Source organism: Shewanella oneidensis MR-1 (genome assembly GCF_000146165.2).
Lineage (GTDB): Bacteria > Pseudomonadota > Gammaproteobacteria > Enterobacterales > Shewanellaceae > Shewanella > Shewanella oneidensis.
In genome coordinates this window covers 4,382,776-4,440,446 of record NC_004347.2, presented here as the reverse complement: position 1 = coordinate 4,440,446, position 57,671 = coordinate 4,382,776, and the positions used below count along the sequence as shown (strand labels likewise).

The following is a 57,671-nucleotide window of genomic DNA, read 5'->3' as shown; positions in this document are numbered from 1 at the left end:
ACTAGCTAAAAAGCATCACCTAAAGTTTTACGGAAAAAAGTACAAAGCACCTGAACCTCTTGATTTAAGAATGCTTGAAACTTTACCTCAAGGTTGGGTATATGGTGTTGTATCACATTTGGTAGAGCCTGGTTCTGAAATTATGTATGGGATAGTTCAACCGGGTCCCAAATTAGATGAAGGAATACCATACGTTAGAGGAACTGATATACAAAATGGTCAAATATTAGTTCATCAATTAATGAAAACTAGTCCGGAAATAGCGAAAAAATATGAAAGGGCTACATTATCAGGGAATGATATTTTGCTTGGCATCATTCGTGCTACGAAAGTTGCTATTGTTCCAGATGAACTTAAGGGAGCTAATATAACGCAAGGTACGGCTCGTTTGAGAGTCTTTGAGGGCGTTCTGACCTATAAATATCTGGCTATTTATTTAGAGTCACCCAAAGTGCAATCATGGTTGCACTCAAATTACCGAGGCATTGATATGCCTGGTTTGAATCTAAAAGATGTTAGAAGGCTACCTATAGCATTGCCATCAAAAGAAGAACAAACAGAAATCGTCCGCCGTGTCGAAGACTTATTCGTTTTCGCCGACAAAGTCGAAGCCCAGGTCAATGCCGCGCAATTACGGGTCAATAACCTCACTCAGTCGATACTCGCTAAAGCCTTCAGAGGTGAACTCACCGCCGAGTGGCGCACTGCTAACCCTGAACTGATTTCCGGTAAAAACAGCGCCGAGGCGCTGCTGGAAAAAATCAAAGTCGAGCGTGTAGTAGCCAAGTCAACTAAAAAGAAGTGGGAGTAGGGTCAGACAGATGAGTGAAATCTATAACGTATATTGTGATGAATCCTGTCATTTAGAACATGATGGCCAACAAGCGATGGTGCTAGGTGGTGTTTGGTGCCCAGAAAGTAAGAGACAGGAAATAAGCCAACGAATTAGAGAGATCAAGGTCAAACACGGCTTAGGGAAAGACTTTGAGATTAAATGGACGAAGGTGAGTAAGTCTAAGCTGGATTTTTACATGGACATCATTGACTATTTTTTTGATGATGACGATTTTCACTTTAGAGGTTTGATTGTACCGGATAAAACCAAGTTAAATCATGATGCTTGGGAACAAACGCATGATGAATGGTATTACAAGATGTATTTCAACATGCTTAAGGTAATATTTGACCCTCAAGCGAAGTATCGGGTGTATCTGGATATCAAAGATACGCTTGGAGCGGATAAGATTAAAAAACTCCATGATGTGCTTTGTAATAACTCATACGACTATTCACGACAGGTGATCGAACGAGTGCAACAAGTACATTCACATGAATCAGAGCAGTTGCAGGTGGCGGATCTGCTAATCGGTGCCTTGTCTTACCTGCATCGTGGATTAGATACCAATGTTGCTAAACTCAAGTTAATAGAAAGAATAAAACAAAGAAGCCGATATCGACTAACATGCAACACCTTATTGCGTGAGGCTAAATTTAATTTGCTGATTTGGAATGGGGGAGCACTATGACCGCAGAAACCCAGGCTGATTGGCTGCCAGATTTAGTTTGCTTGCAAGATTACAATGGTAATTGGCAACGATACTTTGATGAAATATACCGACTATTTTGCGTCGATTTTGTTGATGGTAAACCAATATTTCGAGGCCAACGTTTAGGTTTAAAGCGTTATCCGGAATATAATGGTAAGTCTGCAACATTCTGGCACATGATTAGTGAAGGGAGCTTAGAAGCAGAAAGGGAACCAGATCTTAGGCGTTGCGAGCGGATCACTTGGCCACGGCCACATATCGAAAATGATAGCGCTTCTACAGTAAAGATTTGGGCTGAAAAACGAGGTTCAGATAAACGCATCCATATTTGGCATGAGCAAGCTGAGTATTTGGTCGTTCTTAATAAACGAAAAGATTACTTATTGCCTTGGACGGCTTATACGGTGGAAAGAACGCACGAAAAAATCAAGTTGAATAAGCGTTGGGAGAGAAACAAGTTAGAAGAAATTTAGGTAAGCTAGCCTCGCCCGTTGCCGGGCGGAGCCGTAACTCCTTCTACGCTAACACCGTTAGGATGGTAGATGAGATAGCGCAAGTGTAGCGGTATTCGGGGCTCTTTAGCAAGTTTAATTTCCCTGCCAAGTTAACGAAAACCTCGATGGACTCACCGGGATTTAGACACTGGCCAGGTACTCTCAATCCACTTAGCCTTAGTGTTGATGGACCTTATTGTTTTTTTCAGACTCATATAGACCTCTTAATTTATTGACCATACTGTCTCAAAATTAGGTGCCCGATGGAATTTGACCAGCACAAAGCTGTTGGTCCAGATCAAGTCAGGCATTGGCACCGTAAAAATGGGTGCCAACTTGCCCTAGATTGAGCGACTAAATTATATCTGATGGGCAGCTTTGGATTTCTTTAGCTGCCTTTTTAGTGCTTTGTGTATGGGGTCAGTAGGTATGCGGCCAACGTAACCAAACCCTTTTTTGCGTTCGGTTTTAGAAAACACCCTCATTTCATGTGTTAGTTCTGCATTAGAGCCGCTTAATCGATTGAAATAAGGGGTTGGGAAGACTGCTGAGTAGATGTGAAATTTAAGGTGCTCAGCCGCCGTATCCTTATAATAATGATCCAGCGCGGACTGGATAATGAGCAGCGCCTCAGAACCATCAAATTCAGCAATGTAATATTTTGTGGTTTCTAATTCAAATCTGTATTGACTGACTATCTCTGTGATCTCATCTAATCCACGAGCCTGGAGTTTAGTTAGCTCAATTAAACGTAGGTAAGCACTTAAGGCGTTTGCTATATATGCCTGTTTTATTTCAAGATTGAACCGTTTATTAAAATGCCACATGAAGGGATTAAGTAATGCGTTAACTCGTACCGCCAACTTTCCTTCCTTAGTTTTTGCACCTGTAGAGCGCCCACCATGCAATTTGCAGCGCCCATTAGTTTTGTTGCCATAACGCTGACATTGGTTGCCACTTCGGGTCTTTGCTCCGCAGCGCGGAAGCGTTTCTAAATTAAATCTACTCATTAATATTTTTCTCTTTGGATCAACAAAAGTGGATCTACAACTGCTGGATCTGCTTCGGTTCATGGGCTTTGTTTTGCATTTCAAACAAATACGCGCTGGGATAACATCCTCAAATACCTCTGACAGCTGTGAGCTGTTGGTTTTTGTGCGTTTTAGTTTGTTTTAAGCAAATCTGCTGGTGGATCATCTTCCGTAAATGGATCATGAACTTTTATCGGTTCATAGGGTGCTGAAGCTGTGATCCACTCAAAAGCTGATCCACTATGTGATGTAAACTTGATGTTCTCGAGCTAATGGATTCTTTGAGTTGCTGGGCATGGCTTAGCTCGTTAAACCAAGCAAATGTTGTCCACCTTCTGTTATTGATAGCCTTTACTGTGCTATCAGTGTTTTCTCGTTTCTTCTTTCGCTGATTCATTTCAAAGGTGATCAAAGGGTTAACCAAGAGAATGTCTTTGGTATCATCAAATGTTGCTGATGGCTTGACCTTATTGCTGAGAAACGTGCGCGCTTTGATATTGAGCTCCTTTGTAAATGCTTTCGCAAAGTAACTAAGGCGGTAAATGGCATTCTTGAGTGATGGCTTATTTCCACGGCGCATAATGTTGAAAGGGCTATCAACTAGTGAAGCCGTTCCACCAGCACGATCCCACTGTGATTTAAGCTGATTTAACAGCTTGTGTGGATAATGGATCTTGTGTCCGCTAAGCATGAGTGCAACATGATAGTGTTGCGTTTCTGAATGATGTCGCTCTCTGGCACAAAGGTATTGCACTTTGCATTTGTATTGCTTTGATAGCTTTTCGACTTGCAGATCAAGAAACTGAGAAATTTGATTATTATCAGCAGAAAACTGGTGTGGATGTAGATCAATTCTGACAACCATCACTTTGCTGTAGTGACTTAGGTAGTGTTCATAATTCTGTGTCATTTCAGTAAAATATTCAAAAACAGGAATGACACATGACCCAACCTTTTAACTTCGAACAAGCCCTTAAAGATCTGCAGTCAGGTAAAAGCCTCACAGGTAAAGACAGCATTCTTGGCCCACTGATCAAGCAACTCACTGAAGCGGCTCTCCAGGCTGAGCTTGAGCAGCATTTAGCGCATGATCCTCAGCCTAATCGTAAAAATGGCAAAACCCCTAAGACCATTAAGCATCCGTCCGGTAACTTTGAGTTAGACGCGCCTAGAGACCGCAATGGCACCTTTGAGCCTCAGTTGATTAAGAAAAATCAAACTACACTAACCGATGAAATCGAACGTAAAGTGTTGTCGATGTTCAGTATAGGTATGAGCTATCGCGATATTAATCAACATGTTGAAGATATGTATGGGCTCAATGTGTCTAACGCAACAGTAAGCGCCATCACCGACAAACTCATCCCCGAACTTAAAGCGTGGCAACAGCGCCCATTAGATAGCCATTATCCTATCGTTTGGCTTGATGCGATACATTATAAAGTCAAAGAGGATGGGCGTTACGTCAGTAAAGCCGTTTACACATTGTTAGCGCTTAATATGAAAGGAAAAAAGGAAATTTTAGGGCTTCACTTATCCGAAAATGAAGGCGCTAATTACTGGCTATCCGTACTGGCCGATCTTAATAATCGTGGTGTAAAAGATATTCTTATCGCCTGTGTTGACGGCTTGACCGGTTTCCCTGAGGCCATAGCCAGTATCTTCCCTCATACGGAAACACAGCTATGCGTTATCCACCAGATCCGCAACTCAATGAAGTATGTCGCCTCAAAAAATCAGAAAGCGTTTATGGCTGATTTAAAGCCTGTGTATCGAGCCGTGAGTAAAGAAGCCGCAGAGATGGCCTTGGACGAACTGGAGGCCAAATGGGGCGATGCTTATCCGTTGGTAATCAACTCTTGGCGTCGCAAATGGCATAATTTGTCCCATTATTTTAAGTACCCAGAACATATCAGGAAAGTGATTTACACGACCAATGCGGTTGAGGCTGTGCATCGCCAATTTAGAAAGCTCACCAAAACCAAAGGTGCATTTCCTAATGAAAATAGCTTGTTGAAGCTACTTTACGCAGGCATATTAAACGCCTCAGATAAATGGACTATGCCAATCCACAATTGGAGCCTTTGTTTATCTCAGTTAGCGATTTATTTTGAAGGACGTTTAGATAGCGTGCTAGAAATTTAAAAATTAGCCTGACACAGAATTTTGAACGCCCTCTACTCTGAACCACAACCCCTGATCTTCAGCTCTTCGAACCATGATACAACCGTATCTGGAAGTGGGATTGATATTGCTACTGAGCTTTTTGTCCTTGGTTGTGGTAATTTCCAGATCTTTAAATTTAGGTTGACCTCACGCCAAGTGAGTTTGAAAAGCTCACCTTTTCGAATTCCCAATGAAACTAATAAAGCTGCTGCTAAGTAATTATCTCTCCCAAAACTGCTTATATTTTTTCTGGCTACATCAAAAAAAAATTCTAGTTCTTTAACAGACAGAGCTCTTTCCCGACTTTTTTCAGCCCCGCCAGCATCAGCAGGTTTAAAGTGGCTCGCTGGATTGCCATCTTTTAAGCCAAGCTTACAAGCATGAGCAAAAAGCTTTTTGCAATGAAGTAGGGTGTCGTTAGCGATACAGGGACGATTACTATGAGCGACCTTTTGAATTATGTTTCTGATATCAAGGGGCGTTACATCTTTAATTTGCAAGCGACCAATATATGGTTTGACTTCTTTTGTATAGATTCTTAGTGGGATCTCGCTGTGTTTAAGCTGTTTTTTGGCATCTACAAACCAGTCATCGAATAGATCATCAACAGTATGAATTTTTTCTTCACTGAGTTTTGCTCTTTCAGCTAAAGGATCAGATCCTTTAATAATAGACTGTCTAGCAATTGCGGCGGCAGCTCTAGCATCAGCAAGTGACATGTGAGGATACTGGCCTCCCTCTAAAGTCATAAAACGCCTTTTGCCATTGACTGAATATCTTATTTCCCAGCTGGCTATGCCTGCCGTCTGTACTCTAATGTAAAGTCCATCACTAACAGCCTTTCTACCTACCTCTTTACTGCGAATAAATGCCTTTATTTGCTTATCATTCATTGTTTTAGGCTCTAAATGGTTACTAAGTTAACTTTAAGTGGTTACTAGCTTGGTTTAGTAACCACTCTAGTAACCACTTTTGACATAACAATAGCAAACAATCACGAACCTGTAAAAACATTAAACCCAGCAAGTGCTGGGTTTGATTGGTTATTTATAACCTGTTAGAACAAGTTGAAACCTTATTCCACATTCTGGATCTGCTCTCTCATCTGCTCGATAAGAACTTTAAGATCAACCGCGGCGGCTGTGATTTCGGTGCTGATGGATTTAGAGGCTAGGGTGTTCGATTCGCGGTTAAATTCTTGCATCATAAAATCTAAACGACGACCTTCACTGCCGCCTTTTTTGAGGATGCGACGGGCTTCGTTAACGTGGGCTTCGAGTCTGTCCATTTCTTCGGCGACATCTTGTTTTTGGGCTAAAAGAATCATTTCTTGCTCGATGCGAGCAGGATCGAGCTCACCCTTAATTTCAGCGAGGCGGTTGGTGAGTTTATCACGCTGATATTCCATGACTTTAGGCATATGCTCACGCACGATGGCGATTTGCTCGCTGACGCCATCTAAACGACTTAGCAGCATGTCTTTGATGGCTGCGCCCTCACGGCCACGGGCTTCGATAAATTGGTCGATAGCTAAGTCAAATGCGGTCATTAAATCGGCGCCAATTGCGTCCATATCTTGCTCAGCACTCGAGAGTACACCTGGCCAGCGCAAAATATCGGTGAGGTTGACTTCGCCTTGTCCGGCTTCTTGTTTGAGCCAACTGGCAGCGTCGAGCAGCTGTTTGGCTAACCCTTGATTTAATTTAAGTTCGTTATTGCTATTGTCGGCTAACTCGTAGCGTAAGTTCACCTCAACTTTACCGCGGCTTAAGCGGTTGCGTAGGCGATCGCGCAGCACTGGCTCAAAACTGCGAAATTGTTCGGGTAGGCGAAGGTAAGTTTCGAGATAACGCTGGTTAACTGAGCGAATTTCCCAAGAGGCAGTGCCCCATTGTGCTTTGTGCTCAATGCGAGCGTAGGCTGTCATGCTTTGGATCATGGGTTGTCCTAATGGTTTAATCGTCATAATGAGAGGCGATTATAGAGTCAATGGCTGTAGGATTAAAGGCATACCACCAATAGCGAGCGGGATTAGGTGTTTGTGTGACGAGTTTGCTAGAGAATCACCCTAAGCATGGCATCCTAAGGCACAAAACCCTATAATATGCAGCCAAAATCGGTCAATGACTCAGAATACAGGAATCTCGCATGCGTCCAAGTAACAGAACGCCAGCACAAACACGTCCCATCACTATCACTCGCCAATTTACGGCCCATGCCGAAGGTTCTGTGTTAGTGGAGTTTGGCGAAACCAAAGTGCTTTGCACCGCCAGTTTTACTGAAGGTGTGCCACGTTTCCTTAAAGGTCAGGGTCAAGGCTGGGTGACGGCGGAATACGGCATGTTGCCACGCTCAACCCATAGCCGTATGGACCGTGAAGCCGCTCGTGGTAAACAATCTGGTCGTACGCAAGAAATTCAACGCCTTATCGGTCGTGCGTTGCGTGCCTGTGTCGATATGAAAGCGCTGGGTGAAAACACCATTGTCATCGATTGTGATGTGATCCAAGCCGATGGCGGTACCCGTACTGCGTCAATCACCGGTGCCTGTGTTGCCTTAGTGGATGCGCTGAACTGGGCCCGTGGTAAAGGCATTATTAAATCTAACCCGCTTAAGTTCTTAATTGCAGCGGTCAGCGTGGGTATCTACAACGGTGAAGCGATAAGCGATTTAGAGTATGTGGAAGACAGCGCTGCCGAAACCGATATGAACGTGGTAATGACAGAAACCGGTAAGATTATCGAAATTCAAGGCACTGCCGAAGGTGAGCCGTTTACTCACGAAGAGTTGATTGAGCTACTCGGTTTAGCGAAGAACAGTATTCGCGAAATCGTTGATGTACAGAAAGCCGCTTTAAACTAATGTGTACTGATAAAAAGCCCCGTCATTGATAAAGTGCGGGGCTTTTTATTAGCTGTCGCTTTTTGTGTATAGCAACACGCCCTAGCGTGAACCAACTCTGTACCGATTTAAATGTTATAAAAATAAAATTTCCTAATAAAAACTAGTTACATACAAAGTCGTAAGGAGAGATTGTGAAAGCCTATCAACGTGAGTTTATTGAATTTGCCCTTGAGCGTCAGGTGTTGCGATTCGGCGAGTTTACCCTTAAATCGGGCCGTATCAGTCCTTATTTCTTTAATGCAGGCCTATTCAATACTGGCCGAGATTTAGCGCGTTTAGGGCGTTTTTACGCCGCTGCGTTAGTGGATTCAGGTATTGATTACGATCTGCTATTTGGCCCTGCCTACAAAGGTATCCCGATTGCGACGACTACCGCAGTGGCACTCTGCGAACATCACAATATTGATATTCCTTACTGCTTTAACCGCAAAGAAAAAAAAGATCACGGTGAGGGTGGCAGCTTAGTGGGGAGCGAGCTTAAAGGTCGGGTGATGTTGGTGGATGATGTGATCACTGCCGGTACGGCGATCCGTGAGTCGATGGAAATCATTGAAGCCCATCAAGCGCAGCTCGCTGGCGTATTAATTGCGCTGGATAGACAAGAAAAGGGCAAGGGCGAATTGTCGGCGATTCAAGAGGTTGAGCGTGATTTTGGCTGCGGTATTGTGGCGATTATCAAACTGGCCGATCTGATCAGCTATCTGTCTGAAAAGCCGAGAATGGAAGCGCAGTTGGCGGCGGTGAGCCAGTATCGTGAGCAATATGGTATCGAGGCCTAAGCAAGACTTAACTTTGTTATAAACACCTAAAACAAAAACGCTGCGATCCTGTCGCAGCGTTTTTTTATGCCTCGCACAAGGCAGGATATTACTTTGACTGATGCAAAAACTCTGCGCGGGTCGCTGGGTTGGATTTAAAAATGCCACCTAAGGCCGTGGTAGTGGTGGAGCTGGTGGAATCCATCACGCCGCGGGATTTTACGCAGTAATGTACCGCATCCATTTTAACCGCAACATCTTTAGTCTCGAGTAAGGTCTGCAGCGCGACTAATACTTGCTGAGTCAAACGCTCTTGTACCTGAGGGCGTTGGGCAAAGAAACGTACAATGCGGTTAATCTTTGATAAACCGATAATTTTTTTACGTGGAAGATACGCGATGGTTGCCGTACCATCAATGGTGACAAGGTGATGCTCACAGGTACTGGTCAGGCTAATATCCTGCACTCGCACCATTTCATCAAAGCCCATTTTGTTATCAATCACAGTGATCTTCGGGAAGTTTGCATAATCTAGACCGGAGAAGATTTCGTCGACATACATTTTGGCGATGCGGCGTGGGGTATCGGCAAGACTGTCGTCAGAAAGATCCAGTGACATGAGCGTCAGGATTTCCTTCATATGGTGTTCAATCTTGTCCTTACGCTCTTCAGGAGTAAACACACTGGGGAGCATGGGGGTTTCAAGTCCGCGCTCTTGCAGGGCGGCCTGTACTTTTACTGCTGCTTCACTTAATGGCATTTTTATCCTCCACTACTTTTGTAGCGGCTATCACTGAAAACCTAGCACTGGTCGCTGAGTATCAGCAATCAGGCGCTAGGGTACAAATCGATTCGTTGTCACTTGGACAAGCATAAGGTGGGGCAGAATAGCGCGAATTGCGGACAATTCATACCAAAAAACGCGCACGCCGCAGATGAAAAAGCCGATAGTCTTTATCGATTATCGGCTTAGTTGGGTACTAAAATGCTTTTATCTTGATGAAGATAGCTTTTATTTTAGTTAAGGCTAAAGTTTTAAGTTGGTTTTTAAGAAGCTCAGCATCTGATCGTAATACTTGGCTCTATGAGTATCGTTATAAAAACCATGACCTTCGTTATCCATCACCAGTTTTTGGTAAGGGTAATTATGGTTTTTAAGGGCTTTTTCAAGCGATTCCAACTGTTCAATTGGCGCGCGCTCATCTTCACCACCGTGAACGAGTAAGAGGTTCGCTTTTAATTTGGCAACGTTCTCAGAGGGAGACATGGCTTTTAGGGTGGCTTTGTCTTGGCCAAGTACGTCCTTAAGATAGCTTGTTCCTGAACGTGTTCTGGCGACATCGCCTTCATCAAACATCAACTCAAGATCATACACACCTGCAAACCCAACCGCGCATTTAAACATATCGGGTGCTAATACCGCACTTTGCAAAGCGCTATAGCCGCCAAAGCTACCGCCCGCAATACAAATCCGTTCTTTATCGACAAAGCCTTGACCAATCACATACTGAGTCGCATCGATAATATCGTGCTGAATATCTGAGCCCCATTTTTGGTAACCTGCTTGCTCGAAACGCTCGCCATAACCGCCTGAGCCACGGAAGTTAACCTGCAACACCGCCATACCATTCTGGGCGAGTAATTGATTTTGTGGATCAAACCCCCACCAGTCACGAATACCATGGGGACCACCATGGGGATTAACGACCAGCGGTAAATTTTTGGCTTCTTTGCCGTAGGGTAAGGTTAAATAGCCATGGATTTTCTGACCATCGCGGTTGGTGAAACTAATAGGTTTAACCTCCGCCATTTGCTCTGGGTCGAGCCATTTGCGAGCGGCGGCGAGGTACTCGAGTTTGAGCTTTTTAGTATCAAATAAATAGTAATCACCGGGATTGCGGTCGTTAAATGCAATCACCACCAGTTGCTCGCCATTACGGGTTTCACTAACAATCTGTACTTGATGCCCAGGTAGGGCGGCAATTAAATCCTTAAGCAGTTTGGCGTGGTTATCGTTGTTATCGACAAAGGCATAGCTTGGATAGCCATTTTCAAACTCAACGGCATACAGCTGTTTGTTAGTGCCATTGATCCAAAAGTTACTCGGATCGACTACCTCATCTTGAATTATCTCGGTCTTCTCGCCCGTTTCGAGATTGATGCGATAGACGCCTAAGGTTTCAGTGCCCACGCGACCCGCAGCATAGATGGTATTTTTATTATCAGCGAAGGAGATAGGCGTAAAATCACTTAAGCCTAGGTTGAGTTTATCGGTATTCACCCAGTCGCCGTCTTTTCGGTAAAACACTTTAGTGACGTTTTGGCCATCTTCCCCAGTTACAAAGCGGACTTCACCTTCGTGGTCGGTCATAAAGCGAGCTTGGCCAATGGGGGAGCCTGTGATGCGTTTACGAACCCCGCTAAAAAGGTCAACTCGATACACATCTTGCTTTAATTCAAGATTGAGGCTGCTCTCGTTATTCCATGGAATGGCATTAACCAGCATATAGCGTTCATCATCCGGTAGAGGGTCCAGAATGAATGCTGTGGCCTTTATGGCGGTGTTTTTCTTGATATTTGAACCCGTTTGTTGCTCGCCACTATTAAAACCAAATAGGTAGGCAGGACGCGAACCGTCGGCGTTGACCGCCATTAATTCGCCGTAGTATTGGGGGACATCGCTCCAGCCCTTAAGGTATTCTTTTGCCAGCACGATGCGTTCGCTGCTGGCCCATTCATAGGTCCCCACTTGTGCATTGCTTGGGAAGCGAATCGCATTTAACAGTTTTTTGGTTTGAGCATCTAATACTAGGAGTACATTTTTACCTTCGACACTGGTAATTGCACTTAAGTATTTACCTGTTGGGGATATTTTTACGTTAGCGTATTCATCGCCTCGACTAAATAATTGTGATTGTGATAATGCATTCGTGGCCGATGTTTCAGCCGCAAATGTGGTGATAGGCATCATGGGTAAGCAAATGGCAGCCAAAACGGCAAAAGACAAAATCTTCATCTGACATCCTTGTAAAATTATTGTGGTTTTTGTTTTAAAAAGGTGTGTTTTAGACTAAAGCAAAAGAAATGCTGATACAAGATGTATGGATAAAAGAAAGGACGGAGAGTTCCGTCCTTTATGCTAATAAATCATTAGCTTTGCAACAGCTGATGCTGAATAAAGCGCCACTGTTCATCGAAGTGTTGTGTGGGTTTGAGTTTAAACTCACTGCGGACAAATTGAGCAATTCGTCCTTCTGCGAAAGCTAACAGTAAATTGGCTAAAATAGCCTCATCTAAATTAAAGCCTTTGCCTTCTCGCAGGGTCTTTTCTCGCAAAATTTGCTTAAGTTGGGTTTCTATTTTGGCAAATAACGTACTAATGCGGCTACGCAGACGCTCATTTTCGCCCAATAGCGCATCCCCATTGAGTACGCGCGAGATCCCCGGGTTACGCTCAGCAAAAATCAACAACAGTTGCAGCACTAATTGACAGCGTTTCATCGTATCTTTTTCATCATCCATGATGATGTTGATGCGTGAGAGTAATGACTCTTCAATAAACTCAATTAACCCTTCAAACATCCGCGCTTTACTCGGGAAGTGGCGATAGAGTGCCGCTTCCGATACACCCACTTCAGAGGCAAGTTTGGCGGTGGTAATACGTTGTCCGGGGCTGGTTTCTAGCATTTGTGCTAGGCATTGCAGTATATGTTCACGACGATTAATTTTTGGGCTTACAGCCATTGCAGTATCCTTCGCTCAATAACGATTCAGGTTATTTAGTGCCAGAATGGCCAAATCCACCTTCACCACGGTCTGAGCTGTCGAACTCATCAACGAGTTTGAATTGCGCTTGTACCACAGGGACAAACACCAGTTGTGCGAGACGATCACCAATTTCTAAGGTAAATGGGGTATCGCTTCTGTTCCAACAAGAGACCATCAAGGGGCCTTGGTAATCAGAATCGACAAGGCCGACTAGATTTCCAAGGACGATACCGTGCTTATGGCCAAGGCCTGAACGGGGCAAAATCAAGGCGGCAAGGCCGGGATCGGCTACATGGATGGCGATTCCGGTTGGGACTAACTGAGTTTCTCCTGGGGCTATCGTCATGGTGGTATCTATCATGGCGCGAAGATCCATGCCTGCGCTACCTGGTGTTGCGTAGGCGGGCAGGGGAAATTCGGAACCAATGCGGGAGTCGAGGATCTTTAATTCAATCGGTGTTTTCATCTATTTTGTTTTTTCTTTCACTATCAACGAAAGTAATTGCCGTGCCAACGTGAGTTTATCGGTAGCAGGCAAATCTTGACTACCCTGTGGCCAGAATACGCGCAGGGCATTGGCATCGGCGTTAAAGCCTTGGCCAGCAACGGATACATCGTTTGCGGCGATCATATTCAAATTTTTACGTTTAAGTTTATCGCGGGCGTAGGTTTCTACATCGTGGGTCTCTGCGGCAAATCCCACCACAAAAGGACGGTTTGCTAAGCTTGCGACCGTCGCTAAGATATCAGGATTCCTCACTAGCGCAAGTTGCATTTCTTCCGCTGACTTTTTGATCTTACAGGCGGCAATATCGTTGACGCGATAGTCGGCAACAGCGGCGCAACCGATAAAAATATCTTTTTTATCAACATTATCCATAACGGCATCGAGCATGTTTTGCGCCGATTCGACATCGATTCGCGTCACCCCTTCAGGCGTGGCTAAATTTACTGGTCCTGCGACCAAGGTCACAGCCGCGCCCATGTCGGCCGCTGCCTTCGCTAATGCAAAGCCCATTTTGCCAGAGCTGTGATTAGAGATATAACGTACAGGATCGATGGCTTCGCGGGTTGGGCCTGCAGTGATCAGCACCGACTGGCCTGCTAGCGGTTGTGATTCCTGTTCAGCATAGACATCTTTTGTTGCAAAAAAGCGACTCGCGAGTTCGGCAATTTCGAGTGGTTCGAGCATGCGGCCAGGGCCCACTTCACCGCAGGCTTGGCTGCCACTTGCTGGACCCCACAGGGTATAACCACGGCTTTGTAAACTGGCTAAATTGGCTTGAGTGGCGAGATTGCGATACATCTGCTGGTTCATCGCGGGACAGAGTGCAATTGGCGCTTCAGTGGCAAGACAAGTGGTAGTGATTAATTCATCTGCCATGCCTGCATTGATGCGGGCGAGCAGATTTGCCGTCGCGGGGGCGATAATGACTAAATCGGCCCAGCGCGCCAGTTCAATATGGCCCATCGCTGCTTCGGCGGCGGGATCGAGTAAGCTTGATGATACCGGATGCCCTGATAAGGCTTGCAGTGTGAGTGGGGTAATAAATTCCATCGCACTTTGGCTCATCACCACACGTACATCAAAGCCGCGTTCTTTTAAGCGGCGCACTAAATCCGCACTTTTGTAGGCCGCAATGCCGCCACCAATACCCAGTAGGACGTTTTTCGTTATCAGGCTCACAGACATCATCCGAGATTGAAATAATGTCGCCAACCATACCACAAAGCGATGAATTGGCGTGACTGTCCCAGTTCAAAAAATCTCGTCCATACTTGCTAAAGTAAAAATAGGAAATGACAGGAGGTCACATGGCGATTAAGGATTGGCCAGAGGGAGAAGGGCCGCGGGATAAGTTATTGCTAAAAGGCGCCAGCCATCTCTCGGATGCAGAATTGCTGGCGGTGTTGCTGCGTAATGGCCTGTCGGGACTGAACGCCGTAGACCTTGCTCGTTCACTTATTCAAGAATTTGGTGGCTTAAGAAGCTTACTTTGCGCACCAAAGCATCAGGTGTGTCGACTTCCGGGCGTGGGACCTGTAAAATACGCCCAGCTTCAAGCCGCGGCTGAATTAGCGCGACGTGTGGCACAAGAAAACCTGCAGAGAGGTCAGGTTTTGACAAATCCCGATTTAACTCGGGATTATTTAATGAGACAATTAGCTGACCGCTCCTATGAAGTGTTCGCAATTTTGCTGCTGGATAGCCAGCATAGAGTGATTCAGTTCGTCGAATTATTCCGCGGAACAATAGATTCAGCCTCAGTATACCCACGTGAAGTGGTAAGCTTAGTGCTGGAAAAAAAGGCTGCTGCCGTCATAGTGTGTCACAATCATCCGTCTGGTATTGCCGAGCCCAGTCAGGCTGACAGACGAATAACTGAGCGATTAAAAAATGCGTTGGCAACCATAGATGTATCCCTATTGGATCATATGGTTGTTGGTGATAGAGAGATAGTTTCCTTCGCGGAACGAGGCTGGATTAATTAATCTAACGCTTGATCTTACCTCTATGATCGTGTATAAAATGCGCCCTCTTTGTGCCTCGGGCGACGGCCATACGAGGTACATTAATGCTCGAGCGTTAAAATTGTTTTTGGAGAAGACTGACATGTCAAGAGTATGCCAAGTTACTGGCAAGAAGCCGATGGTTGGTAACAACCGTTCGCACGCAAAAAACGCGACCCGTCGTCGTTTTTTACCTAACCTACAAAACCACCGTTTTTGGTTAGAAGAAGAAAAACGTTTCGTACAGTTACGTGTATCTACTAAAGGTATCCGTCTGATCGATAAGAAAGGTATTGAAGTTGTTGTTGCTGAACTTCGTGCCCGTGGCGAGAAGGTGTAATAGATCATGGCTAAAGCTAAAGGTAATCGTGAGAAGATCAAATTAGTTTCTACAGCTAAAACTGGTCACTTCTACACAACTGAAAAAAACAAGCGTAACATGCCAGAAAAAATGGAAATCAAAAAATTTGATCCAGTTATTCGTCAGCACGTTATCTACAAAGAAGCAAAAATCAAGTAATCCTTGGTTAGTGTTTCGAGAAAAGCCCCTTATCTAAGGGGCTTTTTTTTGGTCTTTTTCCGCCTTTAGTCATCAAGTTGAGATAAATCTATCCGACACTGAATCAGCATTGCTTAATTGCCCACAGTTAAAAAAATGTGAATTTTTATCAAAAGTGCAATTTTTTGAAAATATAAGCACTTTATTGTATTAAAACTGCATTTTAATGAGAATAAATTCTTTATTGGTGAATTAAAATGCAATACTATACGCGGGTTTTCGTTATTCACTCCTGGTAAGCCATTGTGGGGTTGCCAGCTTCAATATGAGGTGTAAACAACGCGTGCGTACCACTGAACTGGTTGATGGATTTCGTCATTCCGCCCCTTACGTCAATGCCCATAGAGGGAAAACCTTTGTGGTGATGCTGGGTGGAGAAGCTTTGGCACAAAATCAATTTCGCGGCATTCTGAATGACGTGGCGTTGTTGCACAGTTTAGGCATTAAAGTGGTGTTGGTGTATGGTGCGAGGCCGCAAATCGATGCAGCGTTAGCCGCTAATGGGATTGAACCCGCCTACCATGATGGTGTACGTATCACCGATGAAGACTCGCTAAAAGTGATTAAGCAAGTGGCGGGTGCATTGCAGTTTGATATTACGGCGCGTTTATCCATGAGCTTAAGCAATACGCCCATGCAAGGCGCACAAATCAACTTAGTCAGCGGTAACTTTGTCATTGCCCAGCCCTTAGGGGTCGATAATGGCGTGGATTTTTGTTTAAGCGGCAAGGTGCGCCGGATTGATGCGCAGGGGCTTAAGCGTCAGCTCGATAATCACTGTATCGTATTGATGGGGCCGATTGCGGCATCCGTTACTGGTGAAAGTTTTAATCTTACCGCTGAAGAAATTGCTACTCAGGTAGCGATAAAACTTAAAGCAGACAAGATGATTGGTTTTAGTTCGCAAAATGGCATTCTCGATCGCAATGGAGATGTGATTGCCGAGTTAATGCCAAATGATGCGCAAAAGATTCTTAATAAGCTCGCAGAGCAGGGTTCAGCCTGTATTGGCACTATGGCCTTCCTCAAGGCCAGTATTGATGCTTGCCGCAATGGCGTGCCCCGCTGCCATTTGGTTAGCTATCTCGACGACGGCGCTTTGCTGCAGGAACTGTTTTCCCGCGAGGGGATTGGTACGCAGATCGTGACCGAGAGTGCTGAACGTTTACGCCGTGCATCGATTAGCGATATTGGCGGTATTCTCAATCTGATCCGTCCGTTAGAGGAGCAGGGCATTTTGGTGCGCCGTAGTCGTGAGCAGCTCGAGATCGAAATTGAGCAGTTTATGCTGATTGAGCGTGATGGCTTAGTGATTGGCTGTGCGGCTTTGTATCCGTTCGAAGAAGATAATGCCGGGGAGTTTGCTTGCCTTGTGGTGCATCCAGATTATCGCGATGCCGACAGGGGGAGCTTGCTGCTGAAGAATATTATTGGTCAGGCCCGCAGCCGTGGTTATTCACGGTTGTTTGCATTAACAACCCGCAGCATTCACTGGTTTTTAGAGCATGGCTTTGTGATTGAAGATGTGGATGCATTGCCGCAGAAGAAAAAGCAGCTGTATAACTATCAGCGCCGCTCCAAAATTCTCGCCCTTGATCTATAAGCTTAAAGTGCAACTTTATTAATGCCAGCCGAGTGCTGGCATTTTTGTTGACATAATATGTCTTTATTGGCAGGTTAAGGCTTTACTGCATAGGAGATGCTGCCATGACCCCTCAAATTTTCGAGCTGGCACCTTTAGCTCAAACCTCTATTTTAAGCTTTATTATCTTACTCTTAGGCTTGAGCGGTCTGCTGTTCATGCTATGGCTAAAGCAGATGCCTATAGTAACCAAGTTTGCCAGTCTGGGATTATTGCTGACTATGTTAGGAGGGTTTTCTTGGGTCTTCTATCAATCGAGTCACGCTCAGTTAGTGTTAACCGATACAGAGCTCACATTGGATGTGCCTTTCTATAAAGTGCAATTATCCCGCTCGGATATATTGCCCGCCGAGGCGCGCATAGTCGATTTGCGGCAAGAGGCGCATTTAACGCCGAGCTTTAAAACGAATGGCATAGGCATGCCAGGGTTTCAATTGGGCTGGTTTAATTTGCAGGGAAAAGGTAGAGCATTTTTGGCAATAACAGATCAGTCACAATTAGTGTTAGTACCAACGACTAAAGGCTACAGTTTATTACTGACAGTGCCGCAAGGGATTGAATTTTTAGCACAGTTACAGAAGTGATTATGCCATCACTTCTGTAACTGTTTTATCGGCGTGATAATGTTTACGACGTTTTGCGTTTATAGGCCATATCGAAGGTGAACACCAGCAGTGCGCTCCAGATAAAGCCGAAGGTGATGCTTTTCTCGGCATCAAAGGGTTCATTGAACAAGGTTACCGCGAGAATAAACATAATACTCGGGCCGATATATTGGAAAAAACCTAGCATAGACAATGGAATGCGCACAGCAGCGCCCGCAAAACACAACAGTGGAATGGTGGTGACAATTCCTGCGGCCATCAACAATAAGTTAAGGTGCCAATCGTTGGTGAGCATATTGGCTGTGGCGCTATCTAGGGTTGCGACGAGATACACTAATGCGACCGGTAGCAGAATAGCGGTTTCCACTAACAGCCCTGATTTCGCATCCACATTGACCTTTTTTCGCAGTAGCGCATATAGCCCGAAGGTGCCAGCTAACGCGAGGGAGACAATGGGAATTGAGCCAAATGAAATCAACTGAATTAGCACGCCTGCACTGGCTAGCGCAACGGCAAACCACTGCAGCTTACGTAATCTTTCCCCTAAAAACAGCATGCCCAGCAACACATTGAGCAATGGGTTAATAAAGTAGCCTAAGCTAGCATCGAGCATATGATCATTATTGACAGCCCAAATGAACAGCAGCCAGTTACCAGCAATTAGCAGAGAGGTGATAGTCAGTACAATCAGTTGTTTTGGTTGTTTAAACAGTTGGCGCAGTTTGCCAAAACCGCCAATAAACATCATGATGATCACCATAAATACAAATGACCAGATCACCCGATGCAATAAAATTTCGGTCGCAGAAACATGATGAAGCAGTTTGAAATATAAGGGCGCAAATCCCCACATACAGTAAGCACTGACGGCGAGCAGGATCCCTTTGCGGTATTCAGTATCAGGCATGAGACATCTTCGATAGATTACAGGACGGCGATTGTAGGAGTGTACGCTGCTCGACTCAAGGTGTGTGCAGCCTCCTTTTTCGTTACAGGATGTCTCAAACGACGGGAATTTAAAAATAACTAAGAGGAAAACAACTGAATAATCAAAGTTTTTTCCTCCAGTTTATCGAAGATGAATACGGTAATGTATTTCCGAAGACAAGTCCGAGGCAACTGATTAGCCAACCATATAAGTGCCTGTGCCGAAGGCAATATGGGTTCCTTGTTCATTGTGTAACTCCATTCGGCAAACCGAGACACGATTACCGGCTCGGATCACACTGCCAGTGCCAGTAAAAATCTGTCCGCGTCCAGGTCTGAGATAATCGACTCGCATATCGATGGTGCCTAAGGTTTGCAGCCGTTGTTGTAATTCTTCAATTGTCCAATCATCACGGCTGGCAACGAGGCCCGCAAAGGCCGTGAGTCCACCCACGACATCGAGCACTGTCGCAGTTACGCCGCCGTGGAGAATTTGCTGGTGAATATTGCCTATGAGTTCTGGCTTCATATTAATCGCCACTTCAACCCCATCGATATCGTAGCGTTTGATGTCCAGACCCAATAAATTATGAAAAGGCACATGCTGATCAAATACTTCAGCAACGCGCTTGAGTACTTCGGCTTGAATGGGGTTGCTCATGTTATTCGTCCTTGTTGTTATTCGGCTTCTTAGAATATGAGTGGGGACGCTTTGAATGTGCGCCCGACTAGAGTAATTAATCTACAGTGAAGCGTGCACAGAATGCAACTTAAGCCATATTGATTAAGGTTGCGGACGAGGGCTTCTAGCCGGTGCTATTTCAGCCAGAATGGGTTTACGACAAGATGGCGCAAGACAGGAGCGATTCTGTCCTTTAGAATAGGCGCCCTTACATTTTAGCTAGAAGATCCATGGAAACTCAGTTACTCAACACGCATGATGATCCGCTTTCAGAGCGCCTCGCGCAGGTGTTTGGCTACCGTGACTTTAGGGACGGTCAGCGCGAAGTCATCGAGCGGGTATGTCGTGGTGAGGATTGCCTAGTGATCATGCCTACCGGTGGCGGTAAGAGCCTGTGTTACCAGTTGCCAGCGCTGATGATGCATGGCATCACTATCGTGGTTTCGCCACTGATTTCATTGATGAAAGATCAGGTTGATAGTCTATTGCAGACAGGTGTGAATGCCGCCTATTTAAACTCCTCACAGCCAAGAGAGCTGAGTTTAGAAGTGCTTCGGCAGTTGCATCTCGGCGAGCTAAAATTGCTTTATGTGTCCCCCGAGCGCTTACTCACGGCAGATTTTATTGAGCGAATGCAGTCTCTGCCGCTGTCTATGTTTGCTATTGATGAGGCGCACTGTATCAGCCAGTGGGGGCATGATTTTCGGCCCGAATATGCCGCGCTCGGCCAGTTAAAACAACTGTTTCCCCATGTGCCAATGATGGCGCTGACAGCCACTGCAGATCAGGCAACGCGGCAGAATATTTGTGAACGTTTAGGCATCAATCCCTTCAAGTTATTATCAAGTTTCGATCGGCCTAATATCCGTTATACAGTGGCTGAAAAACTCAATGCAGCTAATCAATTACGGCAGTTTTTGCTGCAACAAAATGGCAGTAGCGGCATTATTTACTGCAGCAGTCGCCGCCGGGTTGATGAAGTCGCTGAGAGGCTCACGCTACAGGGGTTTCATGCTAAGGCTTACCATGCGGGAATGACGCCAGAAGAACGTGGCGAAGTGCAAGATAGCTTTCTTAAAGATCAAATAGATATCGTGGTTGCGACCGTCGCCTTTGGCATGGGGATCAATAAATCGAACGTGCGCTTTGTGGTGCATTACGATATCCCTAAGAGTATCGAGGCCTATTACCAAGAAACTGGCCGCGCAGGACGTGATGGACTCGAGGCGGAAGCCTTTATGTTGTTCGATCCTGCCGATATTGGTCGAGTGCGCCATCTGATAGAACAGTCTGAACCTGGGCCGCAGCAACAAGTTGAATTCCATAAACTCAATACCATGGCCGCTTTTGCCGAGGCGCAAACCTGTCGGCGCCAAGTGCTGCTGCATTATTTTGATGAAAGTGCGTTAGAGCCCTGCGGTAACTGCGATATTTGCCTTGATCCACCTAAGCGCTATAACGGTAGCGAGGATGCGCAAAAGGTACTTTCTTGTATTTATCGACTCGGACAACGCTTTGGCATTAATCATTTAATCGAAGTATTGCGAGGCTCAAAGGGCGCTGCAATTGTTGACCGCGGCCACGATAAGCTCAGCACTTGGGGAATTGGTAAAGATAAGAGCCATGAATATTGGCTGAGCGTTATTCGCCAACTGATCCATTTGGGCCTGGCAAGTCAAGATATTACTCGAGGCTCATCTATCACCTTAAACCCCTCCGCAAGGCCAATTTTAAAAGGCGAGGTCGCGCTGATGTTGGCGGAGCCGCGTATTCAACTTACCAGCATAAAGCGTAAAACGACCCAATCGAGAGTGCCGCTTAACTATGATCGCAAGTTATTCGCACGCCTTAAAACACTGCGCCGTGAGATTGCCGAAGAGCAAGACGTACCGCCTTATCTGGTATTTAACGATGCGACCTTAGCGGAAATGGCTGCCATGATGCCGACAAGCCCTGGAGAAATGCTTGCCGTTAACGGCGTGGGAGAGCGTAAACTCAGTCGATTTGGCGGCGAGTTTCTCGATGAAATCGCGGCTTATTTAGCGGGTGAGTAGTCGTTTGGGGCGTCGCTGACCTTGAGTTTACTTAATTGATTGATGCTCGCTCGTTTCACCAAAGAGTCAAGAGTATCAAAGTGTTGCATTACTGCAATCCCAATATTGACCTTGTTTGTACCTTGCCATGTTTGAATCGTGGGCGTTAATTGGCTAACCACCCGTTGCGCGCCGACGGCCGAGGTGTAAGGTAGCACGATCACAATGTCATCCATCGAATACCGTAATAGTATGTCTTGCTCACGGAGTTTATCTTGTAACTTATCAAGCAAGGTTGGCAGATCAACTTGGCGAATTTGACTGGCATTAAAAAGTAATAATGTCAGCGGATAATCGCCCTGTTTGGCACTATGTAGGGTGAGCTCAAGCTGTTGAAGGGGAGGAAGGCGATGGGGCTTGGTGTCGGGAGAGGGGGCTCGCTTACTTTGCTTATCGATAAAGTACCAAATCGCGCCACCTAATAGTGTCATTGTCATTAAAAGCAAGATGCTAAAGGCCCAGTCTACATTCAGTTCATCTAACAAACTAGGATTGCTCTGTGGAGCATCCACGCTGAGTTGGGACAATCCTTGCTGATTTAATCTGGCTTTAAACTGCAAAATTCGGGTGTGATTCATGGACTCGTTAGCAAGTTCTGCCGCATCGAAGCGTTTTTGTAAAAACTCGTAGGCGAGTTTATAGCTATCCTGGGCCTGATAATAATCACTCAAAATACCATAGAATCCTTTTAGATCAGTATATTGCTTGAGGGCTTCGCCCTGTTCAATGGCGGAATGCATGAGCGTAAGAGCCGCTTCATCCCTGTGCTGGGCAAATCGAATTTGAGCGAGTAAACGGGTTGAACGCATCACTGCAACCCGTTGGTTTTGTTGCTTAAAGGTGTTCATTGCAATGGAGATATATTCTTCGGCTGTGTCGATTTTGCCTTTATCAAGCGCAATAGAAGCTAAAATCGCATAACTATAGGCGAGTTCGAGCGGGGAGCCAATTTCTGGCAGCAGAGTTTTGGTCTGTTTTTCTAATTGATCGCTGTATTCACGCTCTCCATTATCCAGGGCAATACGTGCGGCGTTTAGCAGTAACACGTGCTGTACTTTTCCTTTGGCATCAGCGCTGTTCAGTGCAAGCTTGGTGTAATACATCGCTTGGGGTAAATCTTGGGTGGCATACAACAAACTCCCCATTGCAGCATAGACATAGGCCTCTGGCGCTGAAGAATCCCCTGATGATTTTCAGATAAATCATTAAATTAGAGTGAACTTGCACCTTGAAGTGTGATCAGATGGAAGTGCGAACAAACATCAATCACAGGGCATCAAGGTGCAAGTGTTAACTATCTTACATCAATCTCTCTATCAACATTGTCCAGAAATCCATCAAAAGCGACTGAATACACTCATGGTCGCCTGCAAAGCCCTCATCAACGCGGATTGTCTCACCCTCACGCATTTAGGGCGGCACATTGATGGCACCAGCACTCATACTAAACACTCAATAAAACGCATGGATAGATTATTGGGCAACCCGCACCTTCACCATGAAAGACTGGCTGTTTATCAGTGGCATGCAAAGTGGCTGCTAACAGCACATACGATGCCGACCATACTGGTGGATTGGTCTGATATGCGTGAAGGTCGTGAACTGATTGCACTACGCGCCTCTATTGCGATTAAGGGCCGCTCTATCACGCTCTACGAGCGAACATTTCCGTTAGTACTACAAGGCACACAAACTGCCCATAATCAGTTTCTGAATGAACTCCATAAAGTGTTACCTGACAATATTACCCCGCTGATAGTCACTGACGCGGGCTTCCGTAATCCATGGTTTCGAAAAGTCGAGCAGCTCGGTTGGTATTGGCTGGGTCGTGTCAGAGGATTAAGTGTCTATCGGCTGCACCCCTTCGGTCGCCAATTTTCGCTAAAAGCGCTTTATCCCAAAGCCAGTCGTCGCGCAAAACATGTTGGGCGAGTGGCGTTATCGGTAAAGAAACCCTTGTTATGCGAGATGGTATTGTTCAGGGCTCCAAGTAAAGGCAGAAAAGGTCAGCGAAGTACGACAACAGACTGTCACCATACGGCGCAATGGACGTATGAACTGACCGCCAAAGAGCCTTGGGCACTGGTGACCAACTTGACCATAGAAGCCATGTCGCCTCAAAAACTGGTTAATATTTACCAAAAACGGATGCAAATAGAAGAAACCTTTAGAGATTTAAAAAGCCCCGCTTATGGCTTTGGTTTACGTCATAGCAGAACACGTTATGCGGCGAGGATGGACATACTGCTATTGATAGCATTATTGGTACAACTGGCATTTTGGTGGGTAGGATTATACGGAGAAACACAGCAATTACAGCGGCACTTCCAAGCCAACACGGTAAAGAAAAGGAATGTGCTATCAACAATCAGGATGGGCAAAGAACTGCTGCGGCGACGGCATGACTACCCCATATCAGCAGATGATTTGCTTTGTGCTGCGAAGAAACTAGCCCAACTCTCATTAACTCATGGTTGTTGGGGCTATGAATTATGAGGGGATCCTACAGCCTCTGGCGGCCATATCCAGTTTTGCGTTTGAGTATGAATATCGGGATAGATATCGATAGCGATGCGTAAATCCTCAATCGCGGAGGAAAAATTATCCGTATTGGTATCCAGTTGCCCTCTTAAACGGAGCGCATCGATAAGGGCTTGAGGTTGTTGATAGCGTCGAGCAAGGGTGATTGCAGAGTCTAATAGGGGCAATGCGTCTTGAATGTTGTCGTAATTAAGATAAGCATCGGCCTGACAATTGAAAAAATAGGGGCGTGCTTGATCTAACTTAAGCTGTTTCGCATGGGCTTCACCCATTTGCGCTAGGTTAATCGCAGCTTCGTTCTCGCCGAGTTGCAACAGGTTTTGACACTTCAATATGCTCAGGCGAAGCTTATCAATATTGCTAGTATTATCAGTTTGTTGCTGCTTTTCTAATTCGGTGATTTGTGCCAAAGCTTTGGTTGGATACTGATAAACTTGTTGTGTCAGTTTATCGAGCTGGTCATTAGCACAGGCCCATAATGGGACAAGCCATAGTAATAGGCTCAGCGCTAAGGCGCGAAAATCCATTTTTTGCTCCATACCGTGCATTGATTCTTCTATCCGTGGCCTCGGGCGAGGATTATAACGTGTCTCACGCTATTTTTGCATAAAAAATGATTTCTTTGTTAAAAATTTGAATGGTGACATTTAATTTATTTTTCTTTGATAGCAAGGAATTAACAAAAATGGCTTTAGGTAAAAATTCAGTTTTTTGCCGTTTCGCGGCAGATATTTTGGGGAACATGAAAAAAATTGTGGTTGACACATTTAGTCAAGCGAGTTAAATATTAACCCCGTTAGATATTCAATCAACAGAATAAATATTTAGATTAAATGAATAGAATTAGCAGCAAACTCGACCTCCTCCTTCTCTCTCTCGCGCCAAAAACGCGGAGGTCTTAGTGTTGCTCGCTCGATAGATAGGCAAAACACTCATAAACCCCGCACTAATGTTGCGGGGTTTTTTGTATCTGAATACAGCAAAAGTTCAATAATGAACGGTGATGTTCCATGGAGAAGCGAGATGTCTAACAGAGTAATTATATTTGATACCACCTTACGTGATGGCGAGCAGGCATTAGCCGCTAGCTTGTCAGTCAAAGAAAAGTTACAGATCGCCATGGCGCTGGAACGTCTTGGTGTTGACGTCATGGAAGTGGGATTTCCCGTATCTTCCCCCGGTGATTTTGAGTCGGTGCAAACCATTGCTCGCACCATTAAAAATAGCCGAGTGTGCGCCTTATCCCGCGCCTTGGAAAAAGATATCGATGCCGCCGCTCAAGCGTTATCGGTGGCTGAACAGTTCCGTATTCACACCTTTATCTCCACCTCGACCATCCATGTGGAGAGCAAATTAAAACGTTCATTCGAGCAAGTGTTGGAAATGGCGGTCGGTGCGGTGAAATATGCCCGTCGCTTTACCGATGATGTTGAATTCTCTTGTGAAGATGCAGGGCGTACGCCGATTGATAATTTGTGTCGCATGGTGGAAGCGGCTATTCATGCTGGCGCGCGTACTATCAATATTCCCGATACAGTGGGCTACACGGTGCCAAGCGAGTTTGGCAGCATTATTCAAACTTTGTTTAATCGCGTACCGAATATCGATCAGGCAATTATCTCTGTTCACTGTCACGATGACTTAGGTTTATCGGTCGCGAACTCGATTACTGCTGTGCAGCATGGCGCGCGCCAAATCGAATGTACCATGAATGGTATTGGTGAGCGTGCGGGTAACTGCTCCTTAGAAGAAATCGCCATGATCTTAGCCACCCGCAAGAATTTGTTAGGGTTTGAAACGGGGATAAATGCGAAGGAAATTCACCGCACCTCAAATTTAGTCAGCCAATTATGCAATATGCCGATCCAGTCGAATAAGGCGATTGTGGGCGCGAATGCCTTTACCCACTCTTCGGGCATTCACCAAGATGGCATGTTAAAAGCGCAAAACACTTATGAAATTATGACGCCAGAGAGCATCGGCTTAAACCGTAACAACCTGAATATGACCTCGCGCTCAGGCCGCCATGTGATTAAGCATCGCATGGAGGAAATGGGCTATAGCTCGCAGGATTACAACTTGGATGCCCTGTACGAACAGTTTTTACATTTGGCGGATAAAAAGGGTCAAGTCTTCGATTACGACTTAGAAGCCTTAGCTTTTATAGAGGCGCAAGCCGCGGAAGATAACTTCTATCAATTACGGCAGTTAGTCGTGCAGTCCGACTCGACCGAAGGCGTGGCCACGGCCACTGTGCGCATCGAGGTGGGTGGTGAGATTAAAACCGAGGCCGCTACAGGCAATGGTCCTGTCGATGCTGCCTATAATGCTATCGCCCGTGCCACTGATCGCCGTATCGATATCATCAGCTACAAATTAGGTGCGAAAGGCGTAGGGCAAGATGCGCTCGGCCAAGTCGATATTACTGCGGTTTACCATGAACAAAATTTCCACGGTGTGGGTTTAGCCACCGATGTGGTTGAAGCGTCAGCGCGTGCATTAGTGCATGTGATGAACCTGACTTGCCGTGCCGATAAGGTCGCAGATTACAAACAGAATATGCATAAAAACAGAGAGCTGGGCGGCGTATAGCCTAAGCAGTATCGAGAATAAAGCATTCACATTAAAGGAGTGGGCGGGCGTATGAGTTATCAAATTGCAGTATTAGCGGGTGATGGTATTGGGCCTGAAGTGATGGCCGAGGCGCGTAAGGTGTTAAAGGCGGTTGAGGCGCGTTTTGGCCTTAATATTGAATACACTGAATATGATGTCGGCGGTATCGCTATCGACAATCATGGTTGTCCATTACCCGAGGCAACGCTTAAAGGTTGTGAGGCGGCCGACGCCATTTTATTTGGTTCAGTCGGTGGTCCCAAATGGGAAAAACTGCCGCCCAATGAGCAGCCTGAGCGCGGTGCACTGCTGCCTCTACGGGGTCACTTCGAGCTGTTTTGTAACCTACGTCCCGCTAAATTGCATGATGGATTAGAGCATATGTCGCCGCTACGCAGTGATATTTCTGCTCGGGGTTTCGATGTCTTGTGTGTGCGTGAGTTAACCGGCGGGATTTACTTTGGAAAGCCTAAAGGCCGCCAAGGTGAAGGTGAGAGCGAAGAAGCCTTCGATACCATGCGTTATAGCCGCCGTGAAATTAGCCGTATCGCCCGCATCGCCTTTGAAGCCGCCCGTGGTCGGCGTAAAAAAGTCACTTCGGTCGACAAGGCAAACGTCTTGGCTTGCTCGGTATTGTGGCGTCAAGTGGTCGAAGAAGTGGCGGTGGATTTCCCCGACGTTGAACTGGAGCACATCTATATCGACAACGCGACCATGCAGTTGCTGCGTCGCCCCGATGAGTTTGACGTCATGCTGTGTTCTAACTTGTTTGGCGACATTCTATCGGACGAAATCGCCATGCTGACTGGTTCTATGGGCTTACTGTCTTCGGCGAGCATGAATAGCACTGGCTTTGGTTTGTTTGAACCCGCTGGTGGCAGTGCACCGGATATCGCCGGAAAGGGTATTGCTAACCCGATTGCACAAATTTTGTCTGCCGCATTGATGCTACGCCACAGCTTAAAGCAAGAAGAAGCGGCGAGTGCGATTGAGCGCGCTGTAACTAAGGCGCTGAATTCTGGCTACTTAACCGGTGAGCTATTAAGTAGTGATCAAAGACACAAAGCAAAAACAACCGTGCAAATGGGCGACTTTATCGCCGATGCAGTCAAGGCAGGTGTGTGATGACAGTTCCTTCAAAAACAATCGCCCCAAAAACCTTATATCAAAAAGTCTGGGATGCCCACATAGTGGCTACACCAGAAGGTGAAGCGCCCATCATTTATGTTGATAGGCACTTAGTCCATGAAGTGACTTCTCCCCAAGCCTTTAGCGGCTTAAAAGTCGCGGGTCGTCAGTTACGTGCGCCCGAAAAAACCTTTGCCACCATGGATCACAACACCTCGACCCGCAGCGCCAGTTTAGACGCCTTAAGCCCAATGGCGCGCATTCAGGTGGAAACGCTAGCGCAAAATTGCAAAGATTTTGGCGTGCTCTTATATGATATTCACCATCCGAATCAAGGAATTGTGCATGTGATGGGGCCTGAGCTTGGCATTACCTTGCCCGGTACTGTGATTGTTTGTGGTGATTCTCACACCGCGACCCACGGCGCCTTTGGCGCTCTGGCCTTCGGTATTGGCACATCTGAGGTTGAGCATGTATTGGCAACCCAAACTTTGCGCCAATTAAAAGCCAAAACGATGAAAATCGAAGTCCGCGGCCAAGTGACGGATGGTGTGACCGCTAAAGATATCGTACTGGCGATTATCGGTAAGATTGGCATGGACGGCGGCACGGGTTATGTGGTGGAGTTTTGCGGCGAGGCGATTGAAGCCCTGTCGATGGAAGGACGCATGACCGTCTGCAATATGGCGATTGAAATGGGTGCTAAGGCGGGCATGGTCGCGCCGGACCAAACCACCTTCGATTACCTTGAGGGCCGTGAATTTGCACCCAAGGGCGAAGATTGGGCGCAAGCTGTCGCTGAATGGAAAACACTCAAAACCGATGTTGGCGCTGAGTTTGATGCCACTGTAGTGTTGGATGCGGCTGATATCGCGCCGCAGCTAACGTGGGGCACAAATCCTGGGCAAGTCGTTGCCATTGACGCTCCTGTGCCGAATCCTGCCGATGAAGTCAATCCAACGATTCGCTCTAGCATGGAAAAAGCGCTGGATTATATCGGCTTAACCGCAGGCACGCCGATGACAGAAGTCGCGATTAATAAAGTCTTTATCGGTTCTTGCACTAACTCGCGGATTGAAGATTTACGCAGCGCGGCGAAGCATGCCAAAGGGCGTAAAGTGGCTGCGGGCGTTACGGCAATCGTAGTACCGGGTTCTGGCCAAGTGAAGGCACAGGCCGAGGCGGAAGGCTTAGATAAAATCTTTATCGAGGCCGGATTTGAATGGCGTTTACCGGGCTGTTCTATGTGTTTGGCGATGAACGATGACAGATTAGAAGCGGGTGATCGCTGCGCATCGACCAGCAACCGTAACTTTGAAGGTCGCCAAGGTCGTGGTAGTCGCACGCACTTGGTGAGTCCGGCGATGGCGGCAGCTGCTGCAATTGCTGGGCATTTTGTCGATATCCGTAAACCTTACTAACCGTCATCCCAATAGGAGAAGTTAATGCAACCTTTTACTTGCCATACCGGGCTTGCGGTGATGATCGATAGTGCGAATATCGATACGGATCAGATTATTCCGAAACAATTTTTATCTAAGGTGACCCGCGATGGATTCGGCGTGCACTTATTTCACGATTGGCGTTATCTCGATGATGCGGGAGATGTGCCAAACCCTGAGTTCACCCTAAACAAACCTCGCTATAACGGTGCTTCGATTCTGCTGGCGCAGGAAAACTTTGGCTGTGGCTCTAGCCGTGAACACGCCCCGTGGGCATTGGCTGATTTTGGCCTGCGCGCCATTATCGCCCCCAGTTTTGCTGATATTTTTTATGGTAACTCAATCAATAACGGTTTATTGCCAGTAAAGCTGAGCGCGAATGAAGTGCGTCAGTTAATGGATGAGGTGGCGAGCGAAGAAGGCGCACAAATCACCGTCGATTTAACCACTTGTCAGGTGACATCACCTTCTGGTGCTCAGTTTAGCTTTAGTCTGGCGGAGTCAGCGCGCCACAAATTGCTGAATGGTCTAGACGCTATAGGCTTGACCTTATCTCACGGGGCGCAAATTAGTGAGTACGAGTCACAGATCCCAAGTTGGCGACGCTGAGCTATTCGGCGAACACTTGTACCTTAATAGATGTTAATCTTAAACGCCTAGTTCGAAAACTAGGCGTTTTTGTTATTTTAACTTAAATGCTGTAACTTTAATTTATTGTATTTATTGGTTTTAAATAGTTTTTTTATGTTTACAATATTAGGTTTGATAATTGGTAGTGATTTGTGCTGAAATTTTGATATAAAGACAGCTTACAGGTGTTTATTGGTTTTTGTGTGTTTATTGTTTTGTTTTTAAAGTGTTTTATTGATTGCTCTTACTGATTTTTAAAGGGCTTCAGCAAGTGTTTTCTCTGATTTGGCTTAACTTCTTATGTTTTAAAAGTGATTTTCGTCACTAAAAATATTGAACCATCTATCATATCCAGTTTTTTTATCTGTTTTACCTCCACTTGTTGCAAACATCTTCTGTATCAGTAAACTGCCGTGCATTCAATATGGAGTGTTTGCTCTATTTTGTGTGAGCGCCATTGTGATCCAGTAAATGGCACAAGATAACAATAATATTTTTCGAGAATAATGATGCAAAAACGTCTTCTGACTTTGGCTGTGACTGCAGCCCTATTAAGCACAACGACTCAAGTCCATGCCGCTGGTTTCCAACTTGCCGAATACTCCGCTACCGGTTTAGGCCGTGCCTTCGCGGGTGAAGCCGCTATGGCGGACAATGCCTCAGCTCAATTCCGTAATCCTGCTATGTTGACTTATCTCACTGGCACGCAAATGACCACTGGCGCTATTTTGGTTATGCCTAATATTGACGTTGAAGGTGAGGTTACTGTTGGTAACGTGACCCAAGCTACTGCGGCGAAGGACATGGCTGGCAATGCTGTTATTCCTAATTTTTATGTGAGCCATCAGCTTAATCAACAGTGGTTCATCGGGGTAGCTTTAGGCACTAACTTTGGTATGGCGACTGAGTTAGACGATGATTTTCTTGGCTCACAATTTGGTAACGAGGCGTCTATCAAGGCGATTGAGATCAATCCCAATGTTGCCTATCGTATCAATGAGCAATTGAGTGTCGGCGGTGGTGTTCGCCTTGTACTGGGTGAAGGTAGTATCGGTGCTAAGAGTTCGGCTGATGCAGTTTTACCTACACCGATTGGTAATCTACCTGTTCCTAAGGGCACGACTCTTAAGTATATGGAAGGGGATGATATTTCTTGGGGTTGGCAATTAGGTGGCGCTTGGCAGATTAATGCTGATCACCGCATTGGGTTAAACTATCGTTCTGCTGTGGATCAGCGTCTTGAGGGTGAGGCAAATGGCCTAGCTTTTAATCCGTTAGCACCAAATCAGAAGCTTGCTGGCTCTATGGAGCTTAGCCTGCCTGCGACAGTTGAACTGGCTTCATTTCATCAATTAACGCCGCAACTTGCTGTGCATGCGAGTGTTAACTGGACTGACTGGAGCTCATTTGAAAAATTGGAAGCCGTGATCCCTTCATTAAAAGTACCAACTCAATTAGTGAAGCAAGAGAATTGGGAAGATAGCTATCGTTTTGCTTTGGGCGCGACTTATCGCTTAGATGATCAATCAAGCCTTCGTGCAGGTGTTGCCTATGACATGTCTGCGGTATCTGATGCTAACCGTACGTTAACGATCCCAGAAATGAATCGCGTGTGGTTAAGTGCGGGTTACGGATATCAGTTTAGCAAACAACTGGATTTGGATTTCGGTGTGACTTATATCATTGCCGATGAATCGCCAGTGGTCGAGCCACGTCCAGGGATTGATTCAGATAATTCAGCAGCATTATTTGGTGGGACCTTTAGCGGTACTACCAGTGGCAATATTTTACTATTTGGTGTGCAGGCAAGTTACCGTTTTTAGGTGTTAGCCTTCTACAAAAAAGCTCTGAATCCTCAGGGCTTTTTTGTCTCTAAGCGTTAGGGGGCTACTCAGTATCTTTTGGGCCATGTGTTCGATGGATCCCTAAACTTCCGAGCACGTATTTTTCGTAAATAGGCTCGCTGGTGCCGTTGCGGACTTTGTAAAGAAAGTATTTCTCAAAGGCAATTTTGGCCACATGCACCCATTTACCCATGGACGTCCAGTTAGCATTACGGGGTGGATTTTGCGGCAGAGCCACAAAAGCGGCGCCTTTATCTCCCATATCAGCTAAACAAATGGCGTTGAGTGTTGGATGGGTTTGTGGTGGCTCTCCTTTTAGGTTGGCAAGGATGTTATCCACAATTGCAGTCGTCATCGATTCAATCATAAAACCTGTTTTGGGTACGCCAATCGGTACTGGGGGTTTTCCAGTGGTGGCACCGCGACACAAACTCCAGCGGCATAGATTTCTGGGTAACGTGGTGATCGTTGGAAGGTGTCGGTGAGAACAAAGCCTTTCTCGTTACATAGCTCAGGTACCGCTGCAATGGCAGCACTGCCCTTGAAGGGCGGTAAAAACATCGCCAATGAGAAGGGTAAGGTATGTTGGAATTCTACTTCGCCCTTTCGATCTAATTCGTCAACATAAGCTATACCTGATTCAAAGTGGGTTGTTTTAGCATTGCAAATCCACTTGATGCTACGTTCTCTAAATTCGTGCTCCATAAGTGACTTAGAGTCCCCAACGCCACCGAGCCCCATATGACCCACATAGGGCTCACTGGTCACAAAGGTAATAGGGATATGCTGACGAACTTTATGTTTACGTAATAAGCTTTCTAGGGATAACACATACTCATAGGCTGGACCAAAACAACTTGCACCTTGCAATGCGCCTACTACCACTGGGCCGGGTTTTGCGAGCAGTTGTTGAAAGCATTCATAGGCTTTTTCGGCGTGATCAATGGTACAAATAGATTGAGTAAACCCTTCAGGGCCCGAACCTGGGACGTTTTCAAAGGCGAGTTTAGGGCCTGTGCAGATGACTAAATAGTCGTAATTATTTGTTGTACCATCCCCTAAGGTGAGCTTTTTGTTGAGTGGGTCTATATGGGTAACACCTTCACCCGAATAACTTATTTTGCGTTTAGCCAAGTAAGTCCCAATGGGTAGGCTAATGTCTTCACGTGTACGTTCACCGAGGGCGACCCAAGGATTAGAAGGCACAAATTGAAAATCAGTGCCCTCACTTATCACGCCGATTTCACAATCGGAGGGTAATCGTTGTTTGAGTTCAAATGCCACTGATACGCCACCTAATCCCGCCCCAATCACAATGATTTTTTTCATTATCTACTCCTTCGAATGGATATTGTTAACAAACAACCTACCTTGGTCTTTGTGTTATCTAAATATGGTTAATTAGATTTTTCTAATGATTTAAGCGTAGAAGGAATGTCATTTTTTGCAATCCAATCACAATGCTTTTTATCAATTAGTTGGGATGGTGCTCTGATTTATAGAGCGCTGGTCAAGCGGGATTATTACGAATATATTCAATCCCATGATAAATCCCGAGTGGAATGTCTTGCATCGCTTCTCTGATTTCTGCTTGGTGTAATGGAAGGAAATAACAGTGCAAAAGAAATATGTGGTGGCCCTAGATCAAGGTACAACCAGCTCAAGGGCGATTGTGTTTGACCACGATGCCAATATTGTCAGCGTCTCCCAGCGGGAGTTTACTCAGCTTTATCCCAATCCTGGCTGGGTTGAACACGATCCAATGGAGATTTGGGCGAGCCAAAGTTCAGTGCTGATTGAGTCGCTGGCCCGAGCGGGGATTCACAGTGATGCAGTGGCGGCGATTGGCATTACTAATCAGCGGGAAACCACCATTATTTGGGAAAAGGCGACCGGCAAACCCGTTTACAATGCCATTGTGTGGCAGTGTCGCCGTAGCGCTGAGATCTGTGAGCAACTTAAGGCGCAGGGCTTAGAGGATTATGTGCGGCAGAATACCGGCCTTTTACTCGACCCTTATTTTTCAGGCACTAAGATCAAATGGATCTTAGATAATGTGCCGGATGCACGTGCTAAGGCCAAACGAGGTGAACTGTTATTCGGCACGGTCGACACTTGGCTACTGTGGAAACTCACGGAAGGCAAAGTGCATGTGACCGATCCCACCAATGCCGCTCGCACGTTGCTGTTTAACATCCATAGCTTGAGTTGGGATAGCAAGCTACTTGAGGCGCTCGATATTCCTGCCGCCATGTTGCCTGAAGTAAAACCTTCCTGCAGTGTTTATGGCACCACACGCATCGCTGGTGAGGGCAGTGAAATTCCACTGGCGGGGATTGCGGGCGATCAACAGGCGGCGCTCTTTGGCCAACTCTGTGTTGAGCAGGGAATGGCCAAAAACACCTATGGTACGGGCTGCTTTCTGCTGATGAACACTGGAAGCAAAGCTGTGCGCTCATCCCATGGTTTATTAACGACGGTGGCGGTTGGCGCTCAAGGCGAAGTGAATTATGCCCTCGAAGGCTCTGTCTTTATGGGCGGCGCAACTATTCAATGGTTACGGGACGAGTTGGGGCTTATTCGCGATGCCAGTGATACCGAATATTTTGCCTCCAAAGTGGCGGATACCAATGGCGTGTATTTAGTCCCCGCTTTTGTAGGGCTCGGCGCGCCCTATTGGGACCCCAATGCCCGTGGCGCATTGTTTGGCCTAACCCGTGGCGCCAACCGTAATCATATTATCCGCGCTGCGTTGGAATCGATAGCTTATCAAAGTAAAGACTTGTTAGATGCCATGATCAAAGACAGTGGCGTCAGCCTTAAGCGTTTGAAAGTGGATGGTGGCGCAGTGGCGAATGATTTTTTGATGCAATTTCAAGCAGATATTACCGATGTTGAAGTATTAAGGCCCAGTGTATGCGAGACCACAGCACTTGGCGCTGCCTTTTTAGCCGGGCTGGCCGTTGGATTTTGGAACTCGGTAACTGAGCTTGAACATAAAGCTTGTATCGATACGCACTTTAAACCAAGCATCAATGCTGATTATCGGCAGCAGCTATACGCTGGTTGGCAAGATGCAGTAGCAAGAACCCGTTCTTAACAGATTGGCAGTGGTGGATTTGCTCGCAGATTAACATTACAAGGGCGCATCTTGAGGATACGCCCTTGGAGATGTCGAAGACAGTTCATTACACTTCAATATCAATAATATGTTTGCTGGGTGGTCTTGCCATTTCAGCGGTATCGTCTGTGACTTCGAGTACCTTTCCTTCTTTTAAATCTTGTTTGTCCGCTGCGCGGCGTTTTTTATTGCGGTTGGCATTGTCGTTTTTGCGTCTTTCCCTGACGTTAGCCTCGAAGGTCGGTGGTAATTGCGACTGTGGTGTTTCATGGCTATCGGGCGCATTGGCGGTCGTCCCGCTAACCTGATCGACGACCCGTTTAGGGGTCAATACAGGTTTCACAGGTTGTGCCAGCATAGCGTAAAGACAGTCCAATCCACTCATAGCGATTCCTTGGTTTATTACCTCTTAACTCGTTATCGGCCGGAGTTGCCTAATTTTTAGACTATACGCCGTTTGATGTCGATGTGCGACATTCGCCTACAGATCTACGTTGGACCTGAATCGATGACAAATCTTAGCTAATGGCTTGTTTTTATATAATTGTCTTGTGCTGGTAACTCAGGCTAATTCCCTGTGTTTCCTGTGCCGCTCAGTCGCGGTAAGTTTATTCTACTCAGCAATTGCAGTACGGTCAGTAGTGCGAACCATTTGTGGTAGATGCGGATTTGAGTTGCTGTCATGGGTCACTTATTTTGAATTATTCGCATGTAAGTTTTGATCTTCCTCGCAATCGTGAAATAAAAATTATCATCTGATTACAGAATAAATCTGCAATAAAAAATAAAATTTCAGCTATTTATGCTGATGGTTGATGTCATACAGGATCGCAAAAAGGTTAGCTTTGGGCTTATTTTGTTGCGCTTTGTGAGCCTAGCGTGATTTACCTACGGGGAAAATCCCACATTTGCCGATTCGTTATAGCTCAAATTTCAGTGCAACTGCCTGAATGCAAAAGGCTGCTGTTTTTTTGTCCGCTTTATATTCCTATGGTTTCCATCGTTTAGCTGATTTTAAGTTGATCTTTTTGTCAAAACTTTGTCGCTAAGTTATAGCGCCAACATGCTGCTAACCCGCTTGCCGACTGGCTTTATAAAAGGATCGCATCCCTTGACAATGCTTGCCGACTATCCCTAAACTTAGCAATTGTGGGAAATAGTGGATATTTGTGGATCAAAAAAGCAAAGGATGGGATGAATTAGCGTGTTTCGTGGAGCCAGTGCTATCAACTTAGATACAAAGGGACGGATCGCGATTCCAGCGCGATACCGCGAACCTTTGCAGCTAGAGCATCAAGGCCGCATCGTTATCACGGTTGATATTCAATCTGCGTGTTTACTCCTTTATCCCATCCACGAGTGGGAACTGATCGAAGCAAAGTTACTCAAGCTATCGGATACAGATAAAACCCAACGTTCCCTTAAGCGCATGCTGTTGGGCTATGCCCATGAGGTTGAACTCGATGGCAACGGGCGCATATTACTGCCGCCACCGCTAAGGCAATATGCCAATTTAGATAAGCGCATCATGCTGGTGGGACAGTTAAACAAATTTGAGCTGTGGGATGAGCAAGCTTGGCTGCAGCAAATTGATGAGTGTCAGGAAACGATTCGAGGCGAGGAGCTTGCTAACAACGAGCGTCTGGCGGATTTTTCACTCTAATGAGTCGCATAACTAAATAAGAAGAGAGTAATGAGTCAAGAATTTGCCCATTTATCCGTTTTGCTTGAAGAAACGGTTGGCGGTTTAAACATTAAAGACGATGGCATCTATATTGATGGCACGTTTGGCCGCGGCGGTCATTCAAGACAAGTTCTGCAAAGACTGGGTGAAAAAGGTAGATTAATTGCTATCGACCGCGATCCGCAAGCCATTGAGGCCGCTAAACAATTTGCCGATGACCCTCGTTTTCAAATTGTGCACGGCGGTTTTGGCCAATTAGCCGATTACGTCGAAGATCTTGGTCTGGTTGGCAAGATTGATGGTGTGTTACTCGACTTAGGTGTGTCTTCTCCGCAGCTTGATGATGCCGAACGTGGCTTTAGCTTTTTGCGCGATGGTCCGCTCGATATGCGCATGGACAATAGCCAGGGTGAAACCGCTGCCCAGTGGTTAGCGCGCGCCGAAATTGAAGATATGGCCTGGGTATTTAAAACCTATGGTGAGGAAAAAAATGCTCGTCATATTGCCCGTTGCATTGCAGCAGACCGTGATAAAACCCCGTTTTTGCGTACCAAAGATTTAGCCGATTTAATTGCGCGGATCACCAAAAATAAAGAGCGTAATAAGCATCCTGCAACCCGCGTGTTTCAGGCGATCCGTATCTATATCAATAGTGAGTTAGATCAGATTGATCAGGCTCTTGAAGGTGCGTTAACCGTACTCGCGCCTCAGGGGCGTTTATCGATTATCAGCTTCCATTCCTTAGAAGATCGCATCGTCAAACGCTTTATTCGCCGTCATAGCCAAGGTGAGAGTGTGCCCCATGGCTTGCCCATCACCGAAGATCAAATTAACAAGTCGCGTAAATTGCGCGCCATTGGTAAGGCGATTATGCCATCTGATGAGGAAATTGAACGCAATGCTAGAGCCCGTAGCTCAGTGTTACGCATTGCCGAGCGATTGGATTATTAGAGGGCAAGCACATGAGTAAGCCCTCATTGACCCTGCCACGGATTGTGTTACACGACCTGTGGCAACACAAATGGATTTTGTTACTCGCACTACTCGTGCTCAGTAATGCTGTGGCTGTGGTGTATACCAGCCATGTGAGCCGAAAGCTCACTACCGAATGGGACCAGCTGCTGCAGGAACGTGACAGGTTAGATATTGAGTGGCGCAATTTATTATTGGAAGAGCAATCCCAAACCGAACATAGCCGGATTACGCGGATTGCATCAAAGGATCTCAACATGAGTCGACCATTACCCAGTGAAGAAATCGTGGTAAAGGTGCCGTGAGTATAGGGAAGATATGATTAGGCAAGCAAAAACCAAACAGGCCAGCAAAAAGCAAAAGCCACAACTGATCCACTGGCGTTTATACGTCGTGGTTGGTTTTGTGTTTGCGATGTTTACCTGTCTTGTGGGTCGTGCTGCTTATATTCAAATTATCGAGCCCGATAAACTTCGCCATGAGAGTGATATGCGTACCTTGCGTACCACCAGTCGAGAGGTTCAGCGTGGCTTAATAACCGATCGTAACGGGGATATGCTGGCGGTGAGTGTGCCCGTGCGCGCTGTGTGGGCAGACCCTAAACAAGTTAACGATAACAATGGCTTTGCCGACATGCGACGTTGGCAAGCACTGGCTGATGTGTTGCATGAGCCCGTGGAAGATGTGCTCGATAAGGTGCGTAGCAATCCAACCAAACGTTTTACCTACCTTAAACGCCAAGTCACCCCGGCGGTAGCGGACTATATCACTCAGCTTAAATTACCAGGGGTGTTTTTAAAGTCTGAATCCCGTCGTTACTACCCAGGCGGAGAGATCACTGCCCAATTAATTGGTATCACCAATATCGATGACGTTGGTATAGAAGGCGTTGAAAATGCCTACAACAGTTGGCTTACTGGTACGCCATCCAAGCAAAAAGTGCGCAAGTCCCGTGATGGGCATGTGGTTGAGCGCCTCGATATTGTCCAAGAGGGCGAAAGCCCAAATGATCTTGTCCTGAGTATCGACCATAGAATCCAGCAACTTGCCTACCGTGAGTTAAAGCGCACCACGGAAATGAACCAAGCGACGTCTGGCTCGATTGTGGTGCTCGATATCCACACGGGTGAAGTGTTGGCGATGGTCAATACACCCTCCTTCAACCCTAATTCCCGTGATAATTTTCAAACCTTCAGAATGCGTAACCGCGCGATGACGGACACCTTCGAGCCCGGCTCGACCATTAAACCTTTTGTGGTTGCAGCGGCGTTGGAAGCGGGGACGGTCAAATCTACCGATGTGATCCCAACCTCGCCAGGCTGGATGCGTTTAGGTGGTCGCCAAGTACGTGATGCATCCAACTATGGTGATATGACACTGGCGCGTATTTTAGCCAAGTCCAGTAACGTCGGGATCAGTAAATTAGCGTTGTCGATTCCAGTGCAACAGCTACTGGGCACCTATCAATCTATGGGGTTAGGCAGTTTTTCGGGCATTAACCTTACGGGTGAAAGTGCCGGCCTTATCCAAGATCGCCACCGTTGGTCTGATTTTGAGCGCGCCACTTTATCCTTCGGCTACGGTTTAACCGCGACGACGCTGCAGCTTGCGCGGATGTACGCCACTTTAGGTAATGGTGGCACGTTATTTCCCGTTTCAATTTTAAAACTGAAAAAGCCGCCTGAGGGTGAGCGAGTTATTTCAGAAGCCGTCGCCAAAGATGTACTGCAAATGATGGTGAGCGTGACCGAAAAAGGCGGAACAGGTACGCTCGCCCATATCGATGGTTATCCGGTTGCCGGTAAATCTGGCACCAGCCGTAAGGCGGTAGCTGGTGGTTATGGTGATGATTATGTTGCATTATTTGCTGGCGTTGCGCCTGTAAATAATCCAAAACTCGCCATTGTGGTCGTGGTTAACGAGCCTAAGGGCGATCTCTATTATGGTGGTTCAGTCGCAGGACCGGCATTCGCTAAGGTGATGTCAGGCGCACTGCAAATGTTAAATGTTGAACCCATTTCCGATAAAGAACAGGTGCAATTGGCGGGACTCGCCGGGAGAGCTGAATGATGTTGTTAAGGGAGCTACTCGCGCCTTGGTTTCCCTACGCGGGTGAACAAACTTTCTTAGATTTGACCTTAGACAGCCGCGCAATACGTCGCGGCGATGTGTTTTTGGCGCTGCCAGGGCATAAGGTCGATGGTCGACAATTTATTGATAAAGCTTTAGCCCAAGGTGCGACTGCGGTGTTAGTGCATACGGATAATCCGCAAGAGCAGGGAAAGGTCATTGTGGCTGAGCAAGGCGTGCAGATTTACTTCTATGAGTTAGCTAAGCACGTTTCAGCGGTGGCTGCGGTGCGATACCCCGTCATCCAAGGGCACGCTATGGGCATCGTGGGGATTACAGGGACCAACGGCAAGACTTCGACAAGCCAACTGTGCGCGCAATTAGTGACCCTGCTTTCAGGTAAAGCGGCGGTGATGGGCACGCTAGGCAATGGCCTGTGGGGCGAGCTTGTTGACAGCGGCAATACCACCGCCGATGCCATTACCCTAATGCGCCAGCTCCATGAATTTGCAAATAAAGGTGTAAATACCTGTGCGATGGAAGTCTCGAGCCATGGTTTAGTCCAAGGGCGAGTCGATGCGGTGCCCTTCGATGTGGCGGTGTTCACTAACTTAACGCGGGATCACTTGGATTATCACGGCGATATGGAAAACTATGCCGCCGCCAAGCAAATGCTATTTCGCTTCGACTCCCTGCGCCACGGTTTACTGAATTTAGACGATCCCATCGGGGGCGCTTGGTTAGCCGAGCTTAAAAATGTGCCTGCGAAGATTTGGGGTTTTAGCATTGAAGCGCATAAAGCCGCAGCGTTTTACACTAAGAATGTCAGATTTAACGATCAAGGCGTGCAGGCGACGTTAGTCTGGCCTGAGGGCGAAATCGATATCAGCTCCCCTTTATTAGGTGCTTTTAACCTATCGAATTTACTCGCTGCGCTATCAGCCTTGTATTTACAGGGAATGGATATGCGTGCATTAGCTGCCAAGGTGCCTTACTTAGTGCCTGTGGCTGGCCGCATGGAACGTTTTACTACCGCAGATAACATCACCTTAGTGGTCGATTATGCCCATACCCCCGATGCCATTGAACAGGCGCTTAATGCCCTGCGTCGTCACTGTGCTGGGGTGCTTTGGTGTGTGTTTGGCTGTGGTGGTGATCGCGATAAGGGCAAGCGGCCATTAATGGGGCAAGCGGCGGAGCAATTTGCCGATCGCATTATGGTGACTAGCGATAATGCCCGCAGTGAAGATCCTAACCAAATTATTACCGATATTATCCAAGGGCTAACTCATCCTGAGCGAGCACTGACCGAGGTTGACCGTGTGGCTGCGATTAAACAAGTCGTGGCACAGGCTAAATCTGGGGATGTGATTTTGCTTGCGGGCAAAGGCCATGAAACTTACCAAGAGGCGGCAGGTGTGCGTCATGACTATGATGAACGCGCCCTGGCACGTCAGTTATCGGAGCAAAGCTAATGATCCCAATTTCCCTCAAGGCACTGAGTCAACACTTAGGTGCACATCGAGTCGGTGACGATGTCACCGTCCAAGCATTAAGCAGCGATAGCCGCAAAATCGGCCCCGCAACCTTGTTCGTCGCCTTAAAGGGTGACCGGTTTGATGGCCATGACTTTGCTGCCACAGCAATTGAAAATGGTGCCATTGCACTGTTGGTTGAGCGTGAACTTGCCTTTGATATCCCGCAGCTTATTGTTGCCGATTGCCAAAAAGCTATGGGTGCGATAGGGGCTTATGTGCGCGACCAAGTGAATCCCATTTGTGTGGCATTGACTGGTTCAAATGGCAAAACCAGCGTGAAAGAAATGATTGCCACTATTTTGTCTGCCAAGCATCAAGTGCTTTACACCGCAGGTAATTTTAATAATGAGATCGGCGTGCCTTTAACCCTGCTGCGCTTAACACCTGAAGACAAATATGGGGTATTTGAGCTAGGTGCTAACCATAAAGGCGAGATTGATTACACCTCTGGTTTAGTCCGCCCGCATGTGGCTTTAGTCAATAATGTCGGCAGTGCCCATTTAGAAGGATTTGGCTCACAGGCCGGTGTGGCCCAAGCAAAATCGGAAATCTATAACCATCTACAAGAAGATGGTACAGCGATTATTAACGCCGATGACGCCTTTGCTGATGTGATGCGTGTTAAAGCCAAGCACTATAAGCAATTGAGCTTCTCCCAGCAGGAAGGTGCGGCTAAGCGCCAAATTGATGTCATTGCGACTGGGCATAAAGCCAATAGTGATGGCTGTTACCGCTTTATGCTTAATTATGCGGGCGAGTCCTGTGAAGTGGTTTTACCCTTAGCGGGACGTCATCAAGTCAGCAACGCTTTGGCTGCTGCAAGTGTCTGTATTGCATTGGGATTAAATCTAACAGAAATCGCCGAAGGCCTGAGCCAGCTTACCCCAGTTAAGGGCCGTATGCAGCCTACTCAATTAGGACGTGTTCGTCTAATCGATGATAGCTATAACGCCAATCCTGTGTCTGTAGGGGCGGCTATCGCTTGGTTAAAGGAAATTTCTGAAAATCGTTGTTTGGTACTGGGAGATTTGGGCGAATTAGGCGACAATGCGCCCCTTTTACACGCTGAACTGGGACAACTAGCAAGGCAACAGGGGATCGATGCCCTGTTCTGTACTGGTACCTTGACTCAGCACACGAGCCACGCTTTCGGGGCGGAGCACCATGACAGCGTGGCGACGTTAGTAGAAAAACTCATAAAACACATCAACCAGTTGCCGGGACAGGTGACGGTTTTAGTTAAAGGTTCACGTAGTGCCGCAATGGAGCGGGTCGTGGATGGCCTAACAGTAGCCTTCGGGCGTGGGGAGTTAGTGTAGATGCTGGTGTATCTGGCCGAGTATTTAACCCGATTTCATACGGGGTTTAACGTATTTTCCTATGTGACATTTCGAGCCATTTTAGGCTTGTTAACCGCATTAATGTTTAGCTTATGGTGGGGTCCTAAACTTATCGAGCGCTTGCAGTTGATGCAAATTGGCCAAGTGGTGCGTAATGATGGGCCTGAATCGCATTTTAGTAAGCGCGGAACGCCCACTATGGGTGGCCTGCTTATTTTAGGCGCCATCTTTCTCAGTGTGCTGTTATGGGGCGATCTTGGTAGCCGCTATGTGTGGGTGATGCTGTTTGTATTGGGCAGCTTCGGCATGATTGGCTTTATTGATGATTATCGCAAAGTGGTTCGTAAAGATACTAAGGGATTGATTGCGCGCTGGAAGTATATTCTGCAATCCTTAGCGGCCTTGATCATTGCCTTTTTTCTTTACACTACAGCCGCTAACCCTGGTGAAACGCAATTAGTGGTGCCCTTCTTTAAAGATGTGATGCCGCAACTGGGCGCGGTGTTTATCGTATTGGCTTACTTCACCATTGTGGGTTCTAGCAACGCGGTGAACTTAACCGACGGTCTCGATGGTCTTGCGATTATGCCAACTGTGATGGTGGCTGCAGCATTTGCGCTGATAGCTTATCTGTCGGGCCATGCTCAGTTTGCTAATTACCTGCATATTCCGCATTTACCTGGCTCTGGCGAGCTGGTGATCGTTTGTACCGCGATTGTGGGCGCAGGTTTAGGCTTTTTGTGGTTTAACACTTATCCAGCACAAGTCTTTATGGGCGATGTGGGCTCACTCTCTTTAGGTGCGGCCTTGGGAGCGATTGCTGTATTAGTTCGCCAAGAAATCCTCTTAGTGATCATGGGCGGTGTGTTTGTGATGGAAACCGTGTCAGTGATTTTGCAGGTCGGTTCTTACAAATTACGTGGACAGCGGATCTTCCGCATGGCGCCTATCCATCACCACTACGAGTTAAAAGGTTGGCCGGAACCGCGCGTGATCGTGCGCTTTTGGATTATCTCTATTTTCTTAGTTTTACTCGGCTTAGCCACGTTGAAGTTAAGGTAATTGCTCATGCAAAGTCAGTATTCACACATAGTATTAGGGTTGGGAGCCACTGGGCTTTCGGTAGTGCGCTATTTGTGTGGAAAAGGCATTACGCCGTTGGTGATGGATAGCCGTCGCCAGCCCCCAGGCGCCGAGACGCTGGCAAGCTCATTCCCTGAGGTGAAGTTGATTGCTGGCGGATTTGATTGCCGCTACCTAGTGCAGGCGACGCAAATCATTATCAGCCCTGGGATTGCGATGAATACCCCCGAAGTGCGCGCTGCACTGGATATGGGCATTGAAGTGATTGGAGATGTTGAACTGTTTGCCCGTGAGATTGCCGATCGTAAACCTTGTGTGATTGGGATTACGGGCTCAAATGGCAAAACGACAGTGACCACCTTAGTGGGTGAAATGCTGCGAGAAGCGGGCATTGCTGTTGCCGTGGGCGGCAATATTGGTATTCCGGCGCTGGATTTGCTGAAAGAGAATGCTGATATTTTTGTGCTTGAGTTATCGAGTTTCCAACTTGAAACCACCCATAGCTTGAACTGCGTTGCCTCAACCTGCTTAAACGTGACGGAAGATCACATGGACAGATACAGCGATATGGATGCCTATCGTAAGGCTAAGCTGCGTCTGTACCATCAAAGTCGTTCCATCATTTTTAACCGTGATGATGCGCTGACTATTCCAACTGAACCCATGAACCAAAACAGCTTTGGTTTAGCGCCGCCTGAGGGTGATGAGTGGGGCATTTGTGACAGTAAGATTTATCATGGTCACAGTGAAATCATGCCGATCACTGAAGTGTCGCTGATTGGCAGTCATAACCATGCCAACTTACTTGCTGCCATGGCGCTGGTCTATGCCGTGGGCGTGGATAAACAAGTGATGGCCAACGTGGCTCGCACCTTTACGGGACTTTCCCACCGCTGCGAAGTGGTTGGTGTCAAAGGTGGTGTCACCTATGTGAACGATTCTAAGGCGACCAATGTGGGCGCCACCGTCGCGGCGCTTGATGGATTAAGTGATCACCTCGGTGACATTATTTTGATTGCCGGTGGCGATGGTAAGGGCGCGGATTTCAGCCCGCTTGAAGAGCCATTAACAAAAGTGACTCACCTTATTACCTTAGGTCGCGATGGCAATAAAATTGCCGCGTTGAAGGAAGGTGCTATCAAGGTTGATTCTATGGCGGCAGCCGTTGCCAAGGCAGCTCAATTAGCTACCTCGGGTGATATTGTGTTGTTGTCGCCCGCGTGTGCAAGCCTTGATATGTACAGCAACTTTATGGCCCGTGGCGATGATTTTAGAAGCCAAGTGGAGCAACTCGATGGCGAGTGATACAAGACAGCTTAGCCTGTTTGGACGAGTGCTGCATGCACTGCCCAACTGGCAACGTGATACCGAAGTCCCGGGCGTGCAATTATACGATCGGGCTTTGCTCACGGCTGTTTTGTCCTTGATTGGCTTTGGTTTTGTGATGGTGATGTCAGCCTCTATGCCTGAGGCGCAAACGCTGACCGGCAATCCATTCCATTTTATGACCCGCCATGTGGGTTATTTGTTGGGATGTTTAATTATTGCCGCATTTGTCCTTAGGGTGGATATGCAGACGTGGCAACGCATGAGCCCAATCATGTTGCTGGTAGTGTTTTTTATGCTGCTGGCGGTATTAGCTGTGGGTACCACAGTTAACGGGGCGACACGTTGGCTATCACTCGGACCGATCCGTATTCAGGTCGCGGAGGTCGCGAAATTTGCGTTTTCTGTGTATATGGCGGGTTATTTGGTACGTCGTCATCAGGAAGTGCGTGAAAATGCAAAAGGCTTCTACAAGCCGATTGCAGTATTTGCGATTTACGCGATTTTGATTTTGATGCAACCCGACTTAGGGACAGTTGTGGTGCTGTTTGTTGGCACTGTGGGATTACTGTTCCTTGCTGGTGCGCGGTTGCTGGACTTCTTCGCACTGATTTTTGCGGGCATCTTGGCCTTCGTGGCACTGATTTTACTCGAGCCTTACCGTATGCGCCGGGTGACATCATTTTTAGACCCTTGGCAAGACCCGTTTGGCAGTGGTTATCAGTTAACGCAATCACTGATGGCCTATGGCCGTGGCGATTGGCTTGGTCAGGGACTTGGCAACAGTATCCAAAAGTTGGAATACCTTCCTGAGGCGCATACCGACTTTATCTTTGCCGTGATTGGTGAAGAGTTAGGGTTTATCGGCATTATCGCGGTGTTATCCGTGTTGTTGTTTGTGGCATTGAGAGCCATTCGTCTGGGCAATTTATGCCTGGTGATGGACAAAGCCTTCGAAGGTTATCTGGCCTATGCCATTGGGATTTGGATCTGTTTCCAGACCGTCGTTAACGTGGGCGCAAGCATTGGTATGTTACCCACTAAAGGGTTAACACTGCCCTTTGTGAGTTACGGCGGTAGTAGTCTATGGGTCATGACAGCGGCAGCAATGACATTGCTGCGCATCGATTACGAACGGCGCATGAGTTTAGTTCAGGCCGTGCAAGGGAGATTGAAGTAATGACCGACGCGGGTAAACGTATTTTAGTCATGGCAGGCGGCACGGGAGGACATGTGTTTCCGGCGCTTGCGGTGGCAAAGTATTTAGCGCAGCAAGGTTGGCAAGTGCGTTGGTTAGGTACGGCTGACCGTATGGAGGCGCGCTTAGTACCTCAGTATGGCTTCGATATTGATTTTATCGACATCAAGGGTGTGCGTGGCAATGGCTTAGTACGTAAATTGGCTGCGCCTTTTAAAGTGGTGCGCTCTATTTTGCAAGCTAAAGCCGTAATTGCTGAGTTTAAACCCGATGTGGTGCTTGGCATGGGCGGTTTTGCTAGTGGCCCTGGTGGTGTGGCGGCTAAATTAGCGGGTGTGCCCTTAGTGCTACATGAGCAGAATGCTATACCGGGAATGACTAATAAGCTGCTCTCGCGGATTGCTAGCCAAGTGCTGTGTGCCTTTAAAAATACCTTCACCCAAGTGAAGGCGAAAGTCGTGGGCAATCCCATTCGTCGTGAGTTGATTGCCTTAGGCGGCGAGCCTAAGCAAACTGCAGATGAGGCGCTAAAGGTGTTGGTTGTGGGCGGCAGCTTAGGTGCTAAAGTCTTTAACGATTTAATGCCCGAAGTGGTGGCCGCGCTGAGTAAACAGCAGTCGATTACCGTTTGGCATCAAGTAGGTAAGGATAATCTGGCTGGGGTCAAGTCCGCTTATCAACAGCAAGGACAAGATGGTGGCGTCAATGTTGCCGAATTTATTGATGATATGGAAGCCGCCTATCGTTGGGCTGATGTGGTATTGTGCCGCGCCGGCGCGCTGACGGTATCCGAGTTAGCGGCGGTGGGACTTCCTAGTATTTTGGTGCCTTATCCCCATGCGGTGGATGATCACCAAACCCGTAACGCTCAAGTGTTGGTTGAGGCTGGCGCAGCTTTCCTATTGCCACAGGCCATCTTGGACGTGAATAAGCTGGTGAGTAAATTACAGTTACTCGCCAATGACAGAGCAGAATTAGCCCGTATGGGCCAAAGAGCGAGAGATGTTGCCGTGTTGGATGCGACCGAACAGGTGGCCCAAGTGTGTATTGCTCTCGCCGAGAAAGGATAGGTATGACAAAGACAGAAAGATACTTACAGCTAAGAAGTATGATCCCTGAAATGCGCCGGATTAAGCGTATTCATTTCGTCGGCATTGGCGGCGCGGGCATGGGCGGGATCGCTGAAGTATTAGTAAACGAAGGCTATGTTGTCAGTGGTTCTGACATCGCGCAAAATGCAGTGACCGATAGACTCTGTCTCTTGGGCGCGAAAATTCATATCGGTCATGGCGCTGATAACGTGCAGCAAGCCGATGTGGTGGTGGTATCGACGGCGATTAATCCCCAAAATCCAGAGATTATTGCGGCAAAAGAACTGCGTATTCCTATCGTTCGCCGCGCCGAAATGCTAGCTGAGTTGATGCGTTACCGCCATGGTGTAGCGATTGCGGGCACTCATGGTAAAACCACTACAACCAGTTTGATTGCCAGTTTGTATGGTCAAGCGGGGCGTGATCCGACGTTTGTGATTGGCGGTTTGCTCAATAGTGCGGGTACTAATGCCCGTTTAGGTACCAGTCGCTATCTCATTGCCGAGGCGGATGAGAGCGATGCGAGCTTCCTGCACTTACAGCCTATGGTTAGTGTGGTGACAAATATCGAAGCTGATCATATGGATACCTATGGCGGTGACTTTGAAAAGCTCAAATCAACCTTCGTTGACTTTCTGCATAACCTGCCATTCTATGGTGTGGCGGTCGTCTGTATTGATGATCCTGTTGTGCGTGAGATAATGCCACGTATCAGTCGCCATATTGTGACCTATGGTTTTAGAGACGATGCTGACGTGCAGGCGCTCAATTTCAGTCAGCAAGGGCATCAATGCCGCTTTACGGTAAGACGTAAAGGTAAAGAAGATTTGGATCTGCTGCTCAACCTGCCAGGCCAGCACAATGTATTAAATGCATTGGCGGCGATTGCCGTAGCGACAGAAGATGAAATCGATGACAGTGCCATCATTCAAGCCTTAGCTGAATTCCAAGGTATTGGCCGTCGTTTCCAGCACTTAGGTAAGTTCGCCACGCCAAAGGGCGAAGTGATGTTGGTGGATGACTATGGTCATCACCCGAGTGAAGTGGCGGCGACCATTAAAGCGGCTCGTGCAGGCTGGCCAGAAAAACGTTTAGTGATGGCCTATCAACCACATCGATATACGCGTACACGTGACTTGTACGAAGACTTTATTGAAGTGTTGTCACAGGTCGATTGCCTGTTATTACTCGACGTATACAGCGCGGGCGAAGCACCCATTCCTGGCGCGGATGGTCGGGCGTTATGCCGCTCAATTCGTCTTCGTGGACAATTGGACCCCATCTTTATTGCCAGCCCTGAGCAGTTAGCTGAAGTGCTGCCTGATGTGTTGCAGGAGGGGGATTTATTGTTGACCCAAGGTGCGGGTAATATAGGCGCTTTGTCGCGCAAGTTGGCAGCTTCTGAATTGGGTTTTAGTACCGGAGCTACAACTGAGGTAAAACCTTGATGTATCGCGTGACTCCTCAGGTTTAAAGGAAATTTGACCCGAGGCTTTAGCGCTATATAATGGCCGATTTTCTGTGGTTTTTAGTAGTGTCGTTGAAAGGTGGAAACAAACGTGTCTTGGAGTGATAAGAGGCGACACTGGCGGGCGAGGAAGTCACAGGTTAATTGGTACCTGTGGAGTGGGATTGGTTTTTTATCGTTAGTCATTGGTAGTTTTGTGTTTGGCGGCTACCTGCTGCATAAGTTTTTAAATGATGCCAGCACCTTGCCCATTGAAGCTGTCGCTATTAAAGGTGAACGGACTTACACCACTGATAAAGATATACAAATTGCACTACAGGATTTAATGCAACGGAGTTTTTTCAGCGCAGATATAACCTTAGTGCAACAGGCGTTAGAAGCTTTACCTTGGGTGTATCGCGCATCAGTCAGACGTGAATGGCCAGCGAAACTCAGGGTGTATTTGCAAGAGCAGCAACCGGCCGCCCATTGGAATGGTACCGCTTGGCTTAATGTGCATGGCGAAGTGTTTGAAGCGCCATCGCACCCTGAGCTGGAACATCTGCCGCATTTATCAGGGCCAGATGATATGGGCACTGAAGTGTTAACCGCCTATGCGCAGGTTAACTCGCTATTGAAGATTAATGGCTTTACCTTAGCAAGTTTGAATTTAACGCCACGCCATGCGTGGCATGCGACACTAGGTAACGGTATTGTTTTAGACCTAGGTCGAGAGGATAAAATGGCAAGGATACAAAGGTTTATCACAGTTTACCCATTACTGGCGAAACAAGATAAACCCATTGCCAGAGTGGATTTGCGCTACGACACAGGGTTGGCCGTAGGCTGGGGCGATGCACAAACAAGAGAGCCGATAATTAATGACGAAAAACCAAGATAGAAATCTGATCGTCGGATTGGACATAGGAACCTCTAAAGTCGCAGTGATCATAGGCGAAGTTCTGCCCGATGGCGAAATCAGCATAGTCGGCCTTGGTAACCACCCCTCAAGGGGCATGGATAAGGGTGGCGTTAACGATTTAGACTCCATCGTGCGCAGTGTACAACGTGCGCTCGATCAAGCGGAATTAATGGCAGATTGCCAAGTATCATCGGTTTACCTGAGTATTTCCGGTAAACATATCGCCTGCCAAAACGAAAATGGCATGGTGTCGATTAACGATGAAGAAGTGACACAAGAAGACGTCGACAACGTGATCCATACCGCGCGTTCGGTGAAAATCCCAACGGAGCGTCGGATTCTGCACGTGCTACCACAGGAATATGCTATCGACGTACAAGATGGCATTCGTAGCCCTATCGGTATGTCAGGCATGCGAATGGAAGCCAAGGTACACATAGTGACCTGCGCCAATGATATGGCCAAGAACATTACTAAGAGTGTCGAGCGTTGTGGCTTGAAGGTCGATGACTTAGTGTTCTCTGGCATTGCTTCGGCGGATGCGGTACTGACCTTCGATGAAAAAGACTTAGGTGTTTGTATTGTCGATATTGGCGGTGGCACGACGGACATTGCCGTGTATACCAATGGCGCGCTGCGTCACTGTGCGGTTGTGCCGGTTGCGGGTAACCAAGTGACCAACGATATTGCGAAGATTTTCCGCACGCCATCGTCACATGCTGAACAAATTAAAGTGCAATTCGCCTGTGCGCGCAGTTCTATGGTGAGCCGTGAAGACAGTATCGAAGTGCCCTCGGTCGGTGGTCGTCCATCGCGTAGCATGTCGCGCCATACCTTGGCCGAAGTGGTTGAGCCGAGATATCAAGAGCTGTTTGAGTTAGTGCTCAAGGAGCTAAAAGACAGTGGTTTAGAAGATCAAATCGCCGCTGGTATCGTGCTAACAGGCGGTACGGCGTCGATTCAAGGCGTGGTGGACATCGCGGAGGCAACCTTTGGTATGCCGGTTCGCGTCGCCTCACCATTGCCAGTTAAAGGGTTATACGAATACGTGGATCAGTCTATTTACTCCACAGGGGTAGGATTGCTCCATTATGGTGCGAGACGGGTGCTTGAGCGTCAATTTGAGCGTCCTGAGCGTCAAGGGGTTACCAGTGCTTGGAATCGGGTCCAAAGCTGGTTTAAGGGTGAATTTTAATAACGCAGGCAACACGGAGATCAGACAATGTTTGAGATCATGGACACTCACTCAGACGACGCGGTGATTAAAGTCATCGGCGTTGGCGGCGGCGGCGGTAACGCTGTCGAACATATGGTCAAACACAACATTGAAGGTGTTGAGTTTGTCGTTACCAATACAGACGCACAGGCGCTACGTAAATCTGGTGCTGGCTCAACGATTCAATTAGGTCGCGATGTCACTAAAGGTCTCGGCGCGGGCGCCAACCCTGAAGTGGGTCGTGCTGCGGCGGAAGAAGATCGCGAGAACATTCGCGCAGCGATTAAAGGTTCAGACATGATCTTTATCGCGGCTGGTATGGGCGGTGGTACTGGTACTGGTGCTGCACCTGTTGTGGCACAAATTGCCCGCGAAGAAGGTATTTTGACCGTTGCGGTAGTGACTAAGCCGTTCCCATTCGAAGGCAAAAAGCGTATGGCTTATGCTGAGCAAGGTATCGCCGAGCTCGCCAAGCACGTGGATTCGTTAATCACGATCCCGAACGAAAAATTATTAAAAGTATTGGGCCGTGGAACTTCATTACTCGATGCGTTTGCCGCAGCGAATAACGTGTTACTTGGCGCAGTACAAGGTATTGCTGAGCTTATTACTCGTCCAGGTCTGATTAACGTCGACTTTGCGGACGTGAAAACCGTTATGTCCGAAATGGGTAATGCCATGATGGGTACGGGTGTTGCGCGTGGTGAAGACCGTGCAGAAGAAGCTGCAGAAGCTGCTGTCGCCAGTCCGTTATTAGAAGACATCGACTTAGCCGGTGCACGTGGTGTGTTAGTTAACATTACTGCGGGTATGGACATGAGCATCGAAGAATTCGAAACTGTCGGTAACCATGTTAAAGCTTATGCATCTGACAATGCGACCGTGGTTGTGGGGGCGGTTATCGACCCAGAAATGAGCGACGAACTACGTGTAACTGTAGTTGCAACGGGTATAGGTGCTGAAAAGCGTCCAGATATTCAATTGGTTTCTAAGCCTGCGCCTCGTCCAGAGCCAGTCGTTGTGGAACCAAAAGTTGAAGCTTATGTCGAAGAAGCAACCCATGTGAGCTACGCGGCGCCAAAGGGTAACGTATTACCCGCAGCGCCAGCACCAGCTCCTGCGCCCGCGCCTTCAACGAAGCATGAATTGGATTACTTAGATATCCCAGCATTTTTGCGTAAGCAAGCTGACTAAAACAGGTATTTGAGTCCAGCGTATCGGGTGGCGTGTTGCTTTATCGGCAATACCATCCAATGACGACATTTGTATGACATGGTCAACTTATGTTACCATGTATTACCTATGTGGTCGTTTTGCTGCCGCTGCGTGTGCAAATATTAGGCTTAATTATTGAAATCTAAACGGGTAACTGAATGATATTTCAAAGAACTGTTCAAAAAATGGTGAAAGCTACCGGAGTCGGTTTGCACTCTGGCAATAAAGTCACTTTGAGCATTATGCCCGCACCAGTTAATACAGGGATCGTACTCGTGCGTACCGATATGAGTCCTGCCGTTGCTATTCCTGCAAAGGCGGAACAAGTTCGCGAAACCACGATGTGCACGGCACTTGTCAATGACGAAGGTATTCGTATTTCGACTATTGAGCATTTGTTTGCAGCCTTAGCGGGTTTAGGCATTGATAACGCCGTAATCGAGGTGGACGCCCCTGAAATCCCAATTATGGATGGTAGTGCGAGCCCATTTGTCTTCTTACTTCAGTCTGCGGGTATTAAAGAGCAGTCTGCACCTAAGAAGTACTTAAAGATTAAACGCCCTGTGCGTGTTGAAGACGGTGATAAGTGGGCCGAGCTCAAGCCTTTTAAAGGTTTTAGAGTCAACTTTAAAATTGACTTTGCTCACCCCGAAATTGCTCGCAGCCAACAGCATGTGGTGATGGACTTCTCTACTTCAGCTTTTGTTAAAGACATTAGCCGCGCTCGTACTTTTGGTTTTATGCGTGATATTGAGTATCTGCGTGCGAATAACCTAGCATTAGGTGGCAGCATGGAAAACGCAGTTGTACTTGATGAATATCGCGTCCTCAACCCCGACGGCCTGCGTTATGAGGATGAGTTCGTTAAGCACAAAATTTTAGATGCGTTTGGTGATCTCTACGTGGCAGGACACGCCATTCTTGGTGAGTTTACTGCCTATAAAACGGGTCATGCTCTGAATAACCAGTTAGTACGTGCCTTATTGGCGCAGCAGGATGCGTGGGAGTTAGTGAGCTTTGAGAAAGAAGCCGATGCTCCCGTCAGTTTTACTGTGCCTGGCGGTGTGGTTTTCGCCTAATCGCGTTTGCTGTTTACTTATTACGGCTGGCCAAATTGGCCAGCCGTTTTAGTTTTTCGCCTAGTGTTCCGCTCACATTTTCTGCAAGCGCAGCAATATGTTCCGCAGCAGCAGGACTGAGTTGTTTATGCGTCTGTTTCGGCTTTGCGTCATACAATGCTAATCTCGGGTTGACTTTAACTTCAATTGCGGTAAGGATTGGGAGCGTTTCTGTTTGAAGCTGCGTGAGTAGCTTCTGCTTTTGGAAATTAATTCGTGCGGCCCACGCTGCCGAAGTGGTTTCAACCACAAGAACACCCTGGCGGAAATTAGCGACTTTCAGCTGTTCCGCAACAGGACCTGCGACAATCTGCTTCACGTGCTGATCCAGATATAAAAGTAGTTCCGCTTTCTCAGCTATGTCGGGTAATGTGCCTGACTGGTGTAGTAATTGGCTGAGATCCTGAGGGGGCTTTTTCATATGATAATAAGATGGCTGAATTAGGCTATGAGTGTAACAGTATTTATTCAAGGTCGGAATGGCGTCACGCGCTGGCAACCCAGTAAACGCTGGTTGATCCTTCCCATGCTATTGTTGGCTACTGGTGCCGGTATTTATCAACACAACTCTGCTAAGTTTGAAAATCAGCAAGCCAGTGTCGATAACGATCGGATCCAACGCGAGCAACAAAAGAAGCAAGTCTTAGAGCTAAAAAGTGCCACAGAGTCCCAGCTAGCGATGCTGGCGACCCATGTTGCACGCATGCAAGCTAAAATCACCCGTCTCGAGGCCTTAGGTCAACAAGTCGCTAAACAAAACAAATTAGATGAAGACTTTGATTTCTCATCTGAAGTTGGGGTTGGTGGTTTAAGTGAATTAGGCTCGAATATCGAAATTAGTCAGCTTATCGAAGATATGGATAAACTGGCGTCACGAATTGACAACAATAATGTTCAACTATCACTACTTGAAACAGTGTCATCTAACCACCATATAGATGCTGAACGTTATGTATCAGGGCTCCCACTCGATAAAGGTTGGTTATCGTCGCCCTACGGATTACGTAATGACCCTTTCAACGGTCGTCGAACCATGCACAAAGGGATCGATTTTACCGGTCGGGAAGGGGCTAAAGTTGTCGCGACTGCAGCAGGCGTGGTGACTTGGGCTGGGAATATGTTTGGTTATGGCGAATTGGTCGAAATCGACCATGGTAACGGTTTACGTACACGCTATGGCCATAATAAAGCTTTGTCAGTAGCTGTAGGTGATGTGGTCGCTAAAGGCGAAACCATCGCCAGTATGGGAAGCACTGGGCGCTCGACTGGGGCTCATGTGCATTATGAAGTGTTGCGTGGCGGACAGCAGATAGATCCACAAAAGTTTGTCTACCGCAAAGCAGGTTAATTGAAACATTGGCTTCTAGTTTCCATCATGGACTTGGCCTACAGAAAATAAGTGATTCAGATGTTTGGTAAATTACTGACAAAAGTATTTGGTAGTCGCAACGACCGTACCCTTAAAGGGTTACAAAAAGTAGTTAATAAGATTAATGCGCTTGAAGCCGATTATGAAAAGTTAACCGATGAGCAGCTTAAAGCGAAAACCGCAGAGTTTCGTGAGCGTTTGGCGGCAGGTGCTTCGTTAGATAGCATCATGGCTGAAGCGTTTGCGACGGTGCGTGAAGCGTCAAAGCGTGTGTTCGAAATGCGTCATTTCGACGTGCAGTTACTTGGTGGTATGGTGCTTGATAGTAACCGCATCGCTGAAATGCGTACAGGTGAAGGTAAAACCTTAACCGCAACATTACCTGCTTACCTTAATGCTTTGACGGGCAAAGGTGTTCACGTCATTACCGTCAACGATTACTTGGCGCGCCGTGACGCGGAAAACAACCGTCCATTGTTCGAATTCTTAGGTCTGACGGTCGGTATTAACGTTGCCGGTCTTGGCCAGCAAGATAAAAAAGATGCCTATAACGCGGATATCACCTATGGAACCAACAACGAATTTGGTTTCGACTATCTGCGCGATAACATGGCGTTTTCACCACAAGAGCGTGTTCAACGACCATTACACTATGCACTGATCGACGAAGTCGACTCAATCCTTATCGACGAAGCGCGTACACCATTGATTATCTCTGGTGCAGCAGAAGATAGCTCAGAACTTTACATCAAAATCAACACGCTGATCCCTAATCTTATCCGTCAAGATAAGGAAGACTCTGAGGAGTATGTGGGCGAAGGCGACTACACCATTGATGAAAAAGCCAAACAAGTGCACTTTACCGAACGCGGCCAAGAGAAGGTTGAAAACCTGCTGATTGAACGAGGCATGTTAGCCGAAGGTGACTCACTTTACTCAGCTGCTAATATTTCTTTACTCCATCACGTAAACGCTGCACTACGCGCTCATACCCTATTTGAACGTGATGTCGACTATATCGTTCAAGATGGTGAAGTGATCATCGTTGATGAGCACACAGGCCGTACTATGCCTGGCCGTCGTTGGTCTGAAGGTTTACACCAAGCTGTTGAAGCTAAAGAAGGCGTTCGTATTCAAAACGAAAACCAAACACTGGCTTCGATTACCTTCCAAAATTACTTCCGCTTATACGAAAAATTAGCGGGTATGACGGGTACTGCCGACACAGAAGCGTTTGAGTTTCAACATATCTATGGGCTAGACACTGTCGTAGTGCCAACCAACCGTCCAATGGTCCGTAAGGATATGGCGGATTTAGTTTACTTAACCGCTAATGAAAAGTATCAAGCGATTATTAAAGACATTAAAGACTGTCGTGAACGTGGTCAGCCTGTGTTGGTGGGTACGGTTTCTATCGAGCAATCTGAACTCTTAGCGCGCTTAATGGTAAAGGAAAAGATCCCGCACCAAGTACTTAACGCTAAGTTCCATGAAAAAGAAGCCGAGATCGTTGCCCAAGCTGGCCGTACTGGGGCCGTGACGATTGCCACTAACATGGCGGGTCGTGGTACCGACATCGTACTAGGCGGCAACTGGAACATGGAAATCGATGCCCTCGAAAATCCAACACCAGAACAAAAGGCTAAGATCAAGGCCGATTGGCAATTACGTCACGATGCCGTTGTCGCCGCTGGTGGTTTACATATTTTAGGTACCGAGCGTCACGAGTCTCGCCGTATTGACAACCAGCTGCGTGGTCGTGCGGGTCGTCAAGGTGATGCTGGTTCTTCACGTTTCTACCTCTCTATGGAAGATAGCTTAATGCGTATCTTTGCCTCTGATCGTGTCTCCGGCATGATGAAGAAGCTGGGTATGGAAGAAGGTGAAGCGATAGAACATCCATGGGTGTCTCGCGCAATCGAAAACGCTCAACGTAAAGTTGAAGCACGTAACTTTGACATTCGTAAGCAATTACTTGAATTTGATGACGTCGCTAACGATCAGCGCCAAGTGGTTTACGCCCAGCGCAACGAGTTGATGGATGCTGAAAGTATTGCGGACACCATTCAAAACATCCAAGACGATGTGATTAGTGCCGTGATTGACCAATACATTCCACCACAATCAGTTGAAGAGTTATGGGATGTTCCTGGGCTTGAGCAGCGTCTACATCAAGAGTTTATGCTGAAACTGCCAATTCAAGAATGGCTCGATAAAGAAGACGACTTACACGAAGAAAGCCTGCGCGAGCGTATTATCACTTCTTGGTCAGATGCTTATAAAGCGAAAGAAGAGATGGTCGGAGCCTCAGTATTACGCCAATTCGAAAAAGCAGTGATGCTACAAACCCTCGATGGCTTGTGGAAAGAGCACTTAGCGGCAATGGATCATTTACGCCAAGGTATCCACTTACGTGGCTACGCACAGAAGAATCCAAAGCAAGAGTATAAGCGTGAGTCTTTTGAACTGTTCCAACAATTGCTGAATACGCTGAAGCATGATGTGATTAGCGTGTTATCTAAAGTTCAAGTTCAAGCTCAATCGGATGTGGAAGAGATGGAAGCCCGTCGTCGTGAAGAAGATGCCAAGATCCAACGCGACTACCAGCACGCTGCCGCAGAAGCATTAGTTGGTGGTAGTGATGAAGACGACGCTATTGCTGCACATACACCGATGATCCGTGACGGTGATAAAGTGGGCCGTAACGATCCTTGTCCTTGTGGTTCAGGCCGTAAGTATAAGCAGTGTCACGGTAAGCTAAGCTAATTCAATACGTGCACTTAATTCTAAAAGGCGACTGTGATAGTCGCCTTTTCATATCTACTCAAAGCCAGATACAAATCATTGAATCTGTCTGCATCTATATAAAGCCTATTTAAATCACCAGCCTTATTCATTAGATAAGTCATATTTAGTTCAAAAATAAAGCAATTAAGAGTCGTTTGTGGATAACTTTGGGGGTAATTGGTGGGTACATTGTGACTAACTGATACTATTGAAAAAAGATCGAAAAAACGCAAAAAAGCGCTTGCACAAAAAGTTCTGCTGCCTATAATGCGCATCCACTGACACGGCA

The 57,671-nt window shown here is 47.0% G+C and carries 51 protein-coding genes and 2 pseudogenes (1 of these 53 running past the window's edge); 36 read left to right on the top strand and 17 right to left on the bottom strand.

The genetic code is table 11. From position 1 onward, the window contains the following. The 3 genes in view from SO_RS19775 to SO_RS19765 are tightly spaced (at most 10 nt apart) and all read left to right on the top strand, a layout consistent with a single transcriptional unit that may run on beyond the window. A protein-coding gene (locus SO_RS19775) for a restriction endonuclease subunit S (RefSeq protein WP_011073935.1) crosses the window boundary here: on the top strand, positions 1 to 811 show its 3' portion. 677 nt of this gene lie to the left of the window's left edge; the window shows 811 of its 1,488 coding nt (coding positions 678-1,488); the start codon falls outside the window, past its left edge; the stop codon is at positions 809 to 811. A 10-nt stretch (positions 812 to 821) separates the two neighbouring features. Further along, positions 822 to 1,526: a DUF3800 domain-containing protein gene (locus tag SO_RS19770; protein ID WP_011073934.1), complete on the top strand. Its 705-nt coding sequence runs from the start codon at positions 822 to 824 to the stop codon at positions 1,524 to 1,526. Next, positions 1,523 to 2,020, top strand: a complete 498-nt coding sequence (locus SO_RS19765; RefSeq protein WP_011073933.1) for a hypothetical protein — start codon at positions 1,523 to 1,525, stop codon at positions 2,018 to 2,020. Before SO_RS19770 ends, SO_RS19765 begins: the two co-directional genes overlap by 4 nt. A 380-nt stretch (positions 2,021 to 2,400) precedes the next feature. Here SO_RS19765 and SO_RS19760 read toward each other — a convergent pair whose 3' ends face one another. Both SO_RS19760 and SO_RS19755 read right to left on the bottom strand, forming a co-directional pair. After that, positions 2,401 to 3,051 (bottom strand): HGGxSTG domain-containing protein, encoded by a 651-nt coding sequence (locus SO_RS19760; RefSeq protein WP_011073932.1) that lies wholly within the window; start codon positions 3,049 to 3,051, stop codon positions 2,401 to 2,403. A gap of 211 nt (positions 3,052 to 3,262) precedes the next feature. Next, positions 3,263 to 3,982, bottom strand: a complete 720-nt coding sequence (locus tag SO_RS19755; protein ID WP_274544344.1) for a YagK/YfjJ domain-containing protein — start codon at positions 3,980 to 3,982, stop codon at positions 3,263 to 3,265. 32 nt (positions 3,983 to 4,014) lie between these two features. On the opposite strand from SO_RS19755, the gene SO_RS19750 reads away from it, so the two are divergent. Beyond that, the gene (locus SO_RS19750) at positions 4,015 to 5,217 is read left to right on the top strand and encodes an IS256-like element ISSod4 family transposase (RefSeq protein ID WP_011070721.1); all 1,203 of its coding nucleotides are present in this window, start codon (positions 4,015 to 4,017) and stop codon (positions 5,215 to 5,217) included. A gap of 32 nt (positions 5,218 to 5,249) precedes the next feature. Here the strand turns inward: SO_RS19750 and SO_RS19745 are convergent, their stop codons facing one another. After that, complete coding sequence (locus SO_RS19745; RefSeq protein ID WP_238560514.1) at positions 5,250 to 6,131, bottom strand: tyrosine-type recombinase/integrase; 882 nt, start codon at positions 6,129 to 6,131, stop codon at positions 5,250 to 5,252. A gap of 182 nt (positions 6,132 to 6,313) precedes the next feature. Next, positions 6,314 to 7,177: a YicC/YloC family endoribonuclease gene (locus SO_RS19740; protein WP_011073931.1), complete on the bottom strand. Its 864-nt coding sequence runs from the start codon at positions 7,175 to 7,177 to the stop codon at positions 6,314 to 6,316. Between the two features lie 209 nt (positions 7,178 to 7,386). Between SO_RS19740 and rph the strand changes: the two genes are divergently transcribed. Further along, positions 7,387 to 8,100, top strand: coding sequence for a ribonuclease PH (rph, locus tag SO_RS19735; RefSeq protein WP_011073930.1), 714 nt, complete (start codon positions 7,387 to 7,389; stop codon positions 8,098 to 8,100). Positions 8,101 to 8,273: 173 nt separating this feature from the next. Beyond that, on the top strand, positions 8,274 to 8,921 hold the full coding sequence (pyrE, locus tag SO_RS19730) for an orotate phosphoribosyltransferase (RefSeq protein WP_011073929.1): 648 nt from the start codon (positions 8,274 to 8,276) through the stop codon (positions 8,919 to 8,921). A gap of 88 nt (positions 8,922 to 9,009) precedes the next feature. Here pyrE and folE read toward each other — a convergent pair whose 3' ends face one another. The 5 genes from folE to coaBC form a co-directional block, all read right to left on the bottom strand. Continuing rightward, entirely contained in the window at positions 9,010 to 9,660 is a 651-nt protein-coding gene (gene folE, locus SO_RS19725; RefSeq protein WP_011073928.1) for a GTP cyclohydrolase I FolE, read from the bottom strand. Positions 9,661 to 9,927: 267 nt separating this feature from the next. Then, positions 9,928 to 11,916, bottom strand: a complete 1,989-nt coding sequence (locus SO_RS19720) for a S9 family peptidase (protein ID WP_011073927.1) — start codon at positions 11,914 to 11,916, stop codon at positions 9,928 to 9,930. 134 nt (positions 11,917 to 12,050) lie between these two features. Next, positions 12,051 to 12,644 (bottom strand): nucleoid occlusion factor SlmA, encoded by a 594-nt coding sequence (slmA, locus tag SO_RS19715; RefSeq protein ID WP_011073926.1) that lies wholly within the window; start codon positions 12,642 to 12,644, stop codon positions 12,051 to 12,053. A 31-nt stretch (positions 12,645 to 12,675) separates the two neighbouring features. After that, positions 12,676 to 13,134 carry a dUTP diphosphatase gene (gene dut, locus SO_RS19710; RefSeq protein WP_011073925.1) on the bottom strand — a complete coding sequence of 153 codons (459 nt, stop codon included), beginning with the start codon at positions 13,132 to 13,134 and terminating at the stop codon, positions 12,676 to 12,678. Continuing rightward, positions 13,135 to 14,364: a bifunctional phosphopantothenoylcysteine decarboxylase/phosphopantothenate--cysteine ligase CoaBC gene (gene coaBC, locus SO_RS19705; RefSeq protein ID WP_011073924.1), complete on the bottom strand. Its 1,230-nt coding sequence runs from the start codon at positions 14,362 to 14,364 to the stop codon at positions 13,135 to 13,137. 119 nt (positions 14,365 to 14,483) lie between these two features. On the opposite strand from coaBC, the gene radC reads away from it, so the two are divergent. The 5 genes from radC (at position 14,484) to SO_RS19680 (ending at position 17,964) form a co-directional block, all read left to right on the top strand. Continuing rightward, a complete protein-coding gene (radC, locus tag SO_RS19700; protein WP_011073923.1) occupies positions 14,484 to 15,161 on the top strand; it encodes a RadC family protein in 678 nt (225 codons plus the stop codon). Between the two features lie 121 nt (positions 15,162 to 15,282). Beyond that, entirely contained in the window at positions 15,283 to 15,519 is a 237-nt protein-coding gene (rpmB, locus tag SO_RS19695; RefSeq protein WP_006079870.1) for a 50S ribosomal protein L28, read from the top strand. 6 nt (positions 15,520 to 15,525) lie between these two features. Further along, positions 15,526 to 15,699, top strand: coding sequence for a 50S ribosomal protein L33 (gene rpmG, locus SO_RS19690; RefSeq protein WP_006079871.1), 174 nt, complete (start codon positions 15,526 to 15,528; stop codon positions 15,697 to 15,699). Between the two features lie 322 nt (positions 15,700 to 16,021). Beyond that, positions 16,022 to 17,341 (top strand): amino-acid N-acetyltransferase, encoded by a 1,320-nt coding sequence (argA, locus tag SO_RS19685; RefSeq protein ID WP_164925787.1) that lies wholly within the window; start codon positions 16,022 to 16,024, stop codon positions 17,339 to 17,341. Between the two features lie 104 nt (positions 17,342 to 17,445). Further along, complete coding sequence (locus SO_RS19680; RefSeq protein WP_011073921.1) at positions 17,446 to 17,964, top strand: PH domain-containing protein; 519 nt, start codon at positions 17,446 to 17,448, stop codon at positions 17,962 to 17,964. A gap of 43 nt (positions 17,965 to 18,007) precedes the next feature. Here SO_RS19680 and rarD read toward each other — a convergent pair whose 3' ends face one another. Then, positions 18,008 to 18,892: an EamA family transporter RarD gene (gene rarD / locus SO_RS19675; RefSeq protein ID WP_011073920.1), complete on the bottom strand. Its 885-nt coding sequence runs from the start codon at positions 18,890 to 18,892 to the stop codon at positions 18,008 to 18,010. Between the two features lie 216 nt (positions 18,893 to 19,108). Beyond that, a complete protein-coding gene (locus SO_RS19670; protein ID WP_011073919.1) occupies positions 19,109 to 19,573 on the bottom strand; it encodes a thioesterase family protein in 465 nt (154 codons plus the stop codon). A 251-nt stretch (positions 19,574 to 19,824) separates the two neighbouring features. Here SO_RS19670 and recQ point away from each other — a divergent pair, with 251 nt between their 5' ends. Continuing rightward, the gene (gene recQ / locus SO_RS19665) at positions 19,825 to 21,648 is read left to right on the top strand and encodes a DNA helicase RecQ (RefSeq protein ID WP_011073918.1); all 1,824 of its coding nucleotides are present in this window, start codon (positions 19,825 to 19,827) and stop codon (positions 21,646 to 21,648) included. Here recQ and SO_RS19660 read toward each other — a convergent pair. Continuing rightward, positions 21,630 to 22,856: pseudogene (locus tag SO_RS19660) on the bottom strand (diguanylate cyclase domain-containing protein); the annotation flags it as partial. The gene recQ and the pseudogene SO_RS19660 sit on opposite strands and share 19 nt — an antisense overlap. Before the next feature lie 112 nt (positions 22,857 to 22,968). Here SO_RS19660 and SO_RS19655 point away from each other — a divergent pair. Continuing rightward, on the top strand, positions 22,969 to 24,183 hold the full coding sequence (locus tag SO_RS19655; protein WP_011070548.1) for an IS4-like element ISSod3 family transposase: 1,215 nt from the start codon (positions 22,969 to 22,971) through the stop codon (positions 24,181 to 24,183). An 11-nt stretch (positions 24,184 to 24,194) separates the two neighbouring features. Here the strand turns inward: SO_RS19655 and SO_RS19650 are convergent. Continuing rightward, a pseudogene (locus SO_RS19650) lies at positions 24,195 to 24,755 on the bottom strand (hypothetical protein); the annotation flags it as partial. Positions 24,756 to 25,251: 496 nt separating this feature from the next. Between SO_RS19650 and leuA the strand changes: the two are divergent. The 5 genes from leuA (at position 25,252) to SO_RS19625 (ending at position 31,864) form a co-directional block, all read left to right on the top strand. After that, complete coding sequence (gene leuA / locus SO_RS19645) at positions 25,252 to 26,820, top strand: 2-isopropylmalate synthase (protein ID WP_011073916.1); 1,569 nt, start codon at positions 25,252 to 25,254, stop codon at positions 26,818 to 26,820. A gap of 51 nt (positions 26,821 to 26,871) precedes the next feature. Continuing rightward, the gene (gene leuB, locus SO_RS19640) at positions 26,872 to 27,966 is read left to right on the top strand and encodes a 3-isopropylmalate dehydrogenase (RefSeq protein WP_011073915.1); all 1,095 of its coding nucleotides are present in this window, start codon (positions 26,872 to 26,874) and stop codon (positions 27,964 to 27,966) included. Then, the gene (leuC, locus tag SO_RS19635) at positions 27,966 to 29,390 is read left to right on the top strand and encodes a 3-isopropylmalate dehydratase large subunit (RefSeq protein ID WP_011073914.1); all 1,425 of its coding nucleotides are present in this window, start codon (positions 27,966 to 27,968) and stop codon (positions 29,388 to 29,390) included. The genes leuB and leuC overlap by 1 nt, the downstream gene beginning before the upstream one ends. A gap of 24 nt (positions 29,391 to 29,414) precedes the next feature. After that, the gene (gene leuD, locus SO_RS19630; RefSeq protein WP_011073913.1) at positions 29,415 to 30,020 is read left to right on the top strand and encodes a 3-isopropylmalate dehydratase small subunit; all 606 of its coding nucleotides are present in this window, start codon (positions 29,415 to 29,417) and stop codon (positions 30,018 to 30,020) included. Between the two features lie 530 nt (positions 30,021 to 30,550). Further along, positions 30,551 to 31,864, top strand: a complete 1,314-nt coding sequence (locus SO_RS19625) for an outer membrane protein transport protein (protein ID WP_011073912.1) — start codon at positions 30,551 to 30,553, stop codon at positions 31,862 to 31,864. 64 nt (positions 31,865 to 31,928) lie between these two features. Here SO_RS19625 and SO_RS23285 read toward each other — a convergent pair whose 3' ends face one another. Both SO_RS23285 and SO_RS19620 read right to left on the bottom strand, forming a co-directional pair. Further along, positions 31,929 to 32,240, bottom strand: a complete 312-nt coding sequence (locus SO_RS23285) for a hypothetical protein (protein WP_238560511.1) — start codon at positions 32,238 to 32,240, stop codon at positions 31,929 to 31,931. Positions 32,241 to 32,248: 8 nt separating this feature from the next. Next, positions 32,249 to 33,214, bottom strand: coding sequence for an NAD(P)/FAD-dependent oxidoreductase (locus SO_RS19620; RefSeq protein WP_238560510.1), 966 nt, complete (start codon positions 33,212 to 33,214; stop codon positions 32,249 to 32,251). 286 nt (positions 33,215 to 33,500) lie between these two features. On the opposite strand from SO_RS19620, the gene glpK reads away from it, so the two are divergent. Next, on the top strand, positions 33,501 to 34,985 hold the full coding sequence (glpK, locus tag SO_RS19615; protein WP_011073911.1) for a glycerol kinase GlpK: 1,485 nt from the start codon (positions 33,501 to 33,503) through the stop codon (positions 34,983 to 34,985). A gap of 88 nt (positions 34,986 to 35,073) precedes the next feature. On the opposite strand, the gene SO_RS19610 is transcribed toward glpK, so the two are convergent. Continuing rightward, positions 35,074 to 35,391, bottom strand: coding sequence for a hypothetical protein (locus SO_RS19610; protein WP_011073910.1), 318 nt, complete (start codon positions 35,389 to 35,391; stop codon positions 35,074 to 35,076). Positions 35,392 to 36,210: 819 nt separating this feature from the next. Between SO_RS19610 and mraZ the strand changes: the two genes are divergently transcribed. From mraZ to lpxC, 15 genes are all read left to right on the top strand, one after another. Beyond that, entirely contained in the window at positions 36,211 to 36,669 is a 459-nt protein-coding gene (gene mraZ, locus SO_RS19605; protein ID WP_011073909.1) for a division/cell wall cluster transcriptional repressor MraZ, read from the top strand. Between the two features lie 30 nt (positions 36,670 to 36,699). Continuing rightward, positions 36,700 to 37,641 carry a 16S rRNA (cytosine(1402)-N(4))-methyltransferase RsmH gene (gene rsmH, locus SO_RS19600; protein WP_011073908.1) on the top strand — a complete coding sequence of 314 codons (942 nt, stop codon included), beginning with the start codon at positions 36,700 to 36,702 and terminating at the stop codon, positions 37,639 to 37,641. Positions 37,642 to 37,652: 11 nt separating this feature from the next. Beyond that, a complete protein-coding gene (ftsL, locus tag SO_RS19595; protein ID WP_011073907.1) occupies positions 37,653 to 37,967 on the top strand; it encodes a cell division protein FtsL in 315 nt (104 codons plus the stop codon). Between the two features lie 13 nt (positions 37,968 to 37,980). After that, positions 37,981 to 39,732 (top strand): peptidoglycan glycosyltransferase FtsI, encoded by a 1,752-nt coding sequence (locus SO_RS19590; protein ID WP_011073906.1) that lies wholly within the window; start codon positions 37,981 to 37,983, stop codon positions 39,730 to 39,732. Then, positions 39,729 to 41,207, top strand: coding sequence for a UDP-N-acetylmuramoyl-L-alanyl-D-glutamate--2,6-diaminopimelate ligase (gene murE / locus SO_RS19585; protein WP_011073905.1), 1,479 nt, complete (start codon positions 39,729 to 39,731; stop codon positions 41,205 to 41,207). Before SO_RS19590 ends, murE begins: the two co-directional genes overlap by 4 nt. Then, a complete protein-coding gene (locus SO_RS19580) occupies positions 41,207 to 42,589 on the top strand; it encodes a UDP-N-acetylmuramoyl-tripeptide--D-alanyl-D-alanine ligase (protein ID WP_011073904.1) in 1,383 nt (460 codons plus the stop codon). The genes murE and SO_RS19580 overlap by 1 nt, the downstream gene beginning before the upstream one ends. Beyond that, the gene (gene mraY, locus SO_RS19575) at positions 42,590 to 43,672 is read left to right on the top strand and encodes a phospho-N-acetylmuramoyl-pentapeptide-transferase (protein ID WP_011073903.1); all 1,083 of its coding nucleotides are present in this window, start codon (positions 42,590 to 42,592) and stop codon (positions 43,670 to 43,672) included. A gap of 6 nt (positions 43,673 to 43,678) precedes the next feature. Next, on the top strand, positions 43,679 to 44,998 hold the full coding sequence (murD, locus tag SO_RS19570; protein ID WP_011073902.1) for a UDP-N-acetylmuramoyl-L-alanine--D-glutamate ligase: 1,320 nt from the start codon (positions 43,679 to 43,681) through the stop codon (positions 44,996 to 44,998). Then, positions 44,988 to 46,199, top strand: coding sequence for a cell division protein FtsW (gene ftsW / locus SO_RS19565; RefSeq protein WP_011073901.1), 1,212 nt, complete (start codon positions 44,988 to 44,990; stop codon positions 46,197 to 46,199). Before murD ends, ftsW begins: the two co-directional genes overlap by 11 nt. After that, positions 46,199 to 47,287, top strand: coding sequence for an undecaprenyldiphospho-muramoylpentapeptide beta-N-acetylglucosaminyltransferase (gene murG / locus SO_RS19560; protein WP_011073900.1), 1,089 nt, complete (start codon positions 46,199 to 46,201; stop codon positions 47,285 to 47,287). The genes ftsW and murG overlap by 1 nt, the downstream gene beginning before the upstream one ends. 2 nt (positions 47,288 to 47,289) lie before the next feature. Continuing rightward, the gene (murC, locus tag SO_RS19555) at positions 47,290 to 48,756 is read left to right on the top strand and encodes a UDP-N-acetylmuramate--L-alanine ligase (protein WP_011073899.1); all 1,467 of its coding nucleotides are present in this window, start codon (positions 47,290 to 47,292) and stop codon (positions 48,754 to 48,756) included. 111 nt (positions 48,757 to 48,867) lie between these two features. Continuing rightward, positions 48,868 to 49,656, top strand: a complete 789-nt coding sequence (locus tag SO_RS19550; protein WP_011073898.1) for a cell division protein FtsQ/DivIB — start codon at positions 48,868 to 48,870, stop codon at positions 49,654 to 49,656. Further along, on the top strand, positions 49,637 to 50,872 hold the full coding sequence (gene ftsA / locus SO_RS19545; protein ID WP_011073897.1) for a cell division protein FtsA: 1,236 nt from the start codon (positions 49,637 to 49,639) through the stop codon (positions 50,870 to 50,872). The genes SO_RS19550 and ftsA overlap by 20 nt, the downstream gene beginning before the upstream one ends. Positions 50,873 to 50,899: 27 nt before the next feature. Beyond that, a complete protein-coding gene (gene ftsZ / locus SO_RS19540; RefSeq protein WP_011073896.1) occupies positions 50,900 to 52,087 on the top strand; it encodes a cell division protein FtsZ in 1,188 nt (395 codons plus the stop codon). A gap of 179 nt (positions 52,088 to 52,266) precedes the next feature. Next, complete coding sequence (gene lpxC / locus SO_RS19535; RefSeq protein WP_011073895.1) at positions 52,267 to 53,187, top strand: UDP-3-O-acyl-N-acetylglucosamine deacetylase; 921 nt, start codon at positions 52,267 to 52,269, stop codon at positions 53,185 to 53,187. 13 nt (positions 53,188 to 53,200) lie between these two features. On the opposite strand, the gene SO_RS19530 is transcribed toward lpxC, so the two are convergent. Further along, positions 53,201 to 53,647, bottom strand: a complete 447-nt coding sequence (locus SO_RS19530; protein WP_164925786.1) for a DUF721 domain-containing protein — start codon at positions 53,645 to 53,647, stop codon at positions 53,201 to 53,203. Between the two features lie 27 nt (positions 53,648 to 53,674). Between SO_RS19530 and SO_RS19525 the strand changes: the two genes are divergently transcribed. Then, positions 53,675 to 54,574 (top strand): M23 family metallopeptidase, encoded by a 900-nt coding sequence (locus SO_RS19525; RefSeq protein ID WP_011073893.1) that lies wholly within the window; start codon positions 53,675 to 53,677, stop codon positions 54,572 to 54,574. Positions 54,575 to 54,634: 60 nt separating this feature from the next. Next, positions 54,635 to 57,361, top strand: coding sequence for a preprotein translocase subunit SecA (gene secA, locus SO_RS19520; protein WP_011073892.1), 2,727 nt, complete (start codon positions 54,635 to 54,637; stop codon positions 57,359 to 57,361). Positions 57,362 to 57,671 lie beyond the last annotated feature (310 nt).

What these genes read in the sequence shown, in the direction of transcription:
- leuA (WP_011073916.1), top strand. Translation starts at nt 25,252, where the DNA reads ATGTCTAACAGAGTAATTATATTTGATACCACCTTACGTGATGGCGAG.
- murC (WP_011073899.1), top strand. Translation starts at nt 47,290, where the DNA reads ATGACAAAGACAGAAAGATACTTACAGCTAAGAAGTATGATCCCTGAA.
- SO_RS19760 (WP_011073932.1), bottom strand. Translation starts at nt 3,051, where the DNA reads ATGAGTAGATTTAATTTAGAAACGCTTCCGCGCTGCGGAGCAAAGACC.
- SO_RS19625 (WP_011073912.1), top strand. Translation starts at nt 30,551, where the DNA reads ATGCAAAAACGTCTTCTGACTTTGGCTGTGACTGCAGCCCTATTAAGC.
- rpmB (WP_006079870.1), top strand. Translation starts at nt 15,283, where the DNA reads ATGTCAAGAGTATGCCAAGTTACTGGCAAGAAGCCGATGGTTGGTAAC.
- SO_RS19590 (WP_011073906.1), top strand. Translation starts at nt 37,981, where the DNA reads ATGATTAGGCAAGCAAAAACCAAACAGGCCAGCAAAAAGCAAAAGCCA.
- murG (WP_011073900.1), top strand. Translation starts at nt 46,199, where the DNA reads ATGACCGACGCGGGTAAACGTATTTTAGTCATGGCAGGCGGCACGGGA.
- mraY (WP_011073903.1), top strand. Translation starts at nt 42,590, where the DNA reads ATGCTGGTGTATCTGGCCGAGTATTTAACCCGATTTCATACGGGGTTT.
- murE (WP_011073905.1), top strand. Translation starts at nt 39,729, where the DNA reads ATGATGTTGTTAAGGGAGCTACTCGCGCCTTGGTTTCCCTACGCGGGT.
- SO_RS19525 (WP_011073893.1), top strand. Translation starts at nt 53,675, where the DNA reads ATGAGTGTAACAGTATTTATTCAAGGTCGGAATGGCGTCACGCGCTGG.
- ftsW (WP_011073901.1), top strand. Translation starts at nt 44,988, where the DNA reads ATGGCGAGTGATACAAGACAGCTTAGCCTGTTTGGACGAGTGCTGCAT.
- SO_RS19610 (WP_011073910.1), bottom strand. Translation starts at nt 35,391, where the DNA reads ATGAGTGGATTGGACTGTCTTTACGCTATGCTGGCACAACCTGTGAAA.
- murD (WP_011073902.1), top strand. Translation starts at nt 43,679, where the DNA reads ATGCAAAGTCAGTATTCACACATAGTATTAGGGTTGGGAGCCACTGGG.
- leuD (WP_011073913.1), top strand. Translation starts at nt 29,415, where the DNA reads ATGCAACCTTTTACTTGCCATACCGGGCTTGCGGTGATGATCGATAGT.
- ftsZ (WP_011073896.1), top strand. Translation starts at nt 50,900, where the DNA reads ATGTTTGAGATCATGGACACTCACTCAGACGACGCGGTGATTAAAGTC.
- rph (WP_011073930.1), top strand. Translation starts at nt 7,387, where the DNA reads ATGCGTCCAAGTAACAGAACGCCAGCACAAACACGTCCCATCACTATC.
- rpmG (WP_006079871.1), top strand. Translation starts at nt 15,526, where the DNA reads ATGGCTAAAGCTAAAGGTAATCGTGAGAAGATCAAATTAGTTTCTACA.
- ftsA (WP_011073897.1), top strand. Translation starts at nt 49,637, where the DNA reads ATGACGAAAAACCAAGATAGAAATCTGATCGTCGGATTGGACATAGGA.
- SO_RS19750 (WP_011070721.1), top strand. Translation starts at nt 4,015, where the DNA reads ATGACCCAACCTTTTAACTTCGAACAAGCCCTTAAAGATCTGCAGTCA.
- SO_RS19580 (WP_011073904.1), top strand. Translation starts at nt 41,207, where the DNA reads ATGATCCCAATTTCCCTCAAGGCACTGAGTCAACACTTAGGTGCACAT.
- leuB (WP_011073915.1), top strand. Translation starts at nt 26,872, where the DNA reads ATGAGTTATCAAATTGCAGTATTAGCGGGTGATGGTATTGGGCCTGAA.
- leuC (WP_011073914.1), top strand. Translation starts at nt 27,966, where the DNA reads ATGACAGTTCCTTCAAAAACAATCGCCCCAAAAACCTTATATCAAAAA.
- SO_RS23285 (WP_238560511.1), bottom strand. Translation starts at nt 32,240, where the DNA reads ATGACGACTGCAATTGTGGATAACATCCTTGCCAACCTAAAAGGAGAG.
- SO_RS19770 (WP_011073934.1), top strand. Translation starts at nt 822, where the DNA reads ATGAGTGAAATCTATAACGTATATTGTGATGAATCCTGTCATTTAGAA.
- lpxC (WP_011073895.1), top strand. Translation starts at nt 52,267, where the DNA reads ATGATATTTCAAAGAACTGTTCAAAAAATGGTGAAAGCTACCGGAGTC.
- ftsL (WP_011073907.1), top strand. Translation starts at nt 37,653, where the DNA reads ATGAGTAAGCCCTCATTGACCCTGCCACGGATTGTGTTACACGACCTG.
- SO_RS19740 (WP_011073931.1), bottom strand. Translation starts at nt 7,177, where the DNA reads ATGATCCAAAGCATGACAGCCTACGCTCGCATTGAGCACAAAGCACAA.
- SO_RS19670 (WP_011073919.1), bottom strand. Translation starts at nt 19,573, where the DNA reads ATGAGCAACCCCATTCAAGCCGAAGTACTCAAGCGCGTTGCTGAAGTA.
- rsmH (WP_011073908.1), top strand. Translation starts at nt 36,700, where the DNA reads ATGAGTCAAGAATTTGCCCATTTATCCGTTTTGCTTGAAGAAACGGTT.
- SO_RS19720 (WP_011073927.1), bottom strand. Translation starts at nt 11,916, where the DNA reads ATGAAGATTTTGTCTTTTGCCGTTTTGGCTGCCATTTGCTTACCCATG.
- secA (WP_011073892.1), top strand. Translation starts at nt 54,635, where the DNA reads ATGTTTGGTAAATTACTGACAAAAGTATTTGGTAGTCGCAACGACCGT.
- SO_RS19530 (WP_164925786.1), bottom strand. Translation starts at nt 53,647, where the DNA reads ATGAAAAAGCCCCCTCAGGATCTCAGCCAATTACTACACCAGTCAGGC.
- dut (WP_011073925.1), bottom strand. Translation starts at nt 13,134, where the DNA reads ATGAAAACACCGATTGAATTAAAGATCCTCGACTCCCGCATTGGTTCC.
- SO_RS19755 (WP_274544344.1), bottom strand. Translation starts at nt 3,982, where the DNA reads ATGACACAGAATTATGAACACTACCTAAGTCACTACAGCAAAGTGATG.
- radC (WP_011073923.1), top strand. Translation starts at nt 14,484, where the DNA reads ATGGCGATTAAGGATTGGCCAGAGGGAGAAGGGCCGCGGGATAAGTTA.
- coaBC (WP_011073924.1), bottom strand. Translation starts at nt 14,364, where the DNA reads ATGATGTCTGTGAGCCTGATAACGAAAAACGTCCTACTGGGTATTGGT.
- SO_RS19765 (WP_011073933.1), top strand. Translation starts at nt 1,523, where the DNA reads ATGACCGCAGAAACCCAGGCTGATTGGCTGCCAGATTTAGTTTGCTTG.
- rarD (WP_011073920.1), bottom strand. Translation starts at nt 18,892, where the DNA reads ATGCCTGATACTGAATACCGCAAAGGGATCCTGCTCGCCGTCAGTGCT.
- SO_RS19680 (WP_011073921.1), top strand. Translation starts at nt 17,446, where the DNA reads ATGACCCCTCAAATTTTCGAGCTGGCACCTTTAGCTCAAACCTCTATT.
- SO_RS19745 (WP_238560514.1), bottom strand. Translation starts at nt 6,131, where the DNA reads ATGAATGATAAGCAAATAAAGGCATTTATTCGCAGTAAAGAGGTAGGT.
- folE (WP_011073928.1), bottom strand. Translation starts at nt 9,660, where the DNA reads ATGCCATTAAGTGAAGCAGCAGTAAAAGTACAGGCCGCCCTGCAAGAG.
- SO_RS19620 (WP_238560510.1), bottom strand. Translation starts at nt 33,214, where the DNA reads ATGAAAAAAATCATTGTGATTGGGGCGGGATTAGGTGGCGTATCAGTG.
- slmA (WP_011073926.1), bottom strand. Translation starts at nt 12,644, where the DNA reads ATGGCTGTAAGCCCAAAAATTAATCGTCGTGAACATATACTGCAATGC.
- recQ (WP_011073918.1), top strand. Translation starts at nt 19,825, where the DNA reads ATGGAAACTCAGTTACTCAACACGCATGATGATCCGCTTTCAGAGCGC.